Raw genomic sequence first — 56,244 nt, 5'->3', positions numbered from 1 at the left:
AAACGGCCACCAGCAGCGTGGGCCACTGGGCCTGACCCAGGCTGCCCATTCCCCACAGAGAGAGCTGTCGCAGCTGGGTATCGTTGCTAAGCCAGGAGATCACCCCGACCGCGGCCATACAGAGGGCATTGATGGCGATACCGACCAGCAGCAGTCGCGTGATCCCGCAGGTGCGTTGCTGGCACAGAATAAAGATGATCGCCGTCACCGCCAGGCTGCCGAGAAAGGCGGCCAGCATCGGGGCATAGAGCATTAACAGCGGAGGCAGGCCGACGGCAGGAACCACAATCCACAGTGCCACGGCCAGCGCGGCACCGCTGCTGATCCCAAGCAGACCGGGATCGGCGAGCGGGTTGCGGAACAGCCCCTGCATCACGCAGCCTGCCAGCCCCAGCGCGCCGCCAATTGCCAGCGCCAGCAGCACTCTCGGGAGACGAATAGTCACCCAGATTTGCCACAGCATCGGGTCATCGTTGCGCCAGATCTGGAGCAGCGGTAAACGCATGGCACCAAAGCTGGTCGCCGCCAGGGTTAACAGCAGCAGCAGGCCCAGCAGGGCCCACAGCCAACGGGCGGTACGCAGTGGCATCAGGGGAGCAGCTCCGCACGATCCCGAAGCTCGCGAAGCGCCTCCGGTGTGCGGACGCTAAAGCCGAGCAGGGCCATATCATCCACCAGCAGCACCTGCTTGTTGCGTCCGGCAGGCGTCTGCGCCAGGCCGGGCAACGCCCAGAGTGCGGCTTCTCCGCCCATGGCTTTAACGCCGTCGGCGGAAATCACCACCAGATCCGGGCGGCTGGCGATAATTCCTTCCTGGGAGAGGGGTTGGTAGCGGTTAACGCCCTGAATGGCATTCTGCAGACCGGCGGCACGGATCGCCGCATCGGCTCCGGTTTGCTGCCCGGCCGCCATCGCACTCATCCCGCTATGGCTGAGAATAAACAGCACCCGCTTATTAAGCGGAGTCGCAGGCAGGGCCGCCAGCTGTTCACGCATCTGCTGGCGCAGGGTTTCACCCGCCGCCTCTTTGCCCAGTGCTTCCGCAACCAGGCGGATTTTGCTATCGATAACGCTAATATCATTGCTGCCAGGGAGAGTTGTGACCGCGACGCCGCTGCGCTGGATCTGCTGCAGCGCCAGGGAAGGCTGGGCCTGATCGCTTGCCAGCACCCGATCCGGGCGCAGGGCAAGGATCCCCTCGGCATTGAGCTGGCGCAGATAGCCGACATCGGGCAGCGATTTTGCCTCCGGCGGTGCCAGGCTGGTGCTATCCCGCGCCACCAGGCTCTTACCGGCGCCGAGCGCGTAAACGATTTCGGTGATATCCCCACCCAGCGTTACGACTCTGTCTGAGGCGGCGGACACCGCCAGTGGGAACGCTATCAGCACTGCCAGCCATTTTTTCATGCTGCGAGTCCTCTGCCGGTTAAGGATCCCACCTGCTGACGCCACTGGTCCTGCTCCGGTTCGCCTTCCGTGCGCTGGCCGTACAGCTGTGCAATCTGGGTGCCGTCAGCGGCAAAGAGTTCGAGGCTGGTCACGAATCCGTCGGCGGTTGGCTTGCGGGTGACCCAGCTCTCGGCGATGGTGTCATCGCGCAGGTGCAGCGTGAAGGTGGGATTAAAGATATTCAGCCAGCCTTTCATCGGCGTGAGTTTTTCCACCGCACCGGTAAAGATCTGCACGCAGCCACGGTTGCCGACGAAAACCATGATCTCATTGCCATCCTGCTGCGCTGTGCCCAGCAGCTGCGCCAGGGCGCTGTTATCCACCTGACAGGCCAGATCGTCAGCCACCAGACGGAAAGCCTGCTGACGACTGAGGTTGTGCCGCTTCAGCAGGCCAAAGAACTGGTGCACGTCGGTCATTTCACGCCAGGCGCTATCCAGGGCACTGGCTTCCACGGTGGGCGTCGTCAGCGTCGGCGCGTCGGCGACGGTCAGGACCAGTTCGGGGTTGTCGGCGCGGAGATAGCGGGCCAGCAGATCGCCCCAGGCGGCCATATCGGTCTGGTCGGTGGTATAGACCTTCAGCAGGGCGTCGCCCTGGTGATCAAAAAACTGGATGCTCTGGCGTTCGCCGCGCGGGCCGGTTTCACGAAGATGAAAGACGCTGGCCCACTGGCTGAGAAACAGGCGCAGGTCGAGCGCACGCGGGTTCAGTACCAGCCCCGCATGACCGCCAAGCTGCTGGTGGGTAAAGGCGCCGACCTGCTCATGTACCGCATATTCATTACGGCAGATGCATTTGGTTTCACCTACGGACTCCAGGCTGGCGATAATCTCGCGAATTTCACCCTGGAGACGCCAGGCGTCGTGTCCGACGCGGTACCAGGTTAACTGTGCCTCTGCGATCCCCATCTGTGCGGCGATATCGCGGGCGTATTTGCCTGGATTCTGCTGTTTCAGTTCCAGCCATTGTGCATGGTGATTCATATTGCCCCCTTTCTTAGATGGCCCCGGCATCGCCGGGGCTAACGGTTACCACTGATAGCTTACGAAAACTTTGCCGCTGCGACCGTCCTGAGGCACGCCCTGCGAGGAGGCGTACTCTTTGTCGAAGGCGTTACCCAGCACCAGAGTGGTGGTTAACCCGCGCAGTCCCTGCTGACCCGCATAGCTGACATAGAAATCGCTCAGGCCATAGCCCGCCTGCGGCGTGGCAGTGCGGCTGTTACGCTCGGCGAAAGTGCCTATCCAGCCAACGGAGAAACCGCTCTCTGCCAGAGGAACGTCGAGCTTGCTGGTGACCGTATCCGGACTGATGCTGTCAATCCACTCGCCGGTGTCTTTATCTTTCCCACGGGTGCGGTTATAGGCCACTTCGAGGCCAAACAGATCCGTGCGGTAGCTGGACATCACGTCCCAGCCCCAGATTTTCGCGCCCGGCACGTTGATGGAGGTGGTGGTGCGGCCCGGGAAGTCGACCGAGGTGGTAATGTAATTTTTGGCGTCGGTATCGAAATAGCTGGCCTTGAACTCAAGGGCGTCATTGGCCATCAGCAGATCGTCGAAATGCAGCCCGAAGCCTGCTTCCTGGCTCTGGTTGGTTTCCGGTCGCAGGTTCGGGTTCGGGACGAAGTAGTTGGTAAACGGCCCGGCGGCGAAGTGCATAGAGTCGTTATACATTTCCCCCATGGTCGGGGCACGGAAGGCCTGCGCCCATGAGCCAAACAGCATCAGCCAGTCGGTCGGGTTGACGGTCATCCCGGCGCGGGAAGACCACTTATCCGCGTTGACATCTGCATAGCCATCGCTGCTGCCCTTGTAGTTATCGTAGCGGGTACCTGCAAGGAGGGTCACCGGCAGATCGCGCAGGGTGATTTCATCCTGTAACCAGCCGGAGCTGAAATCAATTTTAGCCTGCGGGAAGCCGGTCGTGCCGCCGGCCGGCTGCTGTTCCTGACGGTAATATTCACCGCCCCAGGTCACCAGGTGAGAGGCCGCGCTGTCGCTAAAGAGGCGGCTGCGGTTCTCCAGCTTACCGCCCTTGGTGGTCTGCTCGCGATACTCTGGCTCTATCTGCGCATTTTTGGCGGCGATGCGCACTTCAGACCAGTACAGCTTCGCGGTCGCATCCAGCCAGGCGAGATCGGCCGGATTCAGCTGGTAGCCCAGTTGGGCATCGCGCTGGATAGTAGAGCGGTCTACCATCACCGTGCTGCTTGTCGCTTCTCCCGCCGTCTGCGGGTTTTTCGGCTGGCGGGCGTCGTTATTGTAGTAACGGAATGAACCGCTTAAGGTCTGGGCGTCATCGAGTTTCCAGCTGCCTTTTGCCAGCATATTGCTGATGTTTTCATCATTCGGCGCTTTTTTACCGTCGCTCTGGCGGATATCACCCCGGTCGCGGCTTGACCAGGAGACCACGCCGTCCAGCGTATCGGTGCGGCCAAAGGCGCTGGCACCCATGCCCAGGCTGCTGTCGCCGGTCGCACCCGTACCAAATACGCGGTAGCCGCTGTTCTGGCCTTCGTGCAGCAGGTCGCGGGCATCTGCCGTGTCGTAGCTAATCACGCCGCCCATCGCGCCGCTGCCGTAGAGCATGGCGGCAGGGCCGCGTACCACTTCAATACGCTTAACCAGCGCCGGGTCGAGGAAGGTGCTGTTCAGGTGGCCGGTGTCGGTGCCCTGGCGAACGCCATCCACCAGCATCAGTACGCCGCGACGGTCGTAGCCGCGCAGGCTGACATCCTGGCCATTGGTGCGTCCGGTGCCGCTGAGGGTCAGGCCTGGCACATAGCGCAGCAGATCGGCGGCGGAGGAGGCGGTCCGGTTTTCCGGCGCGCTGGGGTCGATCACGCTGACCATCATTGGCGCTTCAAAGGCGCTGCGGCTATTACCGGTTGCGGTAACGGTGATTTCATCCGTCGCCGCCAGGGCCGGTGCGGAAATGGCTGTGGTAATCGCCAGCGCTATCAAAGAACGACGAGGTAGCGCAAAAGAGGACAAAGGCATAGCAACTCTCCAGAGTGTGTGAAAAGCGCTGGCTGCCTCGGCGGACCTGGGTGGCTGGCGGTTTGTTTTATTTTGTCAGGATCAGTTTTCCGGCATGGGTCCGGCGCAGCAAATAGTGCTGCCCGTCATGCTCGATAATGACCCGACCTTCCGGGCCCAGCAGGATTTCACTGGCAATGCGGCGATCGCTGTCGACCGGCCGCGGTGTCGTGTCTTTGCGCGAGGGCAAAGTGGCGGTAGCTGTGTTGTCCATAGTCAGGATTCTGTAAATGAAAATTCATATAACAATAATAATCATTATCATCAAAGTGAAATTTTCGGGCAAGCGTTATTTGTGAAAAAGTTGTGACCGAATCAGATAAAACGTAGGCGTAATAACGAGGGGAAAAGTAAGGAAATAACCCCGCCGACCCGTGACGGCGGGGTGAAAATCAGCCGCGAGTCTTAACCGCCGACGCCAGGTTGTCCAGCAGCGTTTCGCTATCCTCCCAGTTCAGGCAAGGATCGGTAATCGACTGGCCGTAAACCAGCGGTTTTCCGGCTGAGATGGCCTGGGTCCCTTCCTGAAGGAAGCTCTCCACCATCACGCCGACGATAGCGCGGGAGCCCGCGCGGATCTGCTGGCAGACATCATCGCAGACCGTCATCTGGCGGCGGTGCTGTTTCTGACAGTTGCCGTGGCTGAAATCGACCACCAGATGCTCCGGCAGGGCGAATTCACGCAGGGTTTCACAGGCGCTGGCGATATCCTGTGTGTGGTAGTTAGGCGCTTTGCCGCCGCGCATAATGATATGACCGTAGGGATTGCCGCTGGTCTGATAGATGGTCATCTGGCCGTTTTTATCCGGCGACAGGAACATATGGCTGGCACGGGAGGCGCGAATGGCGTCAACCGCAATCCGCGTGTTGCCGTCGGTGCCGTTTTTAAAGCCGATCGGGCAGGAGAGCGCCGACGCCATTTCCCGATGGATCTGACTTTCGGTGGTCCGTGCCCCGATTGCGCCCCAGCTAATCAGGTCGGCGGTAAACTGGCCGGTAACCATATCAAGGAACTCGGTGGCCGCCGGTACGCCGAGCGTGTTAACGCCCACCAGCAGTTTGCGCGCCAGTTCCAGACCGTGATTGACCCGATAGCTGCCGTTAAGATCCGGGTCGGAAATCAGGCCTTTCCAGCCGACGACGGTGCGCGGTTTCTCAAAATAGGTGCGCATGACGATTTCGAGGTGCGCCTGATGCTTCTCACGAGCGCTCTGCAGACGACTGGCATACTCCATCGCGGCTTCAGGATCGTGAATAGAGCAGGGGCCGATAATCACCAGCAGTCGGTTATCCTGGCCGTTAAGGATCTTCTCAATGCGACGACGTGATTCGGTAATATGCGTCGCCAGCTCAGAAGAGACCGGATGCCGCTGCATCAGCTCGGCTGGCGTGACCAGGCCATCGATGCGAGCGGTACGAAGTTCATCTGTTTTACTCATTGGGTGTCTCAGAAATAGATGGCTTCCTCGGCACGATGCCGGGAAGTGATGGTCATCACGATAAACCAATTCCTGCTGAATTCAAGTTTGCAGCAGGATGCATAACAGATAGCGGCATATTACCGGGTGTTAAACCGGGATTTCAGTACATACGCCGACTTAATCCTCTGATATCGAGAATTTTGGTGGCAATTTCTTCTACCGAATAGTTGGTGCTGTTCAGGCAGGGGATCTGGTGTCGACGATAGAGCGCTTCGACCTCGGTCACCTCCATCCGACACTGGCGCAGCGAGGCATAGCGGCTGTTTTCACGTCGCTCTTCACGGATCGCCGCCAGCCGCTCCGGGTTGATGGTCAGGCCAAAGAGCTTATGCTGCAGCGGTTTGAGCGCGGCGGGCAGGACCAGGTTATCCATATCGTCGGCAATAAAGGGGTAGTTGGCGGCGCGGATCCCGAACTGCATCGCCAGGTAGAGGCTGGTCGGCGTTTTACCGCAGCGGGAAACGCCCAGCAGTATGACCTGGGCCTGATCCAGATTGCGCAACGAAATGCCGTCGTCATGGGCCAGGGTGTAATCAATTGCGGCAATGCGGGCGTCATATTTCGTCAGATTCCCTGGCGTCAGCCCGTGCGTACGGTGGGCGACGGGCGTCGGATCCAGTTTTAATTCCTGCTGCAGCGGGGCCACCAGGGCCTGGACGATATCCTGACAAAAACCTTCGCTCTGCACGATAATGGCGCGGATCTCCGGCAGCACAATCGAGTAGAACACCAGCGGACGGGTGCCGGTCTGCTGATAAATCGCGTCGATCTGATCCTTCACCGCCCGCGCACGGCTCTCATTTTCCACAAAAGGCAGCGTGATGCTGTTAATCGCCACCGGAAACTGCGACATCACCGCATGGCCGAGCACTTCTGAGGTAATGGCGGTGCCATCGGAAATATAAAAGACGTGGCGATCGACAGCATTTTCCATTTTTACCCTTCCGGAATATTTCGGTTAATTGCCTGAAAGCATAAATTAAAATTGGGGCACAGGCATAACGTTGTTGAATGATTTTTAAAAATGAAACGCTATTTTTATTTTAAATGAAATGCACGGTTCATTTTTACAATCTGGTCAATAATCGACAGTTTTTTGTGGGATTCCTGAACAATCATGAACTTAGCTCATTATGGAATCAGTCTGAAAATGCAAAAAATAAATTTGCTTGAACGATTCACCGTTTTTTCATCGTTGTGAAATATGCCAGGATAATTCGTGCAATAAGCCAATTTTTTGTTTTCGTCCATTCATCACAAAAGGATTGTTTCGATGTCCAATAATGGCTCGTCACCGCTGGTACTCTGGTACAACCAACTCGGTATGAATGATGTTGACCGGGTGGGAGGCAAAAATGCCTCGCTGGGGGAAATGATCACGAACCTTTCCGGGATGGGCGTTTCCGTCCCGAACGGGTTTGCCACCACCGCTGACGCTTTTAATCAGTTTCTTGACCAGAGCGGCGTCAATCAGCAAATTTATGCGCTGCTGGATGAAACTGACATCGATGACGTCACCGCGCTGGCGAAAGCCGGGGCGCAAATCCGTCAGTGGATAATCGACACGCCTTTTACGCCCGCTCTGGAGCAGGCGATCCACGAGGCCTATAACCAGCTCTCTGCCGATGATGCTGACGCCTCCTTTGCCGTGCGCTCTTCCGCCACCGCGGAAGATATGCCCGATGCCTCCTTTGCCGGACAGCAGGAGACGTTCCTGAATGTTCAGGGCTATGACGCAGTGCTGGTGGCGGTGAAGCACGTCTTCGCTTCCCTGTTTAACGATCGCGCCATCTCCTACCGCGTGCATCAGGGCTATGACCACCGGGGCGTCGCGCTTTCGGCGGGCGTACAGCGTATGGTGCGCTCGGATCTGGCCTCCTCTGGCGTCCTGTTCTCCATCGATACAGAATCCGGTTTCGACCAGGTGGTCTTTATCACCTCCGCGTGGGGGCTGGGTGAGATGGTGGTGCAGGGGGCGGTGAACCCGGACGAATTCTACGTACACAAACCTACCCTGGCGGCCGGTCGTCCGGCGATTGTGCGCCGTACCATGGGATCGAAAAAAATCCGCATGGTCTACGCGCCGACCCAGGAGCACGGCAAGCAGGTGCGCATTGAAGATGTGCCTCAGGAGCAGCGTGACCGCTTCTCCCTGACGGATGACGAGGTCCAGGCTCTGGCGCAGCAGGCGGTGCAGATTGAGAAGCACTACGGCCGCCCGATGGATATCGAGTGGGCGAAAGATGGCCACACCGGCAAACTGTTTATCGTCCAGGCGCGCCCGGAAACCGTCCGCTCCCGTGGGCAGGTGATGGAGCGCTACACCCTGCACGCTCAGGGGCGCATCGTCGCTGAAGGCCGTGCCATTGGCCACCGTATCGGTGCCGGTCCGGTGAAAGTGATCCACGATATCAGCGAAATGAACCGCGTCGAGGCGGGTGATGTGCTGGTGACCGATATGACCGACCCGGACTGGGAGCCGATCATGAAAAAGGCGGCGGCCATTGTCACCAACCGCGGCGGTCGTACCTGCCATGCGGCGATTATCGCCCGTGAACTGGGGATCCCGGCGGTAGTTGGCTGCGGTGATGCCACCGAGCGCCTGAAAGACGGCGAGAAGGTCACCGTCTCCTGTGCGGAAGGCGATACCGGCTACGTTTATGCCGAGATGCTCGACTTTAGCGTGAAAAGCTCCAGCATCGACACCATGCCGGATCTGCCGCTGAAAATCATGATGAACGTCGGTAACCCGGATCGGGCCTTTGACTTCGCCTGCCTGCCTAATGAAGGCGTGGGCCTGGCCCGTCTGGAATTTATTATCAACCGCATGATTGGCGTACACCCGCGCGCGCTGCTGGAATTTGATGACCAGGAGCCAAAACTGCAGGACGAAATCCGTCAGTTAATGAAAGGCTTCGACTCGCCGAAAGAGTTCTACGTGGGCCGCCTGACCGAAGGCATTGCCACGCTGGGCGCGGCCTTCTGGCCGAAGCGGGTCATTGTCCGTCTCTCCGACTTTAAGTCTAACGAGTACGCCAACCTGGTCGGCGGTGCGCGCTACGAGCCGGAAGAAGAGAACCCGATGCTGGGCTTCCGTGGCGCCGGACGCTACGTGGCGGATAGCTTCCGCGACTGCTTCGCGCTGGAGTGTGACGCCGTGAAGCGGGTGCGTAACGAAATGGGGCTGACCAACGTCGAAATCATGGTGCCGTTCGTGCGCACCGTCGATCAGGCCAAAGCCGTTGTCGATGAACTGGCGCGTCAGGGCCTGAAGCGCGGCGAGAACGGTCTGAAAATCATTATGATGTGCGAAATCCCGTCGAACGCGCTGCTGGCGGAGCAGTTCCTTGAGCACTTCGACGGCTTCTCTATCGGTTCCAACGATATGACGCAGCTGGCGCTGGGCCTGGACCGCGACTCCGGCGTGGTTTCCGAACTGTTCGATGAGCGTAACGACGCAGTGAAAGCGCTGCTGTCGATGGCGATCCGTGCGGCGAAGAAACAGGGCAAATACGTCGGTATTTGCGGTCAGGGTCCGTCCGATCACGAGGACTTCGCGGCCTGGCTGATGGAAGAGGGCATCGACAGCCTCTCTCTTAACCCGGACACCGTGGTGCAGACCTGGCTGAGCCTGGCGGAATTACGTAAGTAGCAGATAGTGAGCTAAGCAGACCCATCTCCGGCAGCGGAGGTGGGTTTTTTTGTGGCCGAAAAACGGACAAAAAAAAGCCCATCGTGGGAGATGGGCAAAGACTACACACAGCAATTCGTGTTTCACTCAGGGGATTTCCATGCTTATAAATCAAGACGTTGATTTATAACCGTGGCTTAATAGTAAGCATGGTCAGTTTTTGCGTCGATCGGATTCGTCTCAATAGTTAAAGGGTTATAACGATTTTGCGGATTAAAACCGATTAGTGACGCTGAAGTAAGGGGAAGGAAGCCGTGATTGATAAGAAATGTTAAGGATTGGGCGGGTTTCCCCGCCCGGGGGATTTACTTGTTGTCTCCGGCGTCATCGCTCAGATCGAATTCACTCATCTCTTCCAGCACCCGGTTTGGATCGCGCTCCGGGGCTGGGGCTTCTTTGACCCAGGCATCAAACAGACGCCAGGAGACGGCCAGCAGCACCGGGCCGATAAACAGGCCGATCATCCCGAAGGCGATAAGCCCCCCGATCACGCCGGAGAGGATAAGGATCATCGGCAGGTCGGCGCCCATCCGTATCAGCATCGGACGGATAAAGTTGTCAATGGTGCCCACCACGCAGCTCCACACCAGCAGCACCGTGCCCCATGTGGTATCTCCGCTCCAGTAGAGCCAGATAATCGACGGGATCAGCACCGGCAGCGGGCCCAGCTGTACCAGGCAGGAGAAAATCATCACCACGGTCAGGATCGTGGCGTAAGGCACGCCGGAGATCGCCAGGCCAATCCCGCCCAGCACCGCCTGCACCAGCGCGGTGACTACCACGCCCAGCGCCACGGCGCGGATCGCCTGGGCGGCCAGCAGCACGGCGGCGTCGCCGCGCTTCGCGGCCAGTCGACTCGCAAAGTGGCGGATACCGTAAGCGACTTTTTCACCCTGCCAGTAGAGCAGTGCGCTGAACAGCAGCATCAGGGAACAGTGCATCATAAAGCGGCCAATATGCGCCGCCTGGCCGACAAACCAGGTCGTGGTGGTGCCGACGTAAGGCCGCACTTTCGCCATAATGGCGCTGCCGCCCATCTCCAGCAGACTGTGCCAGCCCGCGTAGAGACGCTCGCCGACCAGCGGAATGCTGTTCAGCCAGTTCAGGTCCGGCAGGGTCATATCACCGGAAGAGATGGAGTGGATCACCGGGCCGCTATTATCGACCAGACTGTTGACCAGCAGGGCAACAGGGATAATAAACAGCAGGAACAGCAGCAGCGTCATTACCAGCACCGCCAGCGACCGACGACCAAACAGCAGGCGCTGCAGACGCAGTAAAATAGGCCAGGTGGCGATAACGATGGTGCCGGCCCAGGCGAAGCCCAGTACAAACGGCGAGACAATCCACAGGCAGGCGACCAGCATAAGCGCTAAAAACAGCACCGACAGCATTATCTGCGGCACATCTCTTGGTTGACTAAGATTACCCATAAAACGATTCACCTTTCCTGTGTGTTAACGCAACAGCGCGGTATTCACTCTGGCTAATGATTAGCTATTCCAGCGGTTTTTAACAGAAAAATCGTGCCGGCAATTCTGCCGGGCAGATAAGAAAAAAATGTGATACAACAAATGACGCAACAGGCAAACGATTAACCCCCAACAACATATACATACCCAAAATAATTCGAGTTGCAGGAAGCCAACGCACATGCAACTTGAAGTATGAAGGGTATAGAGACCGTCAGACAAGGTCACGACAATGATCCCACAAATTTCTCAGGCACCCGGTGTCGTTCAGCTGGTGCTCAATTTTTTGCAGGCGCTGGAGCAACAAGGATTTACCGGTGATACCGCCACGAATTATGCCGACCGGCTAACCATGGCGACCGACAACAGTATTTATCAACTTCTCCCGGATGCGGTGCTGTTTCCGCGTTCAACCGCGGACGTCGCCTTATTATGTCGACTGGCGGCGGAGGAGCGCTTTTCTTCCCTGGTGTTTACCCCTCGCGGCGGCGGTACCGGCACTAACGGTCAGGCGCTAAACCACGGGATCGTGGTCGATCTCTCCCGCTATATGAACCGCATCATTGAGATTAACCCGGAAGAGGGGTGGGTGCGGGTCGAAGCGGGGGTGATTAAGGATCAGCTTAACCAGTACCTCAAACCCTACGGCTACTTCTTTGCCCCGGAACTCTCTACCAGCAACCGTGCGACGCTGGGCGGGATGATCAACACCGATGCGTCCGGGCAGGGTTCGCTGGTGTACGGGAAAACCTCGGACCACGTGCTGGGCGTCCGGGCGGTGCTGCTGGGTGGCGATATGCTCGATACCCGGTCGATGCCGCTGGCGCTGGCGGAAACCCTCGGCGAGGAGCAAAGCGTCAGCGGACGCATTTATCGCACCGTGCTGGAAAGCTGCCGGGATAACCGCCAGCTGGTCATTGATAAATTTCCTAAACTGAACCGCTTCCTGACCGGGTACGATCTGCGCCACGTCTTTAATGACGAGATGACCGAGTTCGATTTAACCCGCATTCTGTGTGGCTCAGAGGGGACGCTGGCCTTTATTACCGAAGCGCGGCTGGATATCACCCCGCTGCCGAAAGTGCGACGGCTGGTCAACGTCAAATATGACTCCTTCGACTCGGCCCTGCGCAACGCGCCTTTTATGGTTGAGGCTAACGCTCTCTCCGTTGAGACCGTTGACTCAACGGTCCTGAACCTGGCGCGGGAAGATATTGTCTGGCACTCGGTCAGCGAGCTGATTACCGACGTGGCGGATAAAACCCTGCTCGGCCTCAATATCGTTGAATTTGCCGGGGATGATGGTGATCTGATTGATTCCCGGGTCCGGGCGCTCTGTCTGCGTCTGGATGAGCAGATTGCGCAGGAGCAGGGCGGGATTATCGGCTGGCAGCTGTGCGAAGAGCTGGCGGGTATCGAGCGCATCTATGCGATGCGTAAAAAAGCCGTTGGCCTGCTGGGCAACGCCAAAGGCGCGGCCAAACCGATCCCCTTTGCGGAAGATACCTGCGTTCCGCCGGAGTCGCTGGCGGACTATATCGTTGAGTTCCGCGCGCTGCTGGACAGCCACGGCCTGAACTACGGCATGTTCGGTCACGTTGACGCCGGGGTGCTCCACGTGCGACCCGCGCTGGATATGTGCGATCCGCAGCAGGAGGTGCTGATGAAGCAGATCTCCGACGATGTGGTCGCCCTGACGGCGAAATACGGCGGCCTGCTGTGGGGCGAGCACGGCAAGGGGTTCCGCGCTGAATACAGCCCGGCGTTCTTTGGCGAGCAGCTCTACGCTGAGCTGCGCAAGATTAAAGCCGCCTTTGACCCGGATAACCGGCTTAACCCCGGTAAAATTTGTCCTCCGGCAGGTATCGATGCGCCGATGATGCAGGTCGATGCGGTCAAACGCGGAACCTGGGACCGGCAAATCCCCATCGCCGTGCGTCAGCACTGGCGCGGGGCGATGGAGTGTAACGGCAACGGCCTGTGCTTTAACTTCGATGTGAAAAGCCCTATGTGTCCGTCGATGAAAATCAGCGGCAACCGAATTCACTCTCCGAAAGGCCGCGCCACCCTGGTGCGCGAGTGGCTGCGTTTGCTGGCGGATCGCGGCGTCGATCCGAACGGGCTGGAAAAAGCCCTGGAGACGCAGCGCCCGAGCCTGCGCACGCTGATTAGCCGCAGCCGCAATAGCTGGCACGCCCGCAAAGGCGAGTATGACTTCTCTCACGAGGTGAAAGAGGCGATGTCCGGCTGTCTGGCCTGTAAAGCCTGCTCCACCCAGTGCCCGATCAAGATTGATGTGCCGGAGTTTCGTTCCCACTTCCTCCAGCTCTACCACTCCCGCTATCTGCGCCCGATGCGTGACCATCTGGTCGCCACGGTGGAAAGCTATGCGCCGCTGATGGCGCGTGCCCCGAAGACCTTTAACTTCTTTATCGGCCAGCCCTGGGTACGCAAGCTCTCGGAGAAGCATATTGGCATGGTCGATCTGCCGCTGCTCTCTGCGCCCTCGCTGCAGCAGCAGATGGTCGGCCATCGCACGGCCAATATGACCCTCGAACAGCTTGAAGCGCTGGGGCCGGACGAGAGAGCGAAAACGGTGCTGGTGGTGCAGGATCCCTTTACCAGCTACTACGACGCGCAGGTGGTCAGTGATTTTATCCGCCTGGTCGAAAAGCTTGGCTATCAGCCGGTTCTGCTGCCGTTCTCGCCGAACGGCAAGGCGCAGCATATTAAAGGCTTCCTGAATCGCTTTGCCCGCACCGCGCAGAAGACTGCCGACTTCCTGAACCGCATCGCGGAGCTGGGAATGCCGATGGTGGGCGTCGATCCCGCTCTGGTGCTCTGTTACCGGGATGAATATCGTCAGGCGTTGGGCGATAAGCGCGGCGATTTCCAGGTCCAGCTGGTGCATGAGTGGCTCTCCGCCACCCGCAGCCCGCAGGCGGATCGACTGCCCGGCGGCGAAGCCTGGTATCTTTTCGGCCACTGTACCGAAGTGACCGCGCTGCCCGCGTCTACGGCCCAGTGGGGGGCTATCTTTGCCCGCTTCGGGGCGACGCTGGAGAACGTCAGCGTCGGCTGCTGCGGCATGGCCGGTACCTACGGTCACGAAGTCAAAAATCACGCTAACTCGCTCGGCATCTACGCGCTCTCCTGGCAACAGGCGATGCAGCGGCTGCCGCGCAACCGCTGCCTGGCGACGGGGTATTCCTGCCGCAGCCAGGTCAAACGTATTGAGGGCAACGGCGTCCGCCATCCCTTACAGGCTCTGCTGGAGATAATCGGATGATCTGGAAACGTCAGGCGACCCTTGAGGCGCTGAACGCCATGGGTGAAGGCAATATGGTGGGTTTGCTGGATATCCGCTTTGAGCGCCTGGAGGACGACCTGCTGGAAGCCACGATGCCGGTCGACGGCCGGACCCATCAGCCCTTCGGCCTGCTGCACGGCGGCGCCTCGGTGGTGCTGGCGGAAACATTAGGCTCGGTGGCGGGCTATCTCTGCACCGAAGGGGAGCAAAAAATCGTCGGCCTGGAGGTCAACGCCAACCATATTCGCGGCGTGCGCAGCGGGCGGGTGCGCGGCGTCTGCCGGGCGCTCCACGTCGGCGGCCGTCACCAGGTCTGGCAAATTGAAATCTTTGATGAACAAGACCGGCTCTGCTGCTCGTCGCGGCTGACGACGTCGGTGGTGTAAACCCGTAACCAAAAAGCGTCCGCAGGGACGCTTTTTGCTATAGCCCCGCCGGACGCGGCACTTCGGTATAGCTGCCGTTAATATCCCGCTGATAGTAATAACCGTCGCGAACGTAATAGCGTTTGCCGTTAAAATCCACCACGTTTAGCGCGGAGCTGGTCTCTCGCGGCGTTTCCACCACCACATACTGCCGATCCTGTCTCTGGTAGTAAATTCCGTTCACCACATAGAACGTCAGTCCGCCGAGCAGTAGCGTGGTAGCAATATCCGGCAGTACGCTGACGCGATGGCCCGGCTTCGGTCCTTCATGGCGCGCAGGTGACTCCATGCGCGGTGAACCATGACCGCCGCCGGGACCAGGACCGGCAAGCGCCGGAAGACTGAGCGTAATAAGCAGCGTGGCCGCGAGTGCTTTAATCGTCATCACAGGAATTCCCTCGCACCTGATAAAGTCTAAAAAAATGCCCCTTACAAACGGGGGTAGTAAGGGGCGAATATAAAGATTATGGAATGATTATCCCGCATAAGCAGGAGTGGTGATTTTACTTAAGGAAAGTGGAGTCTTTATGGAGAGAATGTGAAAGCGTCAGGCGAGAGGGCGTTGAAAAATGCGCCGCCGGGCGGCGCACCAGGATCAGAATTTTTTAACGACGCGATCCACTTTTTCCTCGTAATCACCAGCATTGGCAATACCGCGACCCTGAGAGATCGTGAAATCAACCGCGTAGAGATTTTCCAGGGTGTTCTGGCGGTTGAACTCAATGTAGAGGCGCTCTGACTGACCGGATTCCGTCCCGGCGGCAAGGGTATAGAAGGGAATATAGGACGAGGCGTCGCGGGAAATCGCCGTATTGCTGTAGATCCACAGCAGATTGCCGTTATCGGCAAAGCCCGCGAAGCGCGGTTGACCCAGCACCGAAATCACCTTGCTCTGCGCATCGCCCTGATTCAGGCTGGCGAAGGCATTGTTTTTCGCATTGATGGTGTCGCTTTCGAATTTATTGGTTTCGCGGAAATTGTTGGTGGTGATGGCGTGGTTAACAATCACCCCGTTCGCGTCGTAGGCCACATACATCGAGCGGTGGGCGTAGGTCCCGGTCAACCCGTTCAGATGGCCGGTAAACTGGGCCTGGGCATATTTCCCGTCCGGGAACGACTTCGTAATCACGCTGCGTCCGGTGACTTTCTCGCCAAAGAGTTTTTCCGCATCGGCCAGGGTAGAGGTGCCGTCCACCAGTTTTGCATTCAGCTGCTGGTCGCTGGTGTCCGTATCCGCCAGGGGCTTATTACCGTGAATCCAGGCAGAGCAGGAGGTGAGCGTCAGCGTCAGCAGCGCGGCGGAGATGAGTGCGTTAATTTTCATTCTGGTATCCATATTCCCAATAATGGCTGGCAGGGCGCCAGCAACGTGCAGGTTTTTTATTCCGTCACGTCGTGAATCGACGAGCGGGTCGGCGTATTGCGATGGTCTGCAAACATCAACCGACCCATCCTGACGGCAAAATGAGGAAAGGAAATGAGAAAGTTCGCATTTGGGCTGCGCGACAATTCTATCGCTGAACTGAACAAACAATCTGAAGTTGCTTAAGCCCTGCCGACTCTATAAGGGGTAAGGTTATCAATCACGGCTTTATGGCATCACAATCCCTCCTCAGAGAGTAATCTGCCATTGCTGAAACTCCATTCATCGGCGGTATTAAACTGAATAATCACCATAACATCATGCGGACTGATATTAATCGCCGTGTTGAGTCGAACGCATAATGTGCGGCAGAAATTCTTCTTCTGATCGGCAGAGCGAGGTTTACCTGCGATGACATGGAACTGAATGAAATTGTCGCTGCGCCCATCGCTTTTATAATGGCGATCAAACACACGCCGGTTGGCAGCTAGCGTTTCGAAAACCTGAAACCGGTCATGGGGAGGGACGGCAAATTCTTCCTCAAGACTTTGTTGCAGGATGTCGGATATTTGCACCATTTGCTCATCCCCATAGCCTGGGCCCAGAGTGATACGCGTAAAAGGCATCAGTGTTTATCCTCTTCCAGGCATTCGAAGGCAGAAACCGCCGCAGGCCAGCCGGCGTAAAATGCCAGATGTGTGAACGTTTCCACGATTTCTTCACGGGTCAGCCCATTTTGTTGCGCGAACTGGATATGCCATGGCAACTGCTGCACCCGGCCAAGAGCCGTCAGGGCGCCAAGCGTAATTAAGCTACGTTCGCGTGGGGAAAGGGTTTCGCGTTTCCAGATATCGTTGAAAAGTAAATCCTGACTCAGTTCGGCCAGCTTGGGTGCGACACGGGCCAGGGTTTCGCGATCGAGAGACTTCGTCATAGTGCTTACTCCGTATTGACAGTGAAGTCATTCTGGCGCGATATTTGGATCCTGAAAATTGAATTAATCGAGATGGATAATCCCGGATTTCAGGATCGTGATGAATAAACTTCCTTTGACGTTAGATCTCGATGCACTGCGCAGTTTTGTCACGGGTATTGAGTGCGGCAGTTTTGCGCAGGCAGCAAACCTCCTTTGCCGTTCAACCTCGGCTGTCAGCGCGCAGTTAAAAAAACTTGAACAGCAGTGCGGTGCTGAACTGGTGACCAGGAATGGCCGCCATCTGGCACTGACCCATAGTGGAGAGATCATTATGGGGTATGCCCGCCGACTTTTAGCGCTAAATGATGAAGCGCTGCTATCACTGAATGGCAAGCTCATACAGGGTGAAATACGTATTGGGATGCAGGAAGATTTTGGCGAGTCGCTCATGCCTGGCATCCTCGGTCAGTTCAAACTCCACCATCCAGGGATGCATATTATTGCCCGCATCGATCGTAATCGGGGACTGCTGAATGCGATCGATAATAACGCGCTGGATATGGCACTGCTATGGCAGCCGGAAAATGTGCAGCGCGGAGGTAAACTGATCGGTCAGCAACCGCTAGAGTGGATAACACACCCAAAACTTGATATCAGCACGCTGCTGGCACAGGGCAAGCCATTGCCACTGGTGATGCTTGAGAGTCCGTGCCTGATGCGTTCCCGTGCCATCGAATGTCTGGACCGGGCGAATATCGCCTGGCAAGTGGTCTTTGTCAGCCATAGCCTGAGCGGCATTTGGGCGGCGTTGCAGGCAGGACTGGGTATTACCGTGCGTACACGTATAGGTATGCCCGGTAACTTGCATGTCGCTGGACGTATTTTGCCCCCGCCGGGCAATCTTGGTATTACGCTGGAGCAGGGAGTGGGCAACGACGCCATTCACGGAGCACGAGCGAGGCTGGAACAACTTATGGAAGAAGCGCTGTTAAATGTGTTTTGAGTTCAGTGGTGCACGGCCAATATTAACCGTTGGACTGCGGGTAAGATGCTCACCGATAACACGTTTCTGCTGTAACCTCACTGAGATGCTATCGGACGTCGGGCGTAATGGAAATATGAAACGCACGAAACTGTGGGATGAATTTTGTTATCAGACCGTTTTCATCCTGTATTTCGTGCGATGTGGTTGCCAGAGCTCAGAAAGCGTAACCGCTAAGATCGTCGAGGTTTTCCCTACTTAACAATATTATTAATCTCCGTTTTCCAGAGTCTGTAACCTTGAGCATTAAGATGAATTCCGTCTTCAATGCTGAAGGCCTTCTCAACTCCATTCTTACCGATCATTCCTTCCGGAGTTGGTACCACCGTGCAGTTAGCGGCCGCAGAGCATGCAATATCAATAGCTGAGTTTGCCGAGGCTACATCGCCTTTAACGGACTTATTTACTTCGATGTTAGGCATTAACACGTGAGAAACGAAAACCTTTTTTGCTTTTGATGACGCATAGCTAACCATCTCAGCAACGGACTCGCCCATCCTCATGATAGGGAGGGTGCACCATTTTATCGGGCTGCCACTGAGGATTTAGACCTTGTTGCATTAATGGTTGGGTTTACCACAATTAAGTTAATTGCATATGATATTGCTAATGATAGAGTAAACACTGTCATGGTAATAAATAATGAAGAAATGGCAACTTTTTCATTATACCAATTGTTATCTACGTATTGCATTATAAATTTAAAAACCAATATGTGTATGAGGAATGCCCCGTAAGTGTTTTCAGATACCGAGGAAAGAATTGACTTTAATCTTTCCGATATTGAGAGTGTAAGGTTTTTGAACATAATGCAGAGAGACACAGCGAAAATGAACATATTAACACCAGCGTCGTACAGGGCTAAGTTGGTCTGTATTGCTCCATTGAATTGATAGAAACTAAGTATTGATGTGGCAATATAAGATCCAACAATCAAACACAGACATAACTTCCAACTCGCTTCGCGTATTTTAAATGCAAGCCCACCGACGATGAAGTAAGTAACCCAGACTGGCAATTCAGGTATGTCGATAAAGGGAATGTATTGCTTTAGATATTGGTTATATGCCCTTATGGCAAGGAGCGCGATTATAAAATAAATTGCGCTTCTTTCATCTATTGCTGATATAAAGCGAGAAAGTAGTGGGGATATTAGGTAAATGCCTAATAAAGAGTAAACAAACCAAAAGTGCACCGATATCCCAGTGGGGGCCGACAAACCTATCAAATAACCATCCCACAACATTTTTGCGTCAGTGACACCGAGGGAGATATAGTGCGTCATGAAATGTATAAACGAATACACAAGGAATGGTATAACCAGGAATGGGATTCTTTTTCTATAGAAGGTGAAAATATTATCAATCTTCTGGTTGAGGAGGTACATTCCACTGATTACAAAAAAAACAGGAAGGCCAACCCGCACAAATCCTTGTATCGCGATAGACGTAATTTTTCCGGACTCAGTAATTCCCGGAGGGGTGACGTGTATAGCTATGACAAGGACGCAGCAAAGCACGCGCAGGACATCCATCCCTATGTCTCTTTCTTTTCTCATGATACGGCTCATATGCTGGAAAACGTGGATTATAAACAAAAGCTGAGGGTGTATGTAACGATTTAAAGAAAACATCAGGCACGGAAGGTGAACCTATTCACGAAAGCTATGCCAGCCGGGCGGCGAAGAAGCTGCGCGGCGAGCATCAGTATTGCCGATTTATCTCGGTGTTCGTGAAGACAAGCCCGTTAGCACTGAACGAACCGTATTACGGCAACAGCGCCTCGCTGAAGCTGCTCACGGCGACACAGGATAGCCGGGACATAATTGGCGCGGCCACGCGCTGCCTGGATGCGATCTGGAAGGAAGGCCATCGATATCAGAAAGCAGGTGTGCTACTTGGCGATTTCTTCAGCCAGGGCGTGGCGCAACTAAATCTATTCGACGACAGCGCTCCGCGGCATAACAGCAGCGCGCTAATGGAAGTTCTGGGTCAGCTAAACGCTAAAGACGGTCGCGGGACGTTGTATTTTGCCGGGCAGGGCATACAGCCGCAGTGGCAGATGAAACGCGATATGCTCAGTCCGCGTTACACGACGCGATTTTCTGATTTGCTGGTGGTTCGGTGAAACAGGATAGAGGAGTTTTGGGGCATATTGGGGGCATGAGAAAGTCCCGTTATGTCCATTAATGCCCGACAAGTGAGTAAGTTAACCCCTTGAATTCCCTCTAACTCGCCCAAATCCTCATTTTTCTGCTTCCAATCTCAAAAATAGGCATTATCTATACAACTTTTTCACATTCGTGGTTAAATCTGTGGCACGTAAATATATTCTTTATTTATCAACTAATAAGACCCCGTTTTTTCGGCCTGTGAAGCCCACAGACAGGGTCTATGCTTAAGTAATAGGGTCAAAAAGGGCATTTTTGCGAAAAGCCCCTGCTGGCGTGGGGTTGAAGTGATAATGGTTATCACTAACATAGCGTTATTGCCCTGATGGCTCAGGAGATGAGGTGGACCTATGAATATGCAAGCAGGAACTTTTAACCCCGCCGATTTTGCATGGCGTGGTTTGACGCTGACACCCGAAGCGGCTGAACATATCCGCGCGCTGGCTGCGAAGCAGGACGGCGTGCTGGGCGTGCGGCTGGGGATTAAGCAGACCGGCTGTGCGGGATTCGGCTACGTGCTGGATACCGTGACCGAACCGGAAAAAGACGATCTGGTGTTTGAACGCGACGGCGCGCGTCTCTATGTGCCGCTGCAGGCGATGCCGTTTATCGATGGCACCACCGTGGACTATGTGCGCGAAGGATTAAACCAAATCTTCAAATTTAATAACCCGAAAGCGCAGCACGAATGTGGCTGCGGTGAAAGCTTTGGGGTATAGGCGGTTCTATGTCTCGTAATACTGAAGCAACTGACGATGTCAAAACCTGGACCGGGCCTCTTAACTATAAAGAGGGCTTCTTCACCAGTCTGCAGACCGACGAACTGGCAAAAGGCGTCAACGAAGACGTGGTGCGCGCCATTTCGGCAAAGCGTAATGAACCGGAATGGATGCTTGAGTTCCGGCTGAATGCGTTCCAGGCCTGGCTGAAGATGGAAGAGCCGCACTGGCTGAAAGCCCACTACGATAAGCTCGACTACCAGGATTACAGCTACTACTCCGCGCCATCCTGCGGTAACTGCGACGATACCTGTGCCTCACAGCCGGGTGCCGTGCAGCAGCAGGAAGGCGCTAATGCCTGGCTGACCAGCGAAGTCGAAGAAGCCTTTGAGCAGCTCGGCGTGCCGGTACGTGAAGGGCGTGAGGTGGCGGTCGACGCCATTTTTGACTCCGTCTCCGTTGCAACCACCTATCGCGAGAAGCTGGCAGAGCAGGGGATTATCTTCTGCTCCTTCGGCGAAGCGATCCACGATCACCCTGAACTGGTAAAACAGTATCTCGGCACCGTCGTACCCTCGAACGATAACTTCTTTGCCGCCCTGAATGCGGCGGTGGCCTCCGACGGCACCTTTATCTATATCCCGAAAGGCGTACGCTGCCCGATGGAACTGTCGACCTATTTCCGTATTAACGCGGAAAAAACCGGCCAGTTCGAACGTACTATTCTGATCGCCGATGAAGGCAGCTACGTCAGCTATATCGAAGGCTGTTCCGCCCCGGTTCGCGACAGCTACCAGCTGCATGCGGCGGTGGTGGAAGTGATTATCCATCGCGATGCCGAAGTCAAATACTCCACGGTGCAGAACTGGTTCCCCGGCGATAACAACACCGGCGGTATTCTTAACTTCGTCACCAAGCGTGCGCTGTGCGAAGGCGAGAACAGCAAAATGTCCTGGACCCAGTCGGAAACCGGCTCGGCCATCACCTGGAAATACCCGAGCTGCATTCTGCGCGGCGACAACTCGGTGGGTGAGTTCTTCTCCGTGGCGCTGACCAGCGGCCACCAGCAGGCGGACACCGGCACCAAGATGATCCATATCGGCAAGAACACCAAATCGACGATTATCTCGAAGGGTATCTCCGCCGGTCATAGTCAGAACAGCTACCGTGGGCTGGTGAAAATCATGCCCACCGCGACCAACGCCCGTAACTTCACCCAGTGCGACTCGATGCTGATTGGCCCCGACAGCGGCGCCCATACGTTCCCGTATGTTGAATGCCGCAATAACAGCGCCCAGCTGGAGCACGAGGCCACCACCTCGCGTATCGGTGAAGATCAGCTGTTCTACTGCCTGCAGCGCGGCATCAGTGAAGATGACGCCATCTCTATGATCGTCAACGGCTTCTGTAAGGACGTGTTCTCCGAACTGCCGCTGGAATTTGCCGTCGAAGCGCAAAAACTGCTGGCTATCAGCCTTGAACACAGCGTCGGTTAAGGATTAAAGGAACAATACATGTTAAGCATCAAAGATTTGCAGGTTGCGGTTGATGAGAAAGCCATTCTGCGTGGCCTGAATCTGGAAGTACGTCCTGGCGAAGTCCACGCCATTATGGGGCCAAACGGCTCCGGGAAGAGTACGCTCTCTGCGACCCTGGCCGGACGTGAAGACTATGAAGTCACCGGCGGCAGCGTCGAGTTTAAAGGCAAAGATTTACTGGAACTGTCGCCGGAAGACCGCGCCGGAGAAGGGATCTTTATGGCCTTCCAGTACCCGGTGGAAATTCCCGGCGTCAGTAACCAGTTCTTCCTGCAAACCGCGCTGAACTCGGTGCGCAAGTATCGCGGCGAAGAGAGCCTCGACCGCTTTGATTTTCAGGATCTGATGGAAGAGAAAATCGATCTGCTGAAAATGCCAGAAGACCTGCTGACCCGCTCGGTGAACGTCGGTTTCTCCGGCGGTGAGAAGAAGCGTAACGACATTCTGCAGATGGCGGTACTTGAGCCGGAACTGTGTATTCTGGATGAAACCGACTCCGGGCTGGATATTGACGCCCTGAAGATCGTGGCGGAAGGGGTTAACTCCCTGCGTGACGGCAACCGCTCCTTTATTATCGTGACCCACTATCAGCGCATCCTGGACTATATCAAACCCGATTTTGTCCACGTTCTGTATCAGGGCCGCATCGTGAAATCCGGCGATTTTACGCTGGTGAAACAGCTGGAGGAGCAGGGCTATGGCTGGCTTACCGAACAGCAGTAACGCGCTGCAGCAGTGGCACCACCTGTTCGAAGCGCAGGCCGGTGCCCGCAGCGAGCAGGCTCGCGATCATCTCCAGCAGATGCTGCGCCTCGGTCTGCCGACCCGCAAGCATGAGGACTGGAAATATACGCCGCTGGACGGACTGATTAACGGTCAGTTTGTGGCGGCCACCGCCGGGGTGGATGCTGCACAGCGTGATGCGCTGGCTCTGCCGCTGGATGTGCTGCGCCTGGTCTTTGTCGACGGGGAATTCCGTCCTGAGCTGAGCGACGACACCGCAGGCAGCGGCTTTGAGATCCGCGTGGACGGTTCCCGCGAGACGCTCCCGGCGGCGGTGAAGCCGGAAGTCTTCCTGCATCTGACCGAAAGCCTGGCAACGACCGTGACCCATATCGCGGTGGCGCGCAACCAACAGCCGGCTAAACCGCTGCTGCTGATGCATATCACCCAGGGCGTGGAAGGGAGCGATATTAATACCGCTCACTATCGCCATCATCTGACGCTGGCCGAAGGCGCGGATGCGACGGTGATCGAGCACTACGTCAGCCTGAATGCGCATCGTCATTTCACCGGCTCGCGTATGACCCTGCAGGTCGCGGATAACGCCCGCCTGCAGCACGTCAAGCTGGCCTTTGAAAACCCGCTCAGCTATCACTTTGCCCATAACGACCTGCTGATGGGTAACGACGCCTCGGCGTTCAGCCACAGCTTCCTGCTGGGCGGCGCGGTACTGCGCCACCACACCAGCACCCGTCTGGACGGAGAGAACACCAACCTGGGCATCAACAGCCTGGTGATGCCGGTGGGATCGGAAGTGGCCGATACCCGTACCTGGCTTGAGCATAACAAAGGCTACTGCAACAGCCGTCAGCTGCATAAAGTGATCGTCAGCGATAAGGGCAAGGCGGTCTTCAACGGCCAGATCAACGTGGCGAAGCACGCCATTAAAACCGACGGGCAGATGACCAACAACAATCTGCTGCTGGGCCGACTGGCGGAAGTGGACACCAAGCCGCAGCTGGAGATCTACGCCGACGATGTGAAATGTAGCCACGGCGCCACCATTGGCCGTATCGATGACGAACAACTCTTCTACCTCAGCTCGCGTGGTATAGGTGCACAGGCCGCCCGGGAGATGATTATTTACGCCTTCGCCGCCGAAGTAACCGAAGCCATCGACGACGAAGTGCTAAGAGCGCAGGTGCTGGCCCGCATTGGTCAGCGGCTGCCAGGGGGCAAGGCATGACATTTTCCGTGGAACAGGTTCGGGCCGACTTTCCGGTCCTGACCCGTGAAGTGAACGGACAGCCGCTGGCGTATCTGGACAGCGCCGCCAGCGCGCAAAAACCCAATCAGGTGATTGACGCCGAGGCGGCATTTTACCGCTACGGCTATGCGGCGGTGCATCGCGGTATTCATACCCTGAGCGCCGAAGCGACCCAGCGGATGGAAGCCGTGCGTGCTCAGGCCGCGGCGTTTATTCACGCCGACAGCGCCGATGAAATCGTCTTTGTGCGCGGCACCACCGAAGGCATTAACCTGGTCGCCAATAGCTGGGGTAACGCGAATATCGGTGCCGGGGACAATATTGTAATCAGCGAGCTGGAACACCACGCCAATATCGTGCCCTGGCAGATGCTCTGTCAGCGCACCGGCGCACAGCTGCGTGTTATCCCGCTTCATGCCGACGGTACGCTGCAGATGGACGTGGCGGCGACGCTCTTCGATGAACGTACCCGCCTGCTGGCGATTGCGCAGGTCTCTAACGTCCTCGGCTGTGAAACGCCGCTTGCGGAATTAATCGCCCTGGCCCGTGGCTGCGGCGCAAAAGTGCTGGTGGACGGTGCCCAGGCGGTGATGCATCACCCGGTTGACGTCCAGGCGCTGGACAGCGATTTCTACGTCTTCTCCGGGCATAAGCTCTACGGGCCCACCGGCATTGGCGTGCTCTACGTCAAAGCGGCGATCCTGCAGGATATGCCGCCGTGGGAAGGCGGCGGGGCGATGATCGCCACCGTCAGCCTGACGGAAGGCACCACCTGGGCGAAAGCGCCGGGACGTTTCGAGGCGGGAACGCCGAATACCGGCGGGATTATCGGCCTGGGTGCGGCGCTGGAGTACGTTTCTGCGCTGGGTCTGGAAAATATCCGTGAATATGAACAGGTCCTGATGCACTATGCTCTGGAGCAGCTCGCCAGCGTGCCGGATCTGACCCTCTACGGTCCCGACAGTCGCCTTGGCGTGATTGCCTTTAATCTGGGCAAGCATCACGCCTATGACGTGGGGAGCTTCCTCGATAACTACGGCGTGGCGGTCCGCACCGGACACCACTGCGCGATGCCGCTGATGGCGTTTTACCAGGTCCCGGCCATGTGCCGTGCGTCGCTGGCGATGTACAACACCCATGAAGAAGTCGATCGGCTGGTTGCCGGATTGCAGCGTATCCATCGGCTTCTGGGGTAACAGGAAAGTGTAATGGCAAGTTTACCGGATAAAGAAAAACTGTTGCGCAACATCAACCGTTGCGCCAACTGGGAAGAAAAGTATCTGTACATCATCGAGCTGGGGCAGCGGCTGCCCGAGCTGAGCAAAGAGGCGCACGGTCCGCAGAACATTATCCAGGGCTGTCAGAGCCAGGTGTGGATTGTGATGGAGCGCAATGCGCAAGGGCGTGTTGAACTCGTCGGCGACAGCGATGCGGCGATTGTGAAAGGGCTGATTGCGGTGGTCTTTATCCTCTACCAGCAGATGACCCCGCAGGATATCCTGGCGTTCGATGTCCGGCCGTGGTTTGAACAAATGGCGCTGACTCAGCACCTGACTCCATCCCGCTCTCAGGGACTGGAGGCGATGATTCGCGCCATCCGTGACAAAGCCCAGGGTTTCGTCCAGGCTTAAACTATCAGACAGCGTTGATCCTGTTTTCGCGGGGCCGCCAGTCGGCCCCGCTCTGCATTCAGCTTTCCGGCAGCCTGCCGGTGATAAGGGGATCTTTTATGAAACGCGCTTCTTTGCTTACGCTTCTTCTTCTGAGCTCCTTCTGCACCGTGCCGACGGCGGGTGCGACGGAATATCCTTTACCGCCGGCCGGCAGCCGCCTGATTGGGCAAAACCAGCTCTATACCGTCCAGGCAGGCGATCGCAACCTGCAGGCTATTGCCCGGCGTTTTAATACCGGTGCCCAGCTGCTGCTTGAGGCGAATAACACCGTTTCGCCGGTGCAGCCTCTGCCGGGGACCGTGATGACTATTCCGACGCAGCTACTCCTGCCGGACACGCCGCGGGAGGGTATTGTGGTGAATCTGGCCGAGCTGCGGCTCTACTACTTCCCGCCGGGGGAGAACAGCGTCCAGGTTTACCCTATCGGCATCGGCCAGCTGGGGCTGGAAACGCCTGAGATGACCACCCGTATCAGCCAGAAGATCCCCAATCCCACCTGGACGCCGCCAGCCGGCATACGCGCCCGCTCTAAGGCCGCAGGCATTACGCTGCCCGCCGTGGTACCAGCAGGGCCATATAACCCCCTGGGACGCTATGCGCTGCGTCTGGGCTACGGTAATGGCGAATACCTTATCCACGGCACCAACGCGCCTGACAGCGTCGGGCTACGCGTCAGCTCCGGCTGTATTCGTATGAACGCGCCCGATATCGAAGCGCTGTTCTCACAGGCGGCGGCCGGAACGACCGTGCGCATTATCAACGAGCCGATTAAATTCTCGCTGGAGCCGGACGGCACCCGCTATCTGGAAGTGCATCGTCCGCTATCGCGCAACGAAGGGGAGAATACCCAGACGATGGCCTTTGAGCGCAGCGACGACCTGAAGCAGTTTATTGTTGCGGCAGGCGATGCCAGCGGGCGTGCAGAACAGGTGTTAAATCGTCGGGTGGGTTATCCCGTGGCGCTATCGGCAAAGCTCGAGGGTGGGGCGGTACCGGTGCAGTCGGTCAGTAACGACGACGCGGGGAAGGCGGTGGATCACCAGGGGTAAACGCGAGGCAAAAAAAATGGCGCACAGTGTGCGCCATTTTTATTACAGGTACTATTACTTACGGTATTTAGTAGCCTGGTTGTCAAGACGCTGGTTAGCGCGAGCTGCGTCGTCTTTAGCAGCCTGAACGTCGGAACGGATTGCGTTCACGTCGTTGCTCAGCTGGTCAACTTTAGCGTTCAGAGTCTGAACGTCAGAAGACAGCTGATCGATTTTAGCGTTGCTGGAGCAACCTGCCAGCAGAGTAGAACCCAGGATTACCGCGCCCAGTACCAGTTTAGTACGATTCATTATTAATACCCTCTAGATTGAGTTAATCTCCATGTAGCGTTACAAGTATTACACAAAGTTTTTTATGTTGAGAATATTTTTTTGATGGGAATACCCTTAAATTTGATCGTTCGCTCAAAGAACCAGCGACTTTCTGTGAACCACTTAAAAAACCGTGTTAAAACAGCGTGCTTTAATCGGATTCGTCTTACATAATTTGAGCTTTAAATAGTAAAATACGATTTGCTTTTTTATTGAGAAGCGTGAACGAAAAATAAAAAAAGGCGCCCGGAGGCGCCTTTTTTACACGAACGAAGCGTTCGGATAATTATTACAGTACGTGGACAGAAGAGGTATTGGTGGTGCCAGCAGATACCAGCGCACCGGAAACCATCACAACCACGTCGCCTTTCTGTGCCAGACCGCTTTCCAGCGCGGCTTCTTTACCCAGACGGTAGAAATCATCGGTAGAGGAGATCTCTTTCACCAGCTGCGCGGTAACGCCTTTGCTCAGCACCAGCTGACGCGCGGTCACTTCGTTGGTGGTCAGGGCCAGGATGGTGGCATCCGGGAAGTATTTACGTACGGCACGTGCAGATTTACCGCCCTGGGTAGCAACCACGATCAGCGGCGCTTCCAGTTTCTCTGCGGTTTCAACGGCGCTGCGGCAAACGGCTTCGGTGATGCGCAGTTTACGGCTGTCGTTGTTGTAATCCAGACGGCTGGTCATCACGCGGTCGGTACGTTCACAGATGGTCGCCATGATGGTCACGGATTCCAGCGGGTATTTACCCTTCGCGGATTCACCGGACAGCATCACGGCATCGGTGCCGTCGATGATGGCGTTCGCGACGTCACCGGCTTCTGCGCGGGTCGGACGCGGGTTTTTGATCATGGAGTCGAGCATCTGGGTTGCGGTGATCACCAGCTTACGTGCGCGCACGCACTTCTCGATCATCATCTTCTGCGCGAAGATCACTTCTTCAACCGGGATTTCAACGCCCAGGTCGCCACGAGCAACCATGATGCCGTCAGACGCTTCGAGGATTTCGTCGAAGTTGTTCAGGCCTTCCTGGTTTTCGATTTTGGAGATGATCTGAATGTGCTCGCCGCCGTGCGCTTTCAGGTGCTCACGGATTTCAACCACGTCGGAACGCTTACGAATAAAGGAAGCGGCAACAAAGTCCACGCCCTGTTCGCAGCCGAAGATCAGGTCCTGTTTATCTTTCTCTGCCAGCGCCGGCAGGGCAATGGAAACGCCCGGCAGGTTAACGCCTTTGTTTTCGCCCAGGTCGCCGTTGTTCAGCACTTTACAAACAACATTGTCGCCATTGATAGCGGTCACTTCCATACCGATCAGACCATCGTCGACCAGCACGGTGTTGCCCACCTGCAGGTCGCTGGTGAGGCCAGCGTAGGTAACGGCAACGATGTCGCTGTTACCGACAACGGTTTTGTCGGTGGTGAAAGTGAAGGTCTGGCCTGCTTTCAGAGAAACGTCGTTACCGCCTTCCAGCTTAATGGTACGGATTTCCGGACCTTTAGTGTCGAGCAGGATCGCCGCTTTTTTACCGGTTTTGCTCATCACGTTGCGCAAGTTCTGGATGCGCTGGCCGTGTTCAGCATAGTCACCGTGAGAGAAGTTCAGACGCATGACGTTCATGCCCGCGTCCAGCATCTTGGTTAACATCTCTTCGGATTCGGTTTTCGGGCCGATGGTGCAAACAATTTTGGTCTTTTTCATGACAGTTTTAGTCTTTAAGTTGAGAAGGATGGGAAATCATGCCCCGTGGGCGAAGCCGCGGAACGAAACCTGTGTTGCGAAATTTGTGGTGCCACGCAGTAAGGATAGGTGACATAAAAAAAGCGTGCAGAGATATGTGTGTCGGAGTTTCAGCCCGAACGGGAGAGCAATGAAGGCGTTGTTGAATTCTGCTGACCAATGCGCTGAAACCTTTCAATAGGGGTTCTGCGCGCATTATATGATGAAAACTATGCAAAAGGAAAATAAAAACAGCGTTTCAAAAAACTTCTGTGCAGTTCCACAACAGATTGTTATTAAAGCGTTAACTCTGCCCGAATATGACAGATTTGTGAGGAAGCCGACCTTGACGGCAAAATGCCGCCAGGATCGGCTAAACACTCAGTCTGCCAGCGCCTGGCGCAGATCGTTAATCAGGTCCTGTGGGTCCTCAATGCCTACCGACAAGCGGATCAGCTGCGGCGTGATGCCGCCCGCCAGCCGCTGTTCAAGTGGGATTGAGGCATGCGTCATGGCAAAAGGCTGGCTGACCAGACTCTCCACGCCGCCCAGGCTCTCGGCGAGGGTGAATAATTTGAGGCGGGTAATAAACTGGCTGGCGCGTTGCGCATCGCCTTTGATAACGACCGAGATCATGCCGCCTGCCAGTGCCATCTGCCGTTGCGCAAGCGCGTGGTGAGGATGCGACTTCAGCCACGGGAACCAGACCCGCTCGATCTGCGGATGCGCTTCCAGCCAGTGGGCGAGGGTCAGCGCGTTGCTACTGTGGCGTTCCATGCGCAACGCCAGCGTGCGGATACCGCGCAGGGTCAGAAAACTACTGAACGGATCGAGCACGCCGCCGACGGCGTTCTGCAGATAGCCAAGCTGTTCCGCCAGGGCGGCGTTATCCCCGACCACCGCCAGGCCCGCGACCACGTCCGAATGACCGTTCAGATATTTGGTGGCCGAATGCACCACAATATCAAAGCCGAGGGGGATCGGCCGCTGGATGGCCGGAGACGCAAAGGTATTGTCGGCCACGCTAATCAGCTTATGCCGACGGGCGATATCGGCGATGGCGGCGAGATCGGCCAGCTTTAATAGCGGGTTGGTGGGCGTTTCCACCCAGATCATTCGGGTGTCGGGGCGAATGGCCGCCTCCAGCGCCACCAGGTTATCAGGGCTTACCCAGCTCACCTGCAGGCCTGCGCTGCGACGACGAACGTTTTCCACCAGCCGGTATGTCCCGCCGTACACGTCATCAACGGCAATAATATGGCTGTCCTTATCCAGCAGCTCCAGCACCGTGGCGCTGGCGGCCAGGCCGGAGGCAAAAGCGTAGCCCCGGGTACCGCCTTCCAGCTCGGCAATGGCCGTCTCCAGCACGTGGCGCGTTGGGTTGCCGCTGCGGGAATACTCATACCCGGTATGCTGTCCCGGCGCGGGCTGGGCAAAGGTCGAGGTGGCATAGATAGGCGGCATCACCGCCCCGTGTGGATCGGTAAACTGGCCGCTGTGGACGCTAAGCGTTGCGAGATTTTTCATGTTGGTTTCCTTATTGTTCTAAACGGTTACGCCAGCGGGTCAGTACGTCGCTGCGTGTCACCAGCCCGAGAAAACGGTGCCCGTCGACAATGACGGCGACCTGACCCCGGTCAAAAATGGGTTTTAAGGCACTTTCCGGGGCGTGTTTATCCAGACGTTCAACGTCCCGGGTCATGGCCTCTTTTACCGGCAGGGAGAAACGACGGCTGTCGCCTTCGACATGGCCCAGCAGATCCCACTCATCGATAATGCCGACCAGGCTGTTGCCCTCCAGCACGGGAAGCTGGGAGATGTCATACAGGCGCATCCTCGCCAGGACGGTGGAGAGGGTGTCGTCCGGTGCGGCGGTGACGGTGGCGCCTTCGTCATGACGCAGGGCGATAAAATCACTTAGATCCCCGGCGGTTGGGCGTTCCAGCAGTCCTTGCTGACGCATCCAGTCATCGTTAAACATTTTCGAGAGATACTTATTGCCGCTGTCGCAGGCGAAGGTCACCACGCGCTTTGGCGTCGTCTGCGCCTGGCAGTAGCGCAACGCGGCGCTAAGCAGCGTGCCGGTCGATGACCCGGCGAGGATCCCTTCCGTTTTCAGCAGATCGCGGGCGGTCGTGAATGCTTCCCGGTCGCTGACGCGCCAGGCCTGACGGACATTCTCCAGCTGTGAAAGGGGCGGAATAAAATCTTCCCCGATCCCTTCCACCAGCCAGGATCCGGCTTCGCCGTGGCGTCCCAGCTCAATCTGGTCCGCCAGAATCGACCCCGCCGGATCGGCAAGAATAAATTCGGTGTGCGGTGAGTGGCGAGCAAACCAGCTCTGCAGCCCGCCGAGCGTGCCGCCAGAACCGACCCCGACGACGACCGCGTCGATACGCTCCTCCATCTGCCGGAACAGCTCAGGCGCGGTGGTGGTGATATGGGCCAGCGGATTGGCCGGATTATTAAACTGATCGATATAAAACGCGCCTTCCGTCTCCTCTGCCAGACGGCGGGCATAGTCCTGATAGTACGCCGGATGGCCTTTATTGACGTCGGAGCGGGTGAGCACCACTTGTGCCCCCAGCGCCCGCAGGTGGAAAATCTTTTCGCGGCTCATCTTGTCAGGAACCACAAGAATCAGCGCGTAACCTTTCTGCGCGGCGATCAGCGCCAGCCCGAGGCCGGTATTCCCGGCGGTGGCTTCCACCAGGGTGCCGCCGGGCTTAAGCAGCCCCTGCTTCTCCGCTTCGTTAATCATCGACAGCGCAACACGGTCTTTAATCGAACCGCCGGGGTTCTGGTTTTCCAGCTTTAAAAACAGTTCACAGGGGCCGGTATTCAGCTTGTGTAGCTGAAGCAGCGGCGTCTGGCCGATCAGTTCGCTGACCGAGTGAAAAATTGCCATCTTCATTTACCTGAGTGGGGAACATGGCCGGATGATAGGACTGTAAAAACGCGGTCAAAAAGAACATTTCTCTGTGATTAATAGCAAACGGGAATATGAACCACTGTTTAGATGGCGGGATGGCAAGCCGTCGGGGAGTGTGGATGTATCGATGTCCAGATAAGCAGGTAAATGCGCAATAAACGTCCATTTTTGACCGGCGAACCCGCCGCTACCGCCGGCGAACGCATAACCATTCCTGAAATTAAGCTTAGGGCGTTTTGCCGCACCGCAGGCTGCTTATCGTTTTTAGTTATATGAAATACCTTTTTGGTGGTTCAAAACATAACGGCGGGTGACTATTATCGTTTGGACATCCATACTGCTAAACAGACTGACAATTAGCAGACCAGCACAACGCGGTTGCGGATACGATAACGATATGATTGTACTTAGTAATATTTCGAAAATTTTTGCTCATGGCAAAGCCCCTGTCACCGCCGTGGACAAGGTCAACCTGACCATTGAACAGGGGCAGATTTACGGGATTATTGGCTACAGCGGCGCGGGCAAAAGTACCCTGATTCGCCTGCTCAACGGCCTGGAAAAACCGACCTCCGGGTCGGTGACCATTAACGGCCAGGATATTTCGGCGGCTAAAGGGGAAGCCCTGCGCCAGGCCCGGCTGAAAATCAGTATGGTGTTCCAGCACTTCAACCTGCTGTGGTCGCGTACCGTCAGTGAAAATATTGCGTTCTCAATGCAGATCGCCGGGACGCCGAAGGCGCAGATCCGCGAGCGAGTTGCAGAACTCATTGCGCTGGTGGGGCTGACCGGGCGTGAGAATGCCTATCCGTCCCAGCTCAGCGGCGGCCAGAAACAGCGCGTCGGTATTGCCCGCGCTCTGGCAAATAACCCTGACGTGCTGCTGTGCGATGAGGCCACGTCCGCGCTGGACCCGCAAACGACAGATCAAATTCTCGACCTGCTGCTGGACATTAACCGCCGCTTTAAGCTGACCATCGTGCTGATCACCCATGAGATGCACGTGGTGCGTAAAATCTGCGATCGCGTGGCGGTGATGGAAGACGGCAAAGTGGTGGAAGAGGGCGAAGTGCTGCAGGTCTTTACCCATCCGCAGCAGCCGATTACCCGCCAGTTTGTGCGTCAGGTTAGCCAGTACGCGGAAGAAGAGGCGTTTAACCCGCAGCTGAGCAGCGATCTGGACGGGGCGGTGATTAAGCTGACATTTACCGGCAGCAGCACGCACCAGCCCGTCGTCGGGGAACTGACCCTGCGCTACGGCCTGCCGTTTAATATTCTGCACGGCAAAATGACCCAGACCGCCCACGGCGTCTTCGGTCAGCTCTGGGTGCATGTAAACGCCAGTGAAGAACAATTAGCTAAGATCCTCGCAGATTTGCGCAACAGCGAGATTAACTGCGAGGTAATTAAGCATGACTGAGTCCCTGTTTCCGCATCTGAAGTGGCCCCAGCTGTGGTCCGCCACCCTGGAAACCCTCTATATGACCGCGCTGTCCGGCGCTGCCACCTTTGTGTTGGGCATCGCGCTGGGTCTGGCGCTCTTCCTGACCGCTCGCGGCGGGCTGTTCCAGAACCGGGCGATCTACAGCGTGATCTCTATCCTGGTGAACGTTTTCCGCTCGATCCCGTTCATCATTTTGATCGTGCTGCTGATCCCGTTCACCAAGGCCATCGTCGGCACGATTCTGGGGGCCGATGCCGCCTTACCGGCGCTGATTGTCGGGGCTGCACCGTTTTATGCTCGCCTGGTGGAAATTGCGCTGCGCGAAGTCGATAAAGGCGTGATTGAGGCGACCCGCTCGATGGGTGCACGTCTCAGCACCTTAATTTTTCGGGTACTGATCCCGGAATCATCACCCGCTCTGGTGTCCGGCATTACGGTGACGCTGATTGCGCTGGTTAGCTACAGCGCGATGGCAGGCGTTATCGGCGCTGGCGGGTTAGGAAATCTTGCATATCTGGAAGGATTCCAGCGTAACCATGGCGACGTCACGCTGGTGGCGACGGTGACCATTCTGATCATCGTCTTCATCATCCAGTTCTGCGGCGACGCCATTACCTCTCTGTTAGACAAACGCTAATAAAATACGGAAACCAACATCATGAAAAAGACACTGACACTGATTGCCGCAGCGACCCTTTCCGCCCTGAGCTTTGCCTCCTGGGCTGATACCCTGACCGTAGGCGCATCCAACGTGCCGCACGCGGAGATCCTCGAGCAGGCGAAGCCGATTCTGGCGAAGCAGGGCATCGATCTGGAAATCAAACCGTTCCAGGACTACATCCTGCCGAACACCGCTCTGGCCAGCCGTGAACTGGATGCTAACTACTTCCAGCATATTCCGTATCTGAACAGCGTCCTGAAGGATCATGCGGGCGATAAAACCTATGATTTCGTCAGCGCAGGCGCGATCCATATCGAGCCGATCGGTATCTACTCTAAAAAGCACAAATCCCTGAAAGATCTGCCGGAAGGCGGGAAGGTGATTATGCGTGACGCGGTGGCAGAAGAGGGACGTATCCTCTCTATCTTCGAAAAAGAGGGCGTGATCAAACTGAAGCCGGGCGTGGATAAAGTTGCGGCCCGTATCAGCGATATCGTTGAGAACCCGAAAAAACTGAAGTTCCTGCCGAACGTTGAAGGCGCGCTGCTGCCGCAGATGTACAACAATGACGAAGGTGACGCGGTGGTGATCAACGCTAACTACGCCATCGACGCCGGTCTGGATCCGGTTCATGACCCGATTGCGGTAGAAAGCGGCGAGAACAACCCGTACGCGAATATCATTACCGTGCATCGCGGCGATGAGAAGAAGAAAGATATCGTGGCGCTGGTGGACGTACTGCACTCGAAAGAGATTCAGGACTGGATCCGCACCAAGTACAAAGGTGCGGTTATCCCGGTGAATAACTGAGTTTCAGCACAATAAGAAAGAAAGGAGGCTTCGGCCTCCTTTCTGCGTTTTACAGCGGATTTTTCTGCGGGCAGCGTTCCAGCAGCTCCACGCTGCCGTCGGCGTTCTGCTGCTCAAGGATGATGTCAAAGCCCCACAGACGGTGAACGTGCTTAAGCACTTCACGACGGCCCTTATCCAGCGGGGCGCGGTTATGCGGGATATAGCGTAGAGTCAGCGAACGGTCGCCGCGCAGATCAACATTCCAGACCTGAATATTCGGCTCCAGATTGCTCAGATTGTACTGGGAAGAGAGTTTAGAGCGGATCTCGCGATAGCCCTCTTCATTATGGATCGCCGCAATCTCCAGGTAGTTATTGTGATCGTCATCGAGCACGGTAAACAGGCGGAAATCACGCATGATCTTCGGCGACAGGAACTGGCTGATAAAGCTCTCGTCCTTAAAGTCACGCATGGCGAAGTGCAGGGTATCCAGCCAGTCGGAGCCGGCGATATCCGGGAACCAGTATTTATCTTCCTCGGTGGGAGACTGACAGATACGCTTAATATCCTGGAACATGGCGAAGCCCAGCGCATAGGGGTTAATCCCGCTATACCAGGGACTGTTGTAGGGCGGCTGGAACACGACGTTGGTATGGCTGTGTAAGAACTCCAGCATAAAGCGCTCGGTAACCTTACCTTCGTCGTAGAGATGGTTAAGGATCGTATAGTGCCAGAAAGTCGCCCAGCCTTCGTTCATCACCTGGGTCTGCTTCTGCGGATAAAAATACTGGCTGACCTTGCGCACGATACGCAGGATCTCACGCTGCCACGGCTCCAGCAGCGGCGCGTTCTTCTCCATAAAATAGAGCAGGTTCTCCTGCGGCTCGGACGGGTAGCGGCGCGCTTCGGCGACGGTTTTCTCTTCTTCCCGTTTCGGCAGCGTGCGCCACAGGGTATTCACCTGGCTTTGCAGATAGGCTTCGCGGCTCTTCTGCCGGGCCTTCTCCTCCTGCAGGGAGATCTTTTGCGGGCGTTTATAGCGGTCGACGCCGTAATTCATCAGCGCATGGCAGGAGTCGAGCAGCTTCTCCACCTCGTCAACGCCGTAGCGCTCCTCGCATTCCGTAATGTATTTCCGGGCGAAGATCAGATAGTCAATAATCGAGCTGGCATCGGTCCAGCTGCGGAACAGGTAGTTATTTTTGAAGAAAGAGTTATGGCCGTAGCAGGCGTGGGCCATCACCAGTGCCTGCATGGTCACCGTGTTCTCTTCCATCAGATAGGCGATGCAGGGGTTCGAGTTAATGACGATTTCGTAGGCCAGTCCCTGCTGTCCGTGCTTATAGAGGCGCTCGGTTTCAATAAACTTTTTGCCGAATGACCAGTGGGGATAGTTAATGGGCATCCCGACGCTGGAGTAGGCATCCATCATCTGTTCGGAGGTGATCACTTCGATTTGATGCGGGTAGGTATCCAGCCGATACAGCTTCGCCACCCGATCAATTTCCGCCAGGTAGACATCCAGCAGGTCGAAAGTCCAGTCGGGTCCATCACTTAACCGAGTGCCGTCCTTATTCATGGAGTCAATCGTAGCCATTAGCGCGCCCTCATTGTTGGCGGCTCTCTCTCTGTGGAAAGCCTCAGATCAAGCATAGAACACCGGATAAAATTACGGGCAGCCCGCCGCTTTTTTTTCTGCGCGATTTCCGGATGTGCTTTGCGAAAAATCAGGAATTTATCAGCATTTTATACTGGGCAATTCCGCCGCTTAGCAGGAGATACCAAATTGCGCCTGAGCGCGGCAGAAGGGAAACCTGTGAGTTAAGTCACCATAAAAAAGCCGTATGTTGAATAACATTTTCATCTGGGTTATCAATTTGTAATCAGACGATTGTTCTTTTCATTTATCGGAGTGGCTATGCGTGTTGTCGTACTGGGAAGTGGCGTGGTCGGCGTAACCAGCGCCTGGTATTTGCGTCAGGCCGGGCATGAGGTAACGGTGATCGACAGGCAACCTGCCTCGGCGCTGGAAACCAGCGCCGCCAATGCCGGGCAGATCTCACCGGGCTATGCGGCGCCCTGGGCGGCACCGGGCGTGCCGCTGAAGGCGATAAAATGGATGTTTCAGCGCCACGCGCCGCTGGCTATCCGCCTCGACGGCACGGCATCTCAGCTGCGCTGGATGTGGCAGATGCTGCGCAACTGCGACACTCGCCACTATATGACCAACAAAGGCCGGATGGTGCGGCTGGCGGAATACAGCCGCGACTGCCTGAAAACCCTGCGTGCCGAAACCGGCATTGCCTATGAAGGACGTCAGGGCGGGACGCTTCAGCTCTTTCGCACCGCCCAGCAGTACGAAAATGCCACCCGCGATATCGCGGTGCTGCAGGATGCTGGCGTGCCGTATCAACTGCTGGAAGCGCAGCAGCTGGCCAGCGTTGAGCCGGGGCTGGCCTCGGTGGCCCACAAGCTGACCGGCGGCCTGCGCCTGCCCAATGATGAAACCGGCGATTGCCAGCTGTTTACCCAGCGGCTGGCGCAGATGGCGGAGCAGGCGGGCGTCGTCTTTCGCTACAATATGTCGGTGGATCGTCTCCTGAGCGAGGGCGGTAAAATCTACGGCGTAAAATGTGGCGACGAGGTGGTGAAGGCCGATGCGTACGTGATGGCCTTCGGCTCCTGGTCAACCTCCATGCTGAAGGGGCTGGTGGATATCCCGGTCTACCCACTCAAAGGCTATTCCCTGACGATCCCGGTGGCCGATCCCGACGGCGCGCCGGTTTCTACTATCCTTGATGAAACGTATAAAATCGCGATTACCCGTTTTGAAGAGCGTATTCGCGTCGGCGGTATGGCGGAGATCGTCGGCTTCGATACGGCCCTGCGCCAGCCCCGGCGGGAGACGCTGGAGATGGTGGTGCGGGATCTCTTCCCGCGGGGCGGCCACGTTGAGCAGGCCACCTTCTGGACCGGTTTGCGACCGATGACCCCGGACGGTACGCCGATTGTTGGCCGTACGGCATTCAGCAATCTGTGGCTGAACACCGGGCACGGCACCCTCGGCTGGACCATGGCCTGCGGCTCCGGCCAGCTGATCAGCGATCTGATTTCCGGCCGCACTCCGGCTATTGCCTGCGATGATTTAAGCGTGGCCCGCTACGGCGCGGACTTTATGCCGCAGCGCCCTCAGCATCTGCACGGCGTACAACAATAAGGAGCGTTCATGTCTCGTCCCGTTTGCGCCAGTCTCAGTCTGTCGGCGCTGCGTAACAATCTTCGCGTGGTGCGCCAGGCTGCACCGCATTCCAGCGTCTGGTCGGTGGTCAAAGCCAACGCCTACGGCCACGGTCTCGACCGGGTCTGGCAGGCCATGAGCGATACGGATGGCTTTGCGCTGCTCAATCTTGAAGAGGCGATCCTGCTGCGTGAGCGCGGCTGGAAAGGGCCGATTCTGCTGCTGGAAGGCTTCTTCCATGCGGATGAACTGGCGCTGCTGGATCGCTATCGTCTGACCACCAGCGTGCACAGCAACTGGCAGATTAAGGCGCTGCAGGAGGCGAATCTGAATGCGCCTCTGGATATCTATCTCAAAATAAACAGCGGGATGAACCGGCTGGGCTTTATGCCCGACCGGGCGCATCGCGTCTGGCAGCAGCTGCGCGCATTGCCCAACGTCGGGGATATCACCCTGATGTCGCATTTCGCCTCATCTGAACTGCCGGACGGGATCGATGCGCCGATGGTGCGTATTGCCCAGGCCTGCGAGGGAATTGAGGGCCCGCGCTCGCTGGCGAACTCTGCGGCGACCCTGTGGCACCCTGAAGCCCATTATGACTGGGTGAGGCCCGGCATCGTGCTCTACGGCGCGTCGCCTTCAGGTCAGTGGCAGGATATTGCCGACAGCGGCCTGAAGCCGGTCATGACCCTGCAGAGCGAAATTATTGCCGTGCAGACCCTGACGGCGGGCGAAACCGTGGGCTACGGCGGGCGCTATCGCGCCGCGGGTCCACAGCGGATTGGCATTGTGGCCTGCGGCTATGCGGACGGCTATCCACGGATCGCGGCTGAAGGGACGCCGGTGTTGGTGGATGGCATCCGCACCGGGCTGGTCGGGTCGGTGTCGATGGATATGCTGACGGTGGATTTAACGGCCTGTCCGCAGGCGGGCATTGGCTCCCGCGTCGAGCTGTGGGGCAATGAGATCAAGATTGATGAGGTCGCGGCGGGAGCGGGTACGGTCGGCTATGAGCTGATGTGCGCCCTTGCACCGCGCGTACCCGTTGTGACAGTGTAACTCGTTACGAGGCGGTCAGACCGCCTCGTCTTCCACGGCGCGCACGCCGACTTTCAGAATCGCGTTATCTTCTTTTTCCGCGACCACCCAGACCATCCCGGCAAACTCGACCTGGTCGCCGACCACCGGGGCGGCACCTAACAGGTGAGAGACGATATCGCCCAGCGACTGCTGCGCATCCTGGTACTCTTCACCCGTTTCCAGACCGTAGATCATCGCCACGTCAGCGAAAAGGGCGTTGGCTTCCAGAATAAAGTCCCCGAAGAAGCGGTGATCCAGCGCCACCGGCGGCGTCTGGCTAAACAGCTTGCCCAGCGCCGGGATATCGCGTTCGCGACCAATCACGCAGAGAATATCGCCTTCCCGCAGTCGGGTGCTGCCGGTGGGATGCAGCAGGGTATTATCGCGGAACAGGGCGGCGATACGCGTTTCCTGAGGCATATGCAGATCGCGCAGGGATGCGCCAACGCACCATTTATCGGCGCTGAGCTGATAAACCAGCTGCTCCCAGGGGTTCTCCGGGTGAATATCCAGCCCGACCCGGGAAACCGGCAGGCCCACGGGCGGCACCACCACTTTGGCTTTTTTCGCCGCCCAGGAGAGCGAGGTGCCCTGGAACAGGAGCGAAATCAGCACCACAAAGAAGGCGAGATTAAAGAACAGATTCGCTCTGTCCAGCCCGGCCATCATCGGGAAAACGGCAAGGATAATCGGCACCGCACCGCGCAGGCCAACCCAGCTGATAAACACCCGTTCCCGCAGGTTAAAGCCTCGGAACGGCAGCAGGGCGGTAAAGACCGACATCGGGCGGGCGATAAAGATCATCCACGCCGAGAGGATCAGCGCCGGAATAGCGATAGGCAGTAGCTCAGAAGGCGTTACCAGCAGCCCCAGGACCAGGAACATACCGATCTGTGCCAGCCAGGCCACGCCGTCAAAGTTCTGCAGGATGCCGTAACGGTTACGAATCGGCCGGTTCCCCAGCACGAAACCGCAGAGATAGACGGCCAGGATGCCGCTGCCGTGCAGCGACGTGGTGAGGGCAAACACCATAATACCGCCGCTCAGGGCCAGCAGCGGATAGAGGCCAGGCGGCAGGGAAATGCGGTTAATCATCTGCTGCAGCAGGTAGCCCCCGGCGAGGCCAAACAGAATGCCGAGGCCGAACTCCTGTACAAAGTGCAGCAGGAACAGCCAGTCGAGGCCGGTTTCATGGTGCTGAATCATCTCGATCAGGGTGATGGTCAGGAACACTGCCATCGGATCGTTACTGCCTGATTCAATTTCCAGGGTTGAGCTGACGCGCTCGTTCAGCCCTTTCCCGCCGAGCAGGGAGAAGACCGCTGCGGCATCCGTCGAGCCGACAATCGCGCCGATCAGCAGACCTTCTATCGGGTTAAGGTTAAACAGCCAGGCCGCCATCATGCCGGTCATCCCGGCGGTAATCAGGACGCCAACCGTTGCCAGCGACAGGGCCGGGCCGAGCGCCACGCGAAAAGAGCTTGCCTGGGTTCGCATGCCGCCATCGAGGAGGATCACCGCCAGCGCCAGGTTACTCACCAGATAGGCAAGAGGGTAGTTATTGAAGGGGATCCCGCCAATACCATCGACCCCGGCGAGCATACCGATAGCTAAGAAGATCACCAGGATGGGAATACCAAGACGGGAAGAGAATGAACTTAATAAAATACTGCAGGTTACTAATACGGAACCCAAAATAAACAGACTGATTATTGCCCCGGCGTCCAATGTATGCTTTCTCCTTACCCTTTTTGGCTGAACTTGACAAAACGTTACCATATTAACGGCAGACGTAATGGATAAATAAGGGCCAAAAGAGACTTTTTATTCATTAAGCACGGGATGATCGCAGATTGTTAGCTGATATTGAGATCCTGAACGGGAAAGTGCCGCGCGCGCCCCGATGGGCAGGGTAACGGTTTGCGGCTCATGACCAAAAGCCAGGCCGGTGATAAGCGGTACAGACAGGCGCGAGCGCAGGTACTCAACCATCGTCTCCAGGCTGTAACCCGCGTCATAATCGTTGGGCGCGGCGCCGCTAAAGCTGCCGAGCACGATGGCCCGCTGACGCTGAAGGATCCCCGTATGCAGTAACTGCATCATCATGCGTTCAACCCGGAAGGGGTGTTCGTTAATATCCTCCAGCACCAGGATACCGTCCTGGATCTCCGGCAGCCACGGGGTGCCGATCAGCGAGGTCAGCATCGCCAGATTGCCGCCCCAGAGCGTGCCTTCCACGTCGCAGTCCGGGCCGTCACTCTGCCACTCAATATTCAGGGTCGGATTGCGCAGTGCACGCCAGAAATGGTCCAGGGTGAAGGCGTCGAGGGTCTCCGCCCCGAAATTACCGGCCAGCATCGGGCCGCTAAAGGTAATCACCCTGCCGGTTGCCAGCAGCCCGAGCTGAATCACGGTAAAGTCGCTGTGGCCGCAAATCAGCAGCGGATTTTTCTGCTGACGGCGCGCCAGTCCTGCCCAGTCGATGCTCGCCAGCAGTCGGCTGGCCCCGTATCCGCCGCGCACGGCCAGCACGATACGGTTCGTGGCGTCGAGCTGAACCAGGTCGTTGATGTCGGCCAGCCGCTGCGCATCCGATCCCGCAAAACGCTGCTCGCGGCGGGTAATCACCTGCTGGTTGTCGACGCGGTGCCCGGCCTGCTGCAGTCGCGAAACGGCTCTTGCCGCCGCGTCCTGGTTAATGCAGTAACCCGACGGTGCCACTAAATGAAACGCTGACATAGGATTTCCTTGCTGACATTCGGAGTGAAACCTTTATACACTTTACCCTTCGGGCCGTCGTGACGGCAGATTTCCGGTAAAAGGATCGAGACGTGAGAATACAGTGGGTTGCTTTATTAGCCGTTTTACTCGCTGGCTGTACCAGCACAAAGCAGGATTATACCAGTCCGCCGTGGAACCCGGAACAGCCGGTCAAACGCGCCATGCAGTGGATGCCGATCACGGAAAAAGCCGGTGAGGCCTGGGGCGTGAGCCCGCGCCTGGTCACGGCCATTATCGCCGTGGAATCCGGCGGTAACCCGGAACTGGTCAGTAAATCCAACGCGGTGGGCCTGATGCAGCTTAAAGCCTCAACGGCCGGGCGGGAAGTGTATCGCCATATGGGCTGGAGCGGGGAACCGACGACCGGCGAGCTGAAAAACCCTGAACGCAATATTTCGATGGGGACGGCCTACCTGAGCATTCTTGAACACGGGATCCTGGCCGGGATAAAAGACCCCGAGGTGATGCAGTACGCGCTGGTTGTCTCGTATGTTAACGGTGCCGGTGCACTACTGAGAACCTTCTCCTCAGATCGCAAGGCGGCGATTGAGGAGATCAACGATCTCAGCGCGGAAGGTTTTGTTGACCACGTAGCCAAAAAACATCCCGCGCCGCAGGCACCGCGCTATATCTGGAAAGTACGTAAAGCGATGGATGTGATGTAGTCAGCGCACCTTGCTGGCTTTTTCGCGCGCTTCACGCTCAAGCGAATAGATAATTCGCTGCAGTTCACGCTCCACCGCCGGGCTGACGTTAAGGAAACGGAAGCTCAGGCGTGGAGTGGTAATGGTTTCATTCTTGCTGTCGACCACTTTGCGTTCGCTGATCGCCAGCAGCTGGGCGTCAAAACGGAATATTCCCCACGCGGCCATATCCAGTTCAATCTGCGAAAAACGAATGCCCGGGCGCAGGTCTTCCGGCGCAGGACCATCCATCAGTGCGCCCATTCCGCCCAGAGAGAGGTCGAAGAGGCGGAAGCGGAGTTCGCTCTTATCCGGCATTAAAGCGCGGCAGTAGTAAGAGGGATGCAGCGGGGCGTTGATACGGAAATACTCCCGTCGCTGCACAAACCACAGATTATCCGGAAGCGGCATCTCAAAGGCCGGCAGATCCTGATACTCCCCGACATGGAACTGAGCGACGGCAAACTCCACTTTCGCACCGTGGGTTTCCGCGGCGATTTCAATCAGGGTTGCCCGCTGTACCGCACGGTTTTCATAATCCTGACTGCCGAAGTCCACCACCAGTCGGTCGGCGGTCACCTCGAGAATACGGCTGATAAACTGCCCGCCGCTGCCCCACGAAATGCGCAGCGGGATCTGATCTTTTTGCAGATCGCGCAAAATACCCATCACCGCCAGCGGGTTCTGTTTTAGAAATTGTTCACTGTAATTGCTCACGCCATAAGGCTCCATGATCACAGACTGTCGATGAATTATCGGCACACCTGCAGGGAACTTAAGGTAAATGATTAACATTTTTGTTAGTCGGCGAAAAAAACAGCGCCGCGGTCATCTTATACCCAATATGACCCGAATCTAAGCGGTTTCAGCGGGGAATTTACGGGAAGGATATCTGACGTGGCTGAGCCCGTCAGCGCAGGGCTGACGGGCGTTTTTGCTGTGTCGCGGCTAGGGTGCCGCCGTCACCGGGGCGGATTTCGCCGGGGCCGATGACGACACGCTGCTGGTTTCAGGACGCGTGTGCGGAACATCATCGCAGGGTTTATCCTGCGGGCAGATCAAATCCAGCATCTTGAGGGTGACGCCGTTGGTCCAGCCGAAGCCGTCCTGCAGCGGATATTCCCCGCCGCCACCGCCGGTTCCGGTGGAATTAACGTCATATTTCTCCACCAGTTTTTTCTCCTTTTCCCAGGTATGCTGGACGTTGGTCAGGAACCGCCAGCTGACCTCCATGGCGATCTGCTGATGGCCGTAGTTTTGCAGACCTTCAGTGGCCACCCACTGCAGCGGGGCCCAGCCGTTAGGCGCATCCCACTGCTGGCCGCTATTCACGGTGGTGGTGGCCAGGCCGCCAGGTTTCAGCAGCCGGGCTTCGGCGGCGGCAGCGACTTTATCGGCGCGATCCTGGGCGGCAGCGTTGACATAGAGCGGAAAGAGGGCGGCCGCGGTCAGCTGATTGCGGATCTGCTTGCTGCGCAGATCGTAGTCGGCGTACCAGCCCTGCTTATCATTCCAGAGCCACTGCTCCATCGCTTTCTGGCGGGCACTGGCTGCGGCGTCATACCGGGCCGCCTTGTCATTATCCCCTGAGGCTTTACTGGCGCGGGCCAGCACTTTCTCCATTTTGAACATCAGGGCGTTAAGGTCGACCGGCACAATGCGGGTGGTATGAATCGAGCCAAGCTGATTCGGGTCATCCATCCAGCGTGAGCTGAAATCCCAGCCGGAGGCCGCGCCCGCGCGCAGATCCCGATAGACCTCGGTGGCCGGTCTGTTTGGCGTATTTTTGGCGGTAGTGACGTCATCAAGCCAGGATTCGGGTCGCGGCGCATCACGGTCGTCCCAGTAGCGGTTAAGTACGGCACCGTCATCAAGTTTTACTACCCGTTTGTGTGTCTGACCCGCGGCCAGATCCGTCGCGCCTTCCATCCAGTACGCGTGCTCTTTTTCCAGCTGGGGCAGGTACTGCTTCAGCACCTCGTCACCCTGCTTGTCGGCCAGCAATTCCAGCATAAAGGCAAAGAAGGGCGGCTGGGAGCGGCTCAGGTAGTAGCTGCGGTTGCCGTTAGGGATATGGCCCCAGCTGTCAATTTCGTGGGCGAAGTTAGCCACCATATCGCTGATTTTATCCCAGTGCCCGCTCTCGGCCAGCCCCAGCATCGTGAAGTAGCTGTCCCAGTAATAAACCTCACGGAAACGGCCGCCGGGCACGACGTAAGGCTTCGGCAGCGGCAGCAGGGAATCCCATTTCCCCGCGCTGTCGGTGGTGCGGGTCAGCACGGGCCACAGGCCGTCGATATGTTCCCGTAAGCTCTGGCCGTCGGGCGGAACATAGGCTTCACCCTCTTCAGGAAGAGTAAAGTTGAGCTCGACAAAATGGCGCAGGTCAAAGCCGGACTGGCGGCGCTGCATACGGTAGTCCGCGAGGATCATCAGCGGGTCGTTTTTCGGTACCGCATCGGCGAAGGTTTTCTGATCGGGAAACAGTTTGGCGTTCTGCACATCGGAAAATAGCGGGCCGAGCAGGACGTCGGGCGGCTGAGGCAGATGTTGTACGGCATTCTGTTCTGCGGCAAAGGCCAGAGGGGAAAGGCTAACAAAAGCGCCGCCAAGTGCCAGCCGGGCTGCCAGAAGCAGTGCGCCGGATCGGGGCGAAACAGGTGTTATCATCAGTTGTTCTCCACGGTTAAACCCTGTGAAAAACCTTAGACGAATATCGAAGCCTGCGCGGGAGGAATCGGAAATTTTGCGTATCGGGGCGGCAAAAAACGGGGGTATTTGGGAAAACTGCACCCGGGCGGGTGCAGTTTTTAGTTGCGATTAACGATGGGCCAGTTCGGCGTCGTCTTCGCTGTCGAGAATGGCTTTATCGGTCTGGCGCATCCACTGGCTGGTCAGGGTACCGGCAGTCATGGAGCCGCTGACGTTCAGTGCGGTACGGCCCATATCGATCAGCGGTTCAACGGAGATCAGCAGCGCAACCAGGGTCACCGGCAGGCCCATCGCCGGCAGCACGATCAGCGCGGCAAAGGTGGCACCGCCGCCCACGCCTGCCACACCGGCAGAGCTGATGGTCACCAGACCCACCAGGGTCGCGATCCACACCGGATCCAGCGGGTTAATACCCACGGTCGGCGCAACCATGACCGCCAGCATAGCCGGGTAGAGGCCTGCACAGCCGTTCTGGCCAATGGTGGCACCAAAAGAGGCGGAGAAGCTGGCGATAGATTCCGGCACGCCCAGACGACGGGTCTGCGCTTCCACGTTCAGCGGAATACTGGCGGCGCTGGAGCGGCTGGTAAAGGCGAAGGTCAGCACCGGCCAGACTTTGCGGAAGTATTTGAATGGGCCAACGCCGTTAACGGCCAGCAGGATGCCGTGCACCACGAACATAATGCCGAGGCCAAGGTAAGAGGCAACCACAAAGCTGCCCAGCTTAAGGATATCCTGCAGGTTGGAACCGGCGACGACTTTGGTCATCAGCGCCAGAACGCCGTAAGGGGTCAGCTGCATCACCAGACGCACCAGCTTCATGACCCAGCTCTGCAGGGTATCGATGGCGGTCAGAACGCGCTGGCCTTTCGGCTCGTCGTCTTTCAGCAGCTTCAGGGCGGCCACGCCGAGGAAGGTCGCGAAGATCACCACGCTAATAATCGAGGTCGGGTTGGCACCGGTCAGCTCGGCAAACGGGTTTTTCGGGATAAACGACAGCACCAGCTGCGGTACGCTCAGGTCGGCTACTTTCCCGGCGTAGTTGGTTTCAATCGCGGTCAGACGCGCGGTTTCCGCGGTGCCCTGGACCAGACCTTCGGCGGTCAGGCCAAACAGATTGGTCACCAGCACGCCAACCAGCGCAGAGATCAGGGTGGTAAACAGCAGCACGCCGATGGTCAGGAAGCTGATTTTACCCAGCTGTGCCGCATTGTGCAGACGCGCAACGGCGCTGAGGATAGAGGCGAAGACCAGCGGCATCACGATCATCTGCAGCAGCTGTACATAGCCGTTGCCGACGATATTGAACCACTGGATGGAGCTTTTCAGTACCGGGCTATCCGCGCCGTAGATAAACTGCAGCACCAGGCCGAAGACCACACCAATGGCCAGACCGACTAAAACTTTTTTCGCCAGGCTCCACTGTTTGTGGCGGGTTTGCGCCAGCAGAAACAGCAATGCGACGAACACGATAATGTTCGCGATTAAAGGAAAGTTCATCCCCGTTCTCCAGAGTTATTATACGAATGGCGCCCGATGAGATAAGGCGCTGTTGGCGCAAGGTTAGCAGAACGCACGCGGCGCGCTTATATCCAAATGGAATTGATTATGCCAAAACGAATTATTTTGCTGCATTAATGCACAGACTGCGGATTGATTAGCCGCTGGAAGTGAACCTGCAGAGAATCAATCATCGTCGACGACCAGCGCAGAGCGCTATTTTCCGGCACGCTGGAGGGCATCCACACGGCCCAGGCGAACAGCGCCATGCAGAGGACGCGTTCCAGCTGATTGCCCTTGCGCGGTGAGAGCAGCGGCAGGCGAAACCGCCAGCGGCAGGGCCACAGCAGCGGGACTCCGGCGGGGGTAATCATATCGGCGAGGATATGGCTCAGATAGCCGAGCACCATGCCCTGGAGCGCATCGGGTGGGATCATCGCATTCTGCGGCACCTGCAGATAAAACAGGGCCAGCGCGCCGAAAACGGCCAGCAGGCTATGGGTAAACCCGCGATGACCAAAAGCCCGCGCCACCGGCACGGCGATCCACTTTAGCCGCTGACCGAGCACGGACTTTGGGTGATCGATATCCGGCAGCAGGCAGGTGAGCACCGCAGCCGGGATCACGTGCCACCAGTCGCCCTGTGCCAGCACGGGGGTCAATTCCGCATTTTTTGCGAATACTGCGCAGGCAATAGAAAATAGGACGTGGCCTTCCGCCGTCATGATAAAACCCGGTAAACTGTCAATTTATCCAGTATAGGGTTTTTATACAGTGGACGGAAGGTGTGACGGTGTAACTATTTTTAACAGAAACTGACGCTTAGCGCGCCAGCCAGCCGCCGTCCACTGCCAGCGTGAAGCCGTTAATATAGTCCGAGGCGGATGACGCGAGGAAAACGGCCGGGCCCTGCAGGTCGTCCGGCGTGCCCCAGCGTCCCGCTGGAATACGGTCGAGGATCTCCTGGCTACGTTCAGGGTCATCGCGCAGCTGCTGGGTGTTGTTGGTGGCCATATAGCCGGGCGCGATGGCATTAACGTTAATGCCGTGCTTCGACCACTCGTTAGCCAGCAGGCGGGTGATCCCCAGCACGCCGCTTTTCGAGGCGGTATAAGAGGGGACGCGGATCCCGCCCTGGAATGACAGCATCGAGGCGATATTAATAATCTTGCCGCCGCTGCCCTGGGCAATAAACTGCCGCGCCGCCGCCTGAGAGAGGAAAAAGACCGATTTCAGGTTGAGATTCATGACCTGATCCCAGTCTTTCTCCGTAAAGCTGAGGGCATCTTCGCGGCGGATGGTGCCGGCGTTATTGACCAGAATATCGAGACGGCCCATCGCTGCAACCGCCTTCGGAATAATATCCGCGATGGCGTCGTGCGTGCTCAGATCGGCCTGAATAGCGGTAAAACGGCGGCCCAGGGCCTGCACTTTACGCGCCGTTTCCTCCGGCACGCGTCGGTTGACGCTGACAATATCGCAGCCCGCTTCGGCCAGCCCCAGCGCCATACCCTGCCCAAGTCCGGTATCGCACCCGGTAACCATTGCCACTTTGCCGCTCAAATCGAAGGCGTTAAGCATCATATGCACCTCAGTTATGCTGTTTTTGTTGTGATTGCTGACCTGACTGCAAGCATAGAAGCGGGGAAGGAAAAAAGACAAATAAAAATGAAACGTCGTTTCAATAATTTGACGGGCGACACAATAAACGGGTAACCGGGCGGTTACCCGCAGGGGATTTAGCCGCGCAGATGGGCGACGGTCAGCTCCTCAAGAGAACGGAGTTTGACGTTGGCCAGGGCGAAGCGCGGATCCTGCTGGCCTTCCTCGGCCGGGATGACGATAGAACGCATGCGCGCCGCTTTGCTGGCAATCATTCCGTTAACGGAGTCTTCCAGCGCCACGCAGGTCAGCGGATCGACGCCGAGGCGAGCGGCGCAGTCGAGATAAACCTGCGGATGCGGTTTACTTAGGGGCAGCGTCTCGGCCGAGACCAGGGCGTCGAAACTGTCGCGCAGGTCGAACATCGCCAGTACTTTTTCCAGCATATGCAGCGGAGAAGCCGACGCCAGGCCGACCTTCAGACCCTGGGCTTTGCACAGGGCCACCGCTTCGCGCACGCCGGGCAGCAGCGGGCGCTCTTCCTCAACAAGCGACAGTGAGCGGCTGATAATGCGGTCGGTCACTTCGCGGCGGTCCGGGCCATTCCACGGCTGCTGGGCAAACCACAGCTCCACCACCATATCGATGCGCAGGCCGAGCGTATCCGGCAGTTCATCACGGCGGCTGATATCGACCCCAAGACCGGCGATGACCTCAAGCTCCGCACGGTCCCACAAGGGTTCAGAATCGATCAGCAATCCATCCATATCAAAAATTGCCGCAAGAATTTGACGCTGGGCCGACATACCACTTCTCCTTACTCTCTTATCAAAACGCAGGTTAACCTGAAGTATAACGAGTATATCGGGTTTAAAGATCGGGCGATAATTGTAATCAGCAGGTAGACTTAGGCCGATGAGAAAGCGTCTAAACAAGGGGAATCCATGACGTATCAACAAGCGGGACGCATTGCAGTGCTAAAACGCCTCGCAGGGTGGGTGATTTTTATCCCGGCGGTTATTTCGACTCTGATTTCAGTGTTTAAGTTTATGGCGGCCCGCAGCGAACAGCAGGCGGGGATTAACGCCGTTATGCTCGATTTTGCCCACGTAATGATTGAGATGATGCGTTTTAATACGCCATTCCTGAATCTCTTCTGGTACAACTCGCCGCAGCCAAACTTTTCCCAGCAGCTGAATATCGTCTTCTGGATTATCTTTGCTCTGGTCTTTATTGGCCTGGCCCTACAGGCATCCGGCGCGAGAATGAGCCGTCAGGCGCGTTTTCTGCGTGAAGGGGTAGAAGATCAGATGATCCTCGAGAAGGCGAAGGGTAGCGAAGGCCTGACCCGGGAGCAGATTGAATCCCGCATTGTGGTTCCGCACCACACCATTTTCCTGCAGTTCTTTCCGCTCTATATTCTGCCGGTGGTGACGATTGTCGTCGGCTATCTCTTCTTTTCGCTGCTCGGTTTTCTGTAAGCCATAAAAAAAGCGAACCGCTCAGGGTTCGCTTTTTGCCATCAGGCCTGGGTCGGAAGCGGGCGAGGTTTACCTTCGCTGTCCACCGCCACGTAGATAAACAGAGCTTCGGTGGCCTTATAGCGCTGGCCGATAGGCTCGGAAGAGACTTTTTTAACCCACACTTCAACGTTGATATTAATAGACGTATTGCCGCGCTTCACGCAGCGGGCATAGCAGCAGACCACATCGCCCACCGCGACAGGGCGCAGAAACGACATGCCGTCCACGCGGACGGTAACTACGCGGCCATGGGCAATTTCCTTCGCCTGGATCGCGCCGCCCATATCCATCTGCGCCATCAGCCAGCCACCAAAAATATCGCCATTCGCATTGGTATCTGCGGGCATGGCAAGGGTGCGTAAAACCAGTTCACCGTGCGGTGCATCTTGCGTTGTTGTTGTCATTGCATTCTCAGTACGGGAGTGAGTTCAGCGGGATGCTACTATGAAACGCCAGGTATAAGAATAGTCTGACCCTCTGACGGCGGGGAACAAATAAAAAACCCGGCAGGTGTGAGCCGTGCCGGGTTTGTTTGAGCGGTCAGTCCGTCAGGATTTATCGCCCTGCGGCATATGGCGGTAGATATAGACTCCGCTCAGCAGCGTAAAGAGAAGCGTCAGGGCGGTAAGGCCGAAGACCTTAAAGTTGACCCAGATATCCTGCGGTAGCCAGAAGGCGATATAGATATTGGCCAGGCCGCAGAGAATAAAGAACACCGCCCAGGCCAGGTTCAGCTTCGACCATACCGCCTGCGGCAGCGTTAACTCTTTCCCCAGCATCCGCTGGATCAGCGGCTTTTTCATCACCCACTGGCTGAACAGCAGGGCCGCGGCGAAGAGGCCGTAAATCACCGTCACCTTCCACTTAATAAACTCATCATTATGGAAGAACAGGGTCAGGCCGCCAAAGACGGCCACCAGGATAAAGGTGAACAGGGCCATCTTCTCAACCTTGCGATAGCGCACCCAGCTGTAGATCAGCACGACGGCGGTGGCAACGATCAGCGCCTGGGTGCCGGCGTAGATGTCATACAGCTTGTAGAAGGCGAAGAAGACAACGAGCGGTAGAAAATCAAGAAACTGCTTCATACTTCGGTTCCGTTATTCAGTACCCGCCCGGGGCTGTCCGGGCGGGCAATAAGGTTAGGGGCGAATCTGCGTATAGAGGCGGAAAAGATAGATCAGCAGCAGGGCAGAGATCAGGTTGCTCAGGGTGGTCAGCACCACCGCGGCGACGTTGACCGTCAGCATGGACAGCCCCGGCGCTAACAGCAGCAGCAGGGTTTTCGCCAGCATCCAGCCCATAATGGCCGGGGCCACCAGGCGCATGTTAGCCCATGCCAGACGCATACTGCCGCGCAGAGAGCGTACCAGACCCGTTTTCTCCTGCACCATCATTATCGGCGCGAAGGAGAGCACGATGGCCAGCAGAAGCCCTGGCACCACAAACAGCGTCAGACCCAGCTGCACAATAATGGTGGTGCTGAACAGGAGCAGCAGCAGCTTCGGTAAAATCGGCGCGCTGGCACCCATCGCGCGAAGGGCGCTCACCCGGTGTCCGGCGGAGACAAGCTGAATCATCACCAGCACGCTGCCCACCAGCATAACGTTAGCAACCAGCGTGGAGACTGACGAGGCGGCAGAGGCGTGCAGCAGCACCTGCTTTTGCTCTTCGGTCAGGCTCTGCACCATCTCAAACAGTCCGGCACCCGCGCGCAGGGGTTCACCTTCGCTGAGGATAGCAAGCTGTTCTTCGGTCGGCGAGAGAACATGGCCCAGTACTACCGTGATCAATGCACACACTAAAGCAATCAGCAGGATGGTAATGAACTGATTGCGAAAAAAATTCCCCGTGTCACGGTAAACGGACTTCGCCGTGATAGACATGCACTCTCCTTGCGTTCTGCAGGTATTAATTAGCCGGTGATTGTAACCTGAATCCCCCACGACTGGCATCATCAAGACGAGTATGGAAAAGCATATCTTTGTAAAGACCCGGTAAGCCACCGGGTCTGAATGGGGGATCGTGAATAATTGATATGAAAACGAAGTTGATTCATTGGGTAAATGTTTAAAATTAATCTGGATCAAGAAATGTGAAGTTATCTAATTGAATGTGATCCAAAGTGGATCACTTTTACCTCAATGTGAGTATATTGGCCCGCGCAAAATAACCACATCGAGGGAATGGGAATGAAAAAATTAGCAGTGGCCGCGCTGGTTCTTGGGTCGTTATCCGGTGGCGCATACGCGCATGATGCAGGTGAGTTCTTTATCCGCGCCGGGACCGCAACCGTGCGTCCGTCGGCAGGCTCTGACAACGTATTAGGCAGCCTGGGCGGCTTTAAGGTCGATAACAACACCCAGCTGGGGCTGAACTTCACCTATATGGCCACCGAGAATATCGGTATTGAGCTGCTGGCAGCGACGCCGTTCCGCCATAAAGTGGGAACCGGACCAACGGGGGATCTGGCGACCGTACACCACCTGCCGCCAGCGCTGATGGCGCAGTGGTACTTCGGCGATGCCAGCAGCAAAGTGCGTCCCTATATTGGGGCCGGTATCAACTACACCACTTTCTTTGATAATAGCTTTAACGATACCGGCAAGGCTGCCGGACTGACGGATCTCAAGCTCGATGACTCCTGGGGCGCGGTAGGCCAGGTGGGGCTGGATTACCTGATTGACCGCAACTGGCTGATCAATATGTCGGTTTGGTATATGGATATCGACACCAACGTGAAGTTTAAAGCGAACGGTGTCCAGCAAAACGTCAGCACCCGTCTGGATCCGTGGGCGTTTATGTTCGCGGTGGGCTATCGGTTCTGATGAGGTGTGCAAGGCTGGGCGTCAATGGCCAGCCTTGCACTGACGCTCTAGTCGTACAGGCTGAAGTGAAAGAGAAAAATGCCATATTTTGAATAAAAGACGAATTCATCCCAGAGTGCGGCATACCATACAGGAGGCGTGGTGCTCAGCTCATAGACCTGATATTCCCCCAGCATTTCATTGATAATGTCTTGAAACACCGCTAACAGGTTTTTCTTCATCTCCTCAGGGAGATTCTCCATCACCTTATGTTCGAAGAACCACTTAGCCGCAACGGTTTCAAACCTGGCCCAGTGGGTCTCGATGAGCGTCGGATGCCAGTATTCGGGCGGATGCTTATCTGACAGCGAAGCGTGGTAAACCGCCAGCGATGGCAGGATCCTGTCGCCATCCTGCAGCTTAACGACGATATACTCAGATCCCCGATTAGTATCCTTATTCATGGTGCCTAACGCTTCCATAAAGCCGTTTAATTTTTCGACATACTTGTCCATTAATGATTCTCCGTAGACTGCGTGATTTCCGAAGGAAACCCCTCACAGCTTAACCTCACCGCGTTACGCAGCCACTGGTGCGCGGGATCGGCGTTTTTACGACTGTGCCAGGCCTGCTCATAATCAAACTCCGGCAAAGGCAAGGGCGGTTCGAACTGGCAGAGGGCGTCATCATAGCGTTCCGGCGTGAGCGAACGGCTGGCAACCGTCAGTACCAGGTCGGTTCCTGGCAGCAGGGTGACCGCAGCGCTCCAGTGTGGCAGCGCGACGCATATGCGCCGCCTGAGTCCCTGGGCGATCAGAGCTTTCTCTATTTCATCGACGGCGTCCGGCTGCATGCCCAGCATAACATGAGGTTTATCAAGCCATTCATTCAAGGTGAGACTGCCGCTTGCAGGCAGATAGCGTCTGTCGGCGAGACAAATAAACCGCTCCGCAAAAAGTGATTCTTTCTGAATCGCTCCTGCCGCATCCGGAAAAACACCCAGCGCCAGATCCACTTCACCTTCGTCCAGTTGGGCAAGCATTAACTCTCTGCTGGCCTGACTTATCGCCAGGTCAAATCCCGGGGCGTTGTGGCGAAGATAGACAAGCAGCGGCGGCAGCACGATACGGGCAGCATAGTCCGACATGGCAACGCGAAAGCGTCGGTGTGCTGTCGTGGGATCAAATACCGGCGAGCCGACAAGATTATTTAACCCGTGGAGTGAGGCTTCCAGAGGAGGCAATAGCGACTGCGCCCTGGCTGAGAGCGTCATTTTGCCTTTTTTGCGTATCAGCAAGGGATCGTTAAAGTGCACTCGCAGCTGCGCCAGCGTATGGCTGACGGCGGGCTGGCTACGGTGCAGCCTGAGCGCCGCCCGCGTCACGTGCTTTTCAGTCAGAAGCGCATACAGCGTCAGAAGCACATTGAGGTCTATCTTCCTGAGTTCATCCATTTCATGCATGGTCTGTATGAGTATTATCGATTTCCATAAATATAACGGATGATAAAAAATGACGCTACCGCATCTCCTGCGACATGGAGGGGCGCAGATTCTGTAAGGTATCGGCAGGATATTCACCCGGTAAATGTATTGAACGGTCGAGGGTTGTGTGGCGCAAATTAAATATCATCTGTTATTGGTTATCAGTACGCTGCTTATTGCAGGCTCATTTATCTCTTCCCAGGTTCTGGCCGCTGACGTTGATCCGGTTGCGCTGACGCTATTACGGTTTGTACTTGCCGCGCTGATACTGGCTCCCTTCGTTGTTTTCAACGGGGAGAGACGACGCACCTTTATCAGGATCCTGCCGAAGGGGTTAACGATCAGTTTCTTCTACGCGGCCTTTTTCCTGATTATGTTTAAGGCACTCAAAACCACCACGACGCTGAATACCGCCACGCTTTACACGCTGGTGCCGTTTCTCACGGCGCTGCTGAGCGTTGTTCTGTTTCGGGATAAAATGCGTATCGCGACGCTGCTGGTCTATCTGATGAGCACCGTCGGCACGCTCTGGGTGATTAGCCGGGGTGATATTGCGGTGTTGCTTAATCTGGATCTTAACCACGGAGATGCGCTGTTCCTGGTGGGATGCCTCTCGATGGTTTGCTTCTCTGTTGCCATGAAATTGCTCTACAAAGGAGAAGAGATGCGGGTATTTGTTTTTACTACGCTGGTATCAGGCGCGCTCTGGATGGGCCTGGCGGCGTTAATTTCCGGTGAGATACCCGATTATTCCGCAATGGATCCGGGTAAATTCCTGCATATGCTGTATCTGGTGGTCGGCGCGACGCTGCTCACGTCGTGGATTATACAGCTGGCGACGGTGAAGCTTGGGCCGCGCAGGGTATCCGCGTATATCTACCTGAATCCGGCCTGTGTAGCGTTGATCGTGATGGTAACAACCGGGCAGGTGCTGCCAGCAAGCGTATGGCCTGGAATTGCACTGTCGGTGCTGGCAACCCTACTTTTGCAAGTTCAGGCATCACGGGAGACGTGAAGACGGCTCTTCGCAGTCCATCCGATCGCCGCGGGTGGTCGGATGCGAGATAACCATAAACTCGACGTCACTTGCTGAACGATTCTGCGCCTGGTGCTTCTCTCCGGGCGGGATCTCAAGACCGTGGTGTGCCGGGAGCGAATGGATTTTTCCCTCCAGCTCCATCGTCAGCACACCTGACAGCACAAAGAAAAACTGACGCGAAGTGGTGTGATAATGACGCACTTCCTTGCTGTCGGCGGGCATTCTTTCGTGAATAATGCTCATATCCTGACGCTTCAGCAGGTGCCAGCCGTCGCAAACGTCGCCCCATGTGTAGTGTTCCGCCGTCTCTCTGGAAATCACCGTCATCTTCTCACTCCGTTTATGGGTTATTTTCGCGTTTACTCTATCGCACTGTTAATTAATTGTTAATCTGGGATGGCATTCCTTAAATATTTTGATTAAATCTTGAGATCTTATCGGCGATGCCTAATGCTAGTCATTTCCGCACAGACGCTGCGGTGTGATAAGGAGAGAGTATGTTAGAAGGCTATTTCGATCTTGATGGTGCGACGGGAAAAGATGCGGCAGAAAACCGCAAGCGTCTGCTGGCCGTGCAGGCTGCGTTAGAGATATCAAAAGCGT

At 56.6% G+C, this 56,244-nt stretch carries 54 protein-coding genes, 1 other RNA gene and 1 pseudogene (2 of these 56 cut by a window edge); 22 read left to right on the top strand and 34 right to left on the bottom strand.

Annotated features, from left to right (window positions below; genetic code table 11):
* From EDF81_RS04405 to EDF81_RS04375, 7 genes are all read right to left on the bottom strand, one after another.
* Positions 1-589: the 5' portion of an iron ABC transporter permease gene (locus EDF81_RS04405; RefSeq protein ID WP_123346603.1), read on the bottom strand. The gene continues 407 nt to the left of window position 1, outside the view; only the first 589 of its 996 coding nucleotides appear in the window; it begins with the start codon at positions 587-589; its stop codon lies off the left edge, out of view.
* A complete protein-coding gene (locus tag EDF81_RS04400) occupies positions 589-1,407 on the bottom strand; it encodes a hemin ABC transporter substrate-binding protein (protein ID WP_123346602.1) in 819 nt (272 codons plus the stop codon). Before EDF81_RS04400 ends, EDF81_RS04405 begins: the two co-directional genes overlap by 1 nt.
* Positions 1,404-2,435 (bottom strand): hemin-degrading factor, encoded by a 1,032-nt coding sequence (locus EDF81_RS04395; RefSeq protein WP_123346600.1) that lies wholly within the window; start codon positions 2,433-2,435, stop codon positions 1,404-1,406. Before EDF81_RS04395 ends, EDF81_RS04400 begins: the two co-directional genes overlap by 4 nt.
* A 45-nt stretch (positions 2,436-2,480) precedes the next feature.
* Positions 2,481-4,454 carry a TonB-dependent hemoglobin/transferrin/lactoferrin family receptor gene (locus EDF81_RS04390; protein ID WP_123346599.1) on the bottom strand — a complete coding sequence of 658 codons (1,974 nt, stop codon included), beginning with the start codon at positions 4,452-4,454 and terminating at the stop codon, positions 2,481-2,483.
* A 67-nt stretch (positions 4,455-4,521) separates the two neighbouring features.
* Positions 4,522-4,707, bottom strand: coding sequence for a hemin uptake protein HemP (gene hemP / locus EDF81_RS04385; protein ID WP_123346597.1), 186 nt, complete (start codon positions 4,705-4,707; stop codon positions 4,522-4,524).
* Between the two features lie 178 nt (positions 4,708-4,885).
* Entirely contained in the window at positions 4,886-5,932 is a 1,047-nt protein-coding gene (locus EDF81_RS04380) for a 3-deoxy-7-phosphoheptulonate synthase (protein ID WP_123346596.1), read from the bottom strand.
* A 142-nt stretch (positions 5,933-6,074) separates the two neighbouring features.
* A complete protein-coding gene (locus EDF81_RS04375; protein WP_123346594.1) occupies positions 6,075-6,908 on the bottom strand; it encodes a pyruvate, water dikinase regulatory protein in 834 nt (277 codons plus the stop codon).
* A gap of 339 nt (positions 6,909-7,247) precedes the next feature.
* Here EDF81_RS04375 and ppsA point away from each other — a divergent pair, with 339 nt between their 5' ends.
* Positions 7,248-9,626: a phosphoenolpyruvate synthase gene (gene ppsA / locus EDF81_RS04370; protein ID WP_123346592.1), complete on the top strand. Its 2,379-nt coding sequence runs from the start codon at positions 7,248-7,250 to the stop codon at positions 9,624-9,626.
* Between the two features lie 66 nt (positions 9,627-9,692).
* Here the strand turns inward: ppsA and rprA are convergent.
* Positions 9,693-9,799, bottom strand: an RNA gene (gene rprA, locus EDF81_RS04365) — antisense sRNA RprA.
* A gap of 171 nt (positions 9,800-9,970) precedes the next feature.
* Positions 9,971-11,098, bottom strand: a complete 1,128-nt coding sequence (gene ydiK, locus EDF81_RS04360; protein WP_123346590.1) for an AI-2E family transporter YdiK — start codon at positions 11,096-11,098, stop codon at positions 9,971-9,973.
* 271 nt (positions 11,099-11,369) lie between these two features.
* On the opposite strand from ydiK, the gene EDF81_RS04355 reads away from it, so the two are divergent.
* Positions 11,370-14,426, top strand: coding sequence for an FAD-binding and (Fe-S)-binding domain-containing protein (locus EDF81_RS04355; protein WP_123346588.1), 3,057 nt, complete (start codon positions 11,370-11,372; stop codon positions 14,424-14,426).
* On the top strand, positions 14,423-14,833 hold the full coding sequence (menI, locus tag EDF81_RS04350; protein ID WP_123346586.1) for a 1,4-dihydroxy-2-naphthoyl-CoA hydrolase: 411 nt from the start codon (positions 14,423-14,425) through the stop codon (positions 14,831-14,833). Before EDF81_RS04355 ends, menI begins: the two co-directional genes overlap by 4 nt.
* A gap of 37 nt (positions 14,834-14,870) precedes the next feature.
* On the opposite strand, the gene EDF81_RS04345 is transcribed toward menI, so the two are convergent.
* The 4 genes from EDF81_RS04345 to EDF81_RS04330 form a co-directional block, all read right to left on the bottom strand.
* Positions 14,871-15,257, bottom strand: coding sequence for a DUF6515 family protein (locus tag EDF81_RS04345; RefSeq protein WP_123346584.1), 387 nt, complete (start codon positions 15,255-15,257; stop codon positions 14,871-14,873).
* A gap of 210 nt (positions 15,258-15,467) precedes the next feature.
* Positions 15,468-16,196: a hypothetical protein gene (locus EDF81_RS04340; protein WP_123346582.1), complete on the bottom strand. Its 729-nt coding sequence runs from the start codon at positions 16,194-16,196 to the stop codon at positions 15,468-15,470.
* Positions 16,197-16,471: 275 nt separating this feature from the next.
* Positions 16,472-16,861 (bottom strand): tautomerase family protein, encoded by a 390-nt coding sequence (locus tag EDF81_RS04335; protein ID WP_123346580.1) that lies wholly within the window; start codon positions 16,859-16,861, stop codon positions 16,472-16,474.
* The gene (locus EDF81_RS04330; RefSeq protein ID WP_123346578.1) at positions 16,861-17,169 is read right to left on the bottom strand and encodes a carboxymuconolactone decarboxylase family protein; all 309 of its coding nucleotides are present in this window, start codon (positions 17,167-17,169) and stop codon (positions 16,861-16,863) included. Before EDF81_RS04330 ends, EDF81_RS04335 begins: the two co-directional genes overlap by 1 nt.
* 100 nt (positions 17,170-17,269) lie before the next feature.
* Here EDF81_RS04330 and EDF81_RS04325 point away from each other — a divergent pair, with 100 nt between their 5' ends.
* On the top strand, positions 17,270-18,154 hold the full coding sequence (locus EDF81_RS04325; RefSeq protein WP_123346576.1) for a LysR substrate-binding domain-containing protein: 885 nt from the start codon (positions 17,270-17,272) through the stop codon (positions 18,152-18,154).
* Positions 18,155-18,387: 233 nt separating this feature from the next.
* On the opposite strand, the gene EDF81_RS04320 is transcribed toward EDF81_RS04325, so the two are convergent.
* On the bottom strand, positions 18,388-18,690 hold the full coding sequence (locus tag EDF81_RS04320; RefSeq protein WP_148049905.1) for a hypothetical protein: 303 nt from the start codon (positions 18,688-18,690) through the stop codon (positions 18,388-18,390).
* Positions 18,691-18,716: 26 nt separating this feature from the next.
* Complete coding sequence (locus EDF81_RS04315; protein WP_184999464.1) at positions 18,717-19,751, bottom strand: acyltransferase; 1,035 nt, start codon at positions 19,749-19,751, stop codon at positions 18,717-18,719.
* 104 nt (positions 19,752-19,855) lie between these two features.
* On the opposite strand from EDF81_RS04315, the pseudogene EDF81_RS04310 reads away from it, so the two are divergent.
* The 8 genes and pseudogenes from EDF81_RS04310 to EDF81_RS04275 form a co-directional block, all read left to right on the top strand.
* Positions 19,856-20,320 (top strand): annotated as a pseudogene (locus tag EDF81_RS04310) (DUF4113 domain-containing protein); the annotation flags it as partial.
* A gap of 393 nt (positions 20,321-20,713) precedes the next feature.
* Entirely contained in the window at positions 20,714-21,082 is a 369-nt protein-coding gene (gene sufA, locus EDF81_RS04305) for a Fe-S cluster assembly scaffold SufA (protein ID WP_123346572.1), read from the top strand.
* 8 nt (positions 21,083-21,090) lie between these two features.
* Positions 21,091-22,578, top strand: coding sequence for a Fe-S cluster assembly protein SufB (sufB, locus tag EDF81_RS04300; RefSeq protein WP_123346570.1), 1,488 nt, complete (start codon positions 21,091-21,093; stop codon positions 22,576-22,578).
* Between the two features lie 18 nt (positions 22,579-22,596).
* On the top strand, positions 22,597-23,343 hold the full coding sequence (gene sufC, locus EDF81_RS04295) for a Fe-S cluster assembly ATPase SufC (RefSeq protein WP_123346568.1): 747 nt from the start codon (positions 22,597-22,599) through the stop codon (positions 23,341-23,343).
* Positions 23,318-24,589 carry a Fe-S cluster assembly protein SufD gene (gene sufD, locus EDF81_RS04290; RefSeq protein WP_123346567.1) on the top strand — a complete coding sequence of 424 codons (1,272 nt, stop codon included), beginning with the start codon at positions 23,318-23,320 and terminating at the stop codon, positions 24,587-24,589. Before sufC ends, sufD begins: the two co-directional genes overlap by 26 nt.
* Entirely contained in the window at positions 24,586-25,806 is a 1,221-nt protein-coding gene (gene sufS, locus EDF81_RS04285) for a cysteine desulfurase SufS (RefSeq protein ID WP_123346565.1), read from the top strand. Before sufD ends, sufS begins: the two co-directional genes overlap by 4 nt.
* Before the next feature lie 12 nt (positions 25,807-25,818).
* Positions 25,819-26,241 carry a cysteine desulfuration protein SufE gene (gene sufE, locus EDF81_RS04280; RefSeq protein ID WP_123346563.1) on the top strand — a complete coding sequence of 141 codons (423 nt, stop codon included), beginning with the start codon at positions 25,819-25,821 and terminating at the stop codon, positions 26,239-26,241.
* Positions 26,242-26,339: 98 nt separating this feature from the next.
* Positions 26,340-27,332, top strand: coding sequence for a L,D-transpeptidase family protein (locus EDF81_RS04275; RefSeq protein WP_123346561.1), 993 nt, complete (start codon positions 26,340-26,342; stop codon positions 27,330-27,332).
* Positions 27,333-27,386: 54 nt separating this feature from the next.
* On the opposite strand, the gene lpp is transcribed toward EDF81_RS04275, so the two are convergent.
* From lpp to EDF81_RS04255, 4 genes are all read right to left on the bottom strand, one after another.
* Positions 27,387-27,623, bottom strand: coding sequence for a murein lipoprotein Lpp (gene lpp, locus EDF81_RS04270; protein ID WP_010430241.1), 237 nt, complete (start codon positions 27,621-27,623; stop codon positions 27,387-27,389).
* 310 nt (positions 27,624-27,933) lie between these two features.
* Positions 27,934-29,346: a pyruvate kinase PykF gene (pykF, locus tag EDF81_RS04265; protein WP_123346559.1), complete on the bottom strand. Its 1,413-nt coding sequence runs from the start codon at positions 29,344-29,346 to the stop codon at positions 27,934-27,936.
* 399 nt (positions 29,347-29,745) lie between these two features.
* Complete coding sequence (locus EDF81_RS04260) at positions 29,746-30,891, bottom strand: PLP-dependent aspartate aminotransferase family protein (RefSeq protein WP_123346557.1); 1,146 nt, start codon at positions 30,889-30,891, stop codon at positions 29,746-29,748.
* A 10-nt stretch (positions 30,892-30,901) separates the two neighbouring features.
* Positions 30,902-32,272, bottom strand: a complete 1,371-nt coding sequence (locus EDF81_RS04255; protein ID WP_123346555.1) for a cystathionine beta-synthase — start codon at positions 32,270-32,272, stop codon at positions 30,902-30,904.
* A gap of 421 nt (positions 32,273-32,693) precedes the next feature.
* Here EDF81_RS04255 and EDF81_RS04250 point away from each other — a divergent pair, with 421 nt between their 5' ends.
* The 3 genes from EDF81_RS04250 to EDF81_RS04240 are packed head-to-tail and all read left to right on the top strand — an operon-like array spanning position 32,694 to position 35,211.
* Positions 32,694-33,716 carry a methionine ABC transporter ATP-binding protein gene (locus EDF81_RS04250; RefSeq protein ID WP_123346554.1) on the top strand — a complete coding sequence of 341 codons (1,023 nt, stop codon included), beginning with the start codon at positions 32,694-32,696 and terminating at the stop codon, positions 33,714-33,716.
* Entirely contained in the window at positions 33,709-34,377 is a 669-nt protein-coding gene (locus tag EDF81_RS04245; protein WP_123346553.1) for a methionine ABC transporter permease, read from the top strand. Before EDF81_RS04250 ends, EDF81_RS04245 begins: the two co-directional genes overlap by 8 nt.
* A 21-nt stretch (positions 34,378-34,398) precedes the next feature.
* Positions 34,399-35,211: a MetQ/NlpA family ABC transporter substrate-binding protein gene (locus EDF81_RS04240; RefSeq protein WP_123346551.1), complete on the top strand. Its 813-nt coding sequence runs from the start codon at positions 34,399-34,401 to the stop codon at positions 35,209-35,211.
* A 49-nt stretch (positions 35,212-35,260) separates the two neighbouring features.
* Here the strand turns inward: EDF81_RS04240 and EDF81_RS04235 are convergent, their stop codons facing one another.
* Positions 35,261-36,790, bottom strand: coding sequence for a SpoVR family protein (locus EDF81_RS04235; protein ID WP_123346549.1), 1,530 nt, complete (start codon positions 36,788-36,790; stop codon positions 35,261-35,263).
* A 321-nt stretch (positions 36,791-37,111) separates the two neighbouring features.
* On the opposite strand from EDF81_RS04235, the gene EDF81_RS04230 reads away from it, so the two are divergent.
* Positions 37,112-38,410 (top strand): D-amino acid dehydrogenase, encoded by a 1,299-nt coding sequence (locus EDF81_RS04230; RefSeq protein WP_123346547.1) that lies wholly within the window; start codon positions 37,112-37,114, stop codon positions 38,408-38,410.
* A gap of 9 nt (positions 38,411-38,419) precedes the next feature.
* Positions 38,420-39,490, top strand: a complete 1,071-nt coding sequence (gene dadX, locus EDF81_RS04225) for a catabolic alanine racemase DadX (protein ID WP_123346545.1) — start codon at positions 38,420-38,422, stop codon at positions 39,488-39,490.
* A 15-nt stretch (positions 39,491-39,505) separates the two neighbouring features.
* Here the strand turns inward: dadX and EDF81_RS04220 are convergent, their stop codons facing one another.
* Both EDF81_RS04220 and ldcA read right to left on the bottom strand, forming a co-directional pair.
* The gene (locus EDF81_RS04220) at positions 39,506-41,239 is read right to left on the bottom strand and encodes a potassium/proton antiporter (RefSeq protein ID WP_123346543.1); all 1,734 of its coding nucleotides are present in this window, start codon (positions 41,237-41,239) and stop codon (positions 39,506-39,508) included.
* Positions 41,240-41,335: 96 nt separating this feature from the next.
* Entirely contained in the window at positions 41,336-42,250 is a 915-nt protein-coding gene (gene ldcA / locus EDF81_RS04215) for a muramoyltetrapeptide carboxypeptidase (protein WP_123346542.1), read from the bottom strand.
* A gap of 92 nt (positions 42,251-42,342) precedes the next feature.
* Here ldcA and emtA point away from each other — a divergent pair, with 92 nt between their 5' ends.
* Complete coding sequence (gene emtA / locus EDF81_RS04210) at positions 42,343-42,957, top strand: membrane-bound lytic murein transglycosylase EmtA (protein WP_123346540.1); 615 nt, start codon at positions 42,343-42,345, stop codon at positions 42,955-42,957.
* Here the strand turns inward: emtA and EDF81_RS04205 are convergent, their stop codons facing one another.
* The 6 genes from EDF81_RS04205 to hxpB form a co-directional block, all read right to left on the bottom strand.
* Positions 42,958-43,692 carry a flagellar brake protein gene (locus EDF81_RS04205; RefSeq protein ID WP_123347672.1) on the bottom strand — a complete coding sequence of 245 codons (735 nt, stop codon included), beginning with the start codon at positions 43,690-43,692 and terminating at the stop codon, positions 42,958-42,960.
* A gap of 231 nt (positions 43,693-43,923) precedes the next feature.
* Entirely contained in the window at positions 43,924-45,645 is a 1,722-nt protein-coding gene (gene treA / locus EDF81_RS04200) for an alpha,alpha-trehalase TreA (RefSeq protein WP_123346538.1), read from the bottom strand.
* A gap of 150 nt (positions 45,646-45,795) precedes the next feature.
* Positions 45,796-47,187 (bottom strand): L-cystine transporter, encoded by a 1,392-nt coding sequence (locus EDF81_RS04195; protein WP_123346537.1) that lies wholly within the window; start codon positions 47,185-47,187, stop codon positions 45,796-45,798.
* Positions 47,188-47,321: 134 nt separating this feature from the next.
* Positions 47,322-47,912, bottom strand: coding sequence for a metal-dependent hydrolase (locus EDF81_RS04190; protein WP_123346535.1), 591 nt, complete (start codon positions 47,910-47,912; stop codon positions 47,322-47,324).
* 97 nt (positions 47,913-48,009) lie between these two features.
* Complete coding sequence (gene kduD, locus EDF81_RS04185; protein ID WP_123346533.1) at positions 48,010-48,771, bottom strand: 2-dehydro-3-deoxy-D-gluconate 5-dehydrogenase KduD; 762 nt, start codon at positions 48,769-48,771, stop codon at positions 48,010-48,012.
* 155 nt (positions 48,772-48,926) lie between these two features.
* Positions 48,927-49,595, bottom strand: coding sequence for a hexitol phosphatase HxpB (gene hxpB / locus EDF81_RS04180; protein WP_123346531.1), 669 nt, complete (start codon positions 49,593-49,595; stop codon positions 48,927-48,929).
* Positions 49,596-49,733: 138 nt separating this feature from the next.
* Here hxpB and EDF81_RS04175 point away from each other — a divergent pair, with 138 nt between their 5' ends.
* The gene (locus EDF81_RS04175) at positions 49,734-50,270 is read left to right on the top strand and encodes a YniB family protein (protein ID WP_123346529.1); all 537 of its coding nucleotides are present in this window, start codon (positions 49,734-49,736) and stop codon (positions 50,268-50,270) included.
* A 41-nt stretch (positions 50,271-50,311) separates the two neighbouring features.
* Here EDF81_RS04175 and yciA read toward each other — a convergent pair whose 3' ends face one another.
* The 3 genes from yciA to EDF81_RS04160 all read right to left on the bottom strand — a co-directional run bounded on the left by yciA (position 50,312) and on the right by EDF81_RS04160 (position 52,198).
* Positions 50,312-50,716: an acyl-CoA thioester hydrolase YciA gene (yciA, locus tag EDF81_RS04170; protein ID WP_123346527.1), complete on the bottom strand. Its 405-nt coding sequence runs from the start codon at positions 50,714-50,716 to the stop codon at positions 50,312-50,314.
* 144 nt (positions 50,717-50,860) lie between these two features.
* Entirely contained in the window at positions 50,861-51,400 is a 540-nt protein-coding gene (locus EDF81_RS04165; protein ID WP_123346526.1) for a septation protein A, read from the bottom strand.
* Between the two features lie 54 nt (positions 51,401-51,454).
* Positions 51,455-52,198: a YciC family protein gene (locus EDF81_RS04160; protein WP_123346524.1), complete on the bottom strand. Its 744-nt coding sequence runs from the start codon at positions 52,196-52,198 to the stop codon at positions 51,455-51,457.
* 306 nt (positions 52,199-52,504) lie between these two features.
* Between EDF81_RS04160 and ompW the strand changes: the two genes are divergently transcribed.
* Positions 52,505-53,140: an outer membrane protein OmpW gene (ompW, locus tag EDF81_RS04155; RefSeq protein WP_123346523.1), complete on the top strand. Its 636-nt coding sequence runs from the start codon at positions 52,505-52,507 to the stop codon at positions 53,138-53,140.
* A 47-nt stretch (positions 53,141-53,187) separates the two neighbouring features.
* Here ompW and EDF81_RS04150 read toward each other — a convergent pair whose 3' ends face one another.
* Both EDF81_RS04150 and EDF81_RS04145 read right to left on the bottom strand, forming a co-directional pair.
* Positions 53,188-53,634 carry a hypothetical protein gene (locus EDF81_RS04150; RefSeq protein ID WP_123346521.1) on the bottom strand — a complete coding sequence of 149 codons (447 nt, stop codon included), beginning with the start codon at positions 53,632-53,634 and terminating at the stop codon, positions 53,188-53,190.
* Complete coding sequence (locus tag EDF81_RS04145; protein WP_260232649.1) at positions 53,634-54,542, bottom strand: LysR family transcriptional regulator; 909 nt, start codon at positions 54,540-54,542, stop codon at positions 53,634-53,636. Before EDF81_RS04145 ends, EDF81_RS04150 begins: the two co-directional genes overlap by 1 nt.
* Before the next feature lie 187 nt (positions 54,543-54,729).
* Between EDF81_RS04145 and EDF81_RS04140 the strand changes: the two genes are divergently transcribed.
* Positions 54,730-55,617, top strand: a complete 888-nt coding sequence (locus tag EDF81_RS04140) for a DMT family transporter (RefSeq protein WP_123346519.1) — start codon at positions 54,730-54,732, stop codon at positions 55,615-55,617.
* Here EDF81_RS04140 and EDF81_RS04135 read toward each other — a convergent pair.
* Complete coding sequence (locus tag EDF81_RS04135) at positions 55,603-55,962, bottom strand: cupin domain-containing protein (RefSeq protein WP_123347670.1); 360 nt, start codon at positions 55,960-55,962, stop codon at positions 55,603-55,605. The two genes, EDF81_RS04140 and EDF81_RS04135, sit on opposite strands and share 15 nt — an antisense overlap.
* 176 nt (positions 55,963-56,138) lie before the next feature.
* Here EDF81_RS04135 and EDF81_RS04130 point away from each other — a divergent pair, with 176 nt between their 5' ends.
* Positions 56,139-56,244: the beginning of a hypothetical protein gene (locus EDF81_RS04130; protein WP_123346517.1), read on the top strand. The gene runs 119 nt beyond the window's last position; 106 of the gene's 225 nt are visible here — the first part of the coding sequence; its start codon is at positions 56,139-56,141; its stop codon lies beyond the right edge, outside the window.

Source organism: Enterobacter sp. BIGb0383 (genome assembly GCF_003751845.1).
Classification (GTDB): Bacteria; Pseudomonadota; Gammaproteobacteria; order Enterobacterales; family Enterobacteriaceae; genus BIGb0383.
The sequence above is the reverse complement of the archived record's forward strand: the minus strand, read 5'-3'. Positions and strand labels throughout refer to the sequence as shown.

Excerpts from the sequence above, each read along its gene's own strand:
- EDF81_RS04375 (WP_123346594.1), bottom strand. The coding sequence starts at position 6,908 with ATGGAAAATGCTGTCGATCGCCACGTCTTTTATATTTCCGATGGCACC.
- sufB (WP_123346570.1), top strand. The coding sequence starts at position 21,091 with ATGTCTCGTAATACTGAAGCAACTGACGATGTCAAAACCTGGACCGGG.
- EDF81_RS04355 (WP_123346588.1), top strand. The coding sequence starts at position 11,370 with ATGATCCCACAAATTTCTCAGGCACCCGGTGTCGTTCAGCTGGTGCTC.
- EDF81_RS04195 (WP_123346537.1), bottom strand. The coding sequence starts at position 47,187 with ATGAACTTTCCTTTAATCGCGAACATTATCGTGTTCGTCGCATTGCTG.
- EDF81_RS04230 (WP_123346547.1), top strand. The coding sequence starts at position 37,112 with ATGCGTGTTGTCGTACTGGGAAGTGGCGTGGTCGGCGTAACCAGCGCC.
- EDF81_RS04395 (WP_123346600.1), bottom strand. The coding sequence starts at position 2,435 with ATGAATCACCATGCACAATGGCTGGAACTGAAACAGCAGAATCCAGGC.
- EDF81_RS04175 (WP_123346529.1), top strand. The coding sequence starts at position 49,734 with ATGACGTATCAACAAGCGGGACGCATTGCAGTGCTAAAACGCCTCGCA.
- pykF (WP_123346559.1), bottom strand. The coding sequence starts at position 29,346 with ATGAAAAAGACCAAAATTGTTTGCACCATCGGCCCGAAAACCGAATCC.
- sufS (WP_123346565.1), top strand. The coding sequence starts at position 24,586 with ATGACATTTTCCGTGGAACAGGTTCGGGCCGACTTTCCGGTCCTGACC.
- ydiK (WP_123346590.1), bottom strand. The coding sequence starts at position 11,098 with ATGGGTAATCTTAGTCAACCAAGAGATGTGCCGCAGATAATGCTGTCG.
- EDF81_RS04400 (WP_123346602.1), bottom strand. The coding sequence starts at position 1,407 with ATGAAAAAATGGCTGGCAGTGCTGATAGCGTTCCCACTGGCGGTGTCC.
- EDF81_RS04160 (WP_123346524.1), bottom strand. The coding sequence starts at position 52,198 with ATGTCTATCACGGCGAAGTCCGTTTACCGTGACACGGGGAATTTTTTT.
- EDF81_RS04260 (WP_123346557.1), bottom strand. The coding sequence starts at position 30,891 with ATGAAAAATCTCGCAACGCTTAGCGTCCACAGCGGCCAGTTTACCGAT.
- EDF81_RS04250 (WP_123346554.1), top strand. The coding sequence starts at position 32,694 with ATGATTGTACTTAGTAATATTTCGAAAATTTTTGCTCATGGCAAAGCC.
- sufE (WP_123346563.1), top strand. The coding sequence starts at position 25,819 with ATGGCAAGTTTACCGGATAAAGAAAAACTGTTGCGCAACATCAACCGT.
- EDF81_RS04340 (WP_123346582.1), bottom strand. The coding sequence starts at position 16,196 with ATGAAAATTAACGCACTCATCTCCGCCGCGCTGCTGACGCTGACGCTC.
- EDF81_RS04245 (WP_123346553.1), top strand. The coding sequence starts at position 33,709 with ATGACTGAGTCCCTGTTTCCGCATCTGAAGTGGCCCCAGCTGTGGTCC.
- sufA (WP_123346572.1), top strand. The coding sequence starts at position 20,714 with ATGAATATGCAAGCAGGAACTTTTAACCCCGCCGATTTTGCATGGCGT.
- menI (WP_123346586.1), top strand. The coding sequence starts at position 14,423 with ATGATCTGGAAACGTCAGGCGACCCTTGAGGCGCTGAACGCCATGGGT.
- EDF81_RS04275 (WP_123346561.1), top strand. The coding sequence starts at position 26,340 with ATGAAACGCGCTTCTTTGCTTACGCTTCTTCTTCTGAGCTCCTTCTGC.
- EDF81_RS04150 (WP_123346521.1), bottom strand. The coding sequence starts at position 53,634 with ATGGACAAGTATGTCGAAAAATTAAACGGCTTTATGGAAGCGTTAGGC.
- lpp (WP_010430241.1), bottom strand. The coding sequence starts at position 27,623 with ATGAATCGTACTAAACTGGTACTGGGCGCGGTAATCCTGGGTTCTACT.
- EDF81_RS04165 (WP_123346526.1), bottom strand. The coding sequence starts at position 51,400 with ATGAAGCAGTTTCTTGATTTTCTACCGCTCGTTGTCTTCTTCGCCTTC.
- EDF81_RS04325 (WP_123346576.1), top strand. The coding sequence starts at position 17,270 with ATGAATAAACTTCCTTTGACGTTAGATCTCGATGCACTGCGCAGTTTT.
- EDF81_RS04320 (WP_148049905.1), bottom strand. The coding sequence starts at position 18,690 with ATGGGCGAGTCCGTTGCTGAGATGGTTAGCTATGCGTCATCAAAAGCA.
- ldcA (WP_123346542.1), bottom strand. The coding sequence starts at position 42,250 with ATGTCAGCGTTTCATTTAGTGGCACCGTCGGGTTACTGCATTAACCAG.
- EDF81_RS04335 (WP_123346580.1), bottom strand. The coding sequence starts at position 16,861 with ATGCCTTTTACGCGTATCACTCTGGGCCCAGGCTATGGGGATGAGCAA.
- yciA (WP_123346527.1), bottom strand. The coding sequence starts at position 50,716 with ATGACAACAACAACGCAAGATGCACCGCACGGTGAACTGGTTTTACGC.
- sufD (WP_123346567.1), top strand. The coding sequence starts at position 23,318 with ATGGCTGGCTTACCGAACAGCAGTAACGCGCTGCAGCAGTGGCACCAC.
- EDF81_RS04240 (WP_123346551.1), top strand. The coding sequence starts at position 34,399 with ATGAAAAAGACACTGACACTGATTGCCGCAGCGACCCTTTCCGCCCTG.
- EDF81_RS04345 (WP_123346584.1), bottom strand. The coding sequence starts at position 15,257 with ATGACGATTAAAGCACTCGCGGCCACGCTGCTTATTACGCTCAGTCTT.
- EDF81_RS04315 (WP_184999464.1), bottom strand. The coding sequence starts at position 19,751 with ATGAGAAAAGAAAGAGACATAGGGATGGATGTCCTGCGCGTGCTTTGC.
- hxpB (WP_123346531.1), bottom strand. The coding sequence starts at position 49,595 with ATGTCGGCCCAGCGTCAAATTCTTGCGGCAATTTTTGATATGGATGGA.
- ppsA (WP_123346592.1), top strand. The coding sequence starts at position 7,248 with ATGTCCAATAATGGCTCGTCACCGCTGGTACTCTGGTACAACCAACTC.
- hemP (WP_123346597.1), bottom strand. The coding sequence starts at position 4,707 with ATGGACAACACAGCTACCGCCACTTTGCCCTCGCGCAAAGACACGACA.
- EDF81_RS04190 (WP_123346535.1), bottom strand. The coding sequence starts at position 47,912 with ATGACGGCGGAAGGCCACGTCCTATTTTCTATTGCCTGCGCAGTATTC.
- EDF81_RS04330 (WP_123346578.1), bottom strand. The coding sequence starts at position 17,169 with ATGACGAAGTCTCTCGATCGCGAAACCCTGGCCCGTGTCGCACCCAAG.
- EDF81_RS04235 (WP_123346549.1), bottom strand. The coding sequence starts at position 36,790 with ATGGCTACGATTGACTCCATGAATAAGGACGGCACTCGGTTAAGTGAT.
- treA (WP_123346538.1), bottom strand. The coding sequence starts at position 45,645 with ATGATAACACCTGTTTCGCCCCGATCCGGCGCACTGCTTCTGGCAGCC.
- dadX (WP_123346545.1), top strand. The coding sequence starts at position 38,420 with ATGTCTCGTCCCGTTTGCGCCAGTCTCAGTCTGTCGGCGCTGCGTAAC.
- EDF81_RS04390 (WP_123346599.1), bottom strand. The coding sequence starts at position 4,454 with ATGCCTTTGTCCTCTTTTGCGCTACCTCGTCGTTCTTTGATAGCGCTG.
- EDF81_RS04255 (WP_123346555.1), bottom strand. The coding sequence starts at position 32,272 with ATGGCAATTTTTCACTCGGTCAGCGAACTGATCGGCCAGACGCCGCTG.
- ompW (WP_123346523.1), top strand. The coding sequence starts at position 52,505 with ATGAAAAAATTAGCAGTGGCCGCGCTGGTTCTTGGGTCGTTATCCGGT.
- sufC (WP_123346568.1), top strand. The coding sequence starts at position 22,597 with ATGTTAAGCATCAAAGATTTGCAGGTTGCGGTTGATGAGAAAGCCATT.
- kduD (WP_123346533.1), bottom strand. The coding sequence starts at position 48,771 with ATGATGCTTAACGCCTTCGATTTGAGCGGCAAAGTGGCAATGGTTACC.
- EDF81_RS04380 (WP_123346596.1), bottom strand. The coding sequence starts at position 5,932 with ATGAGTAAAACAGATGAACTTCGTACCGCTCGCATCGATGGCCTGGTC.